The sequence below is a fragment of the Acidobacteriaceae bacterium genome (genome assembly GCA_035944135.1).
Taxonomy (GTDB): Bacteria; Acidobacteriota; Terriglobia; order Terriglobales; family Acidobacteriaceae; genus Granulicella.
The window spans coordinates 115,343-173,013 of the sequence record DASZBM010000004.1; the positions used below are offsets into that span (position 1 = coordinate 115,343).

Annotated in this window: 46 protein-coding genes (2 of these 46 running past the window's edge); 30 read left to right on the forward strand and 16 right to left on the reverse strand. The window is 61.6% G+C overall.

Features of this window, described 5'->3' with window-relative positions:
- Positions 1-20: the beginning of a hypothetical protein gene (locus VGU25_10590; GenBank protein HEV2577647.1), read on the reverse strand. It extends 1,237 nt beyond the left edge of the window; the window shows 20 of its 1,257 coding nt (coding positions 1-20); it begins with the start codon at positions 18-20; the stop codon falls past the left edge of the window.
- Positions 21-247: 227 nt separating this feature from the next.
- Here VGU25_10590 and VGU25_10595 point away from each other — a divergent pair, with 227 nt between their 5' ends.
- From VGU25_10595 to VGU25_10605, 3 genes are all read left to right on the forward strand, one after another.
- Positions 248-4,015, forward strand: coding sequence for a carboxypeptidase-like regulatory domain-containing protein (locus tag VGU25_10595; protein ID HEV2577648.1), 3,768 nt, complete (start codon positions 248-250; stop codon positions 4,013-4,015).
- A 77-nt stretch (positions 4,016-4,092) separates the two neighbouring features.
- On the forward strand, positions 4,093-6,618 hold the full coding sequence (locus VGU25_10600; protein ID HEV2577649.1) for a glycoside hydrolase family 31 protein: 2,526 nt from the start codon (positions 4,093-4,095) through the stop codon (positions 6,616-6,618).
- Positions 6,619-6,905: 287 nt separating this feature from the next.
- Entirely contained in the window at positions 6,906-7,808 is a 903-nt protein-coding gene (locus tag VGU25_10605; protein HEV2577650.1) for a hypothetical protein, read from the forward strand.
- A gap of 62 nt (positions 7,809-7,870) precedes the next feature.
- On the opposite strand, the gene VGU25_10610 is transcribed toward VGU25_10605, so the two are convergent.
- From VGU25_10610 to VGU25_10630, 5 genes are all read right to left on the reverse strand, one after another.
- Positions 7,871-8,929, reverse strand: coding sequence for an aldo/keto reductase (locus VGU25_10610; protein HEV2577651.1), 1,059 nt, complete (start codon positions 8,927-8,929; stop codon positions 7,871-7,873).
- Positions 8,930-9,038: 109 nt separating this feature from the next.
- Positions 9,039-10,028 carry a porphobilinogen synthase gene (gene hemB, locus VGU25_10615; protein ID HEV2577652.1) on the reverse strand — a complete coding sequence of 330 codons (990 nt, stop codon included), beginning with the start codon at positions 10,026-10,028 and terminating at the stop codon, positions 9,039-9,041.
- A 26-nt stretch (positions 10,029-10,054) separates the two neighbouring features.
- On the reverse strand, positions 10,055-11,368 hold the full coding sequence (locus tag VGU25_10620) for an RluA family pseudouridine synthase (protein HEV2577653.1): 1,314 nt from the start codon (positions 11,366-11,368) through the stop codon (positions 10,055-10,057).
- Complete coding sequence (locus VGU25_10625; GenBank protein HEV2577654.1) at positions 11,368-12,141, reverse strand: prolipoprotein diacylglyceryl transferase family protein; 774 nt, start codon at positions 12,139-12,141, stop codon at positions 11,368-11,370. The genes VGU25_10620 and VGU25_10625 overlap by 1 nt, the downstream gene beginning before the upstream one ends.
- 286 nt (positions 12,142-12,427) lie before the next feature.
- Complete coding sequence (locus tag VGU25_10630) at positions 12,428-15,193, reverse strand: carboxypeptidase regulatory-like domain-containing protein (protein ID HEV2577655.1); 2,766 nt, start codon at positions 15,191-15,193, stop codon at positions 12,428-12,430.
- A 218-nt stretch (positions 15,194-15,411) separates the two neighbouring features.
- Between VGU25_10630 and VGU25_10635 the strand changes: the two genes are divergently transcribed.
- Positions 15,412-16,338, forward strand: a complete 927-nt coding sequence (locus tag VGU25_10635) for a hypothetical protein (GenBank protein HEV2577656.1) — start codon at positions 15,412-15,414, stop codon at positions 16,336-16,338.
- 49 nt (positions 16,339-16,387) lie between these two features.
- Here VGU25_10635 and yiaK read toward each other — a convergent pair whose 3' ends face one another.
- Positions 16,388-17,410 carry a 3-dehydro-L-gulonate 2-dehydrogenase gene (yiaK, locus tag VGU25_10640; protein HEV2577657.1) on the reverse strand — a complete coding sequence of 341 codons (1,023 nt, stop codon included), beginning with the start codon at positions 17,408-17,410 and terminating at the stop codon, positions 16,388-16,390.
- Between the two features lie 114 nt (positions 17,411-17,524).
- Here yiaK and VGU25_10645 point away from each other — a divergent pair, with 114 nt between their 5' ends.
- From VGU25_10645 to VGU25_10675, 7 genes are all read left to right on the forward strand, one after another.
- Positions 17,525-19,003, forward strand: coding sequence for a hypothetical protein (locus VGU25_10645; protein HEV2577658.1), 1,479 nt, complete (start codon positions 17,525-17,527; stop codon positions 19,001-19,003).
- A gap of 54 nt (positions 19,004-19,057) precedes the next feature.
- Positions 19,058-19,993: a methylisocitrate lyase gene (prpB, locus tag VGU25_10650; GenBank protein ID HEV2577659.1), complete on the forward strand. Its 936-nt coding sequence runs from the start codon at positions 19,058-19,060 to the stop codon at positions 19,991-19,993.
- Positions 19,990-21,156, forward strand: coding sequence for a 2-methylcitrate synthase (prpC, locus tag VGU25_10655; GenBank protein ID HEV2577660.1), 1,167 nt, complete (start codon positions 19,990-19,992; stop codon positions 21,154-21,156). Before prpB ends, prpC begins: the two co-directional genes overlap by 4 nt.
- Positions 21,157-21,159: 3 nt before the next feature.
- A complete protein-coding gene (locus VGU25_10660; GenBank protein HEV2577661.1) occupies positions 21,160-22,596 on the forward strand; it encodes a bifunctional 2-methylcitrate dehydratase/aconitate hydratase in 1,437 nt (478 codons plus the stop codon).
- 12 nt (positions 22,597-22,608) lie between these two features.
- Complete coding sequence (locus VGU25_10665) at positions 22,609-23,070, forward strand: nucleoside deaminase (GenBank protein ID HEV2577662.1); 462 nt, start codon at positions 22,609-22,611, stop codon at positions 23,068-23,070.
- Positions 23,071-23,139: 69 nt separating this feature from the next.
- Positions 23,140-24,447 (forward strand): NCS2 family permease, encoded by a 1,308-nt coding sequence (locus tag VGU25_10670; GenBank protein ID HEV2577663.1) that lies wholly within the window; start codon positions 23,140-23,142, stop codon positions 24,445-24,447.
- Between the two features lie 64 nt (positions 24,448-24,511).
- Positions 24,512-24,937: an OsmC family protein gene (locus VGU25_10675; protein ID HEV2577664.1), complete on the forward strand. Its 426-nt coding sequence runs from the start codon at positions 24,512-24,514 to the stop codon at positions 24,935-24,937.
- Positions 24,938-25,060: 123 nt separating this feature from the next.
- On the opposite strand, the gene VGU25_10680 is transcribed toward VGU25_10675, so the two are convergent.
- The gene (locus tag VGU25_10680; GenBank protein HEV2577665.1) at positions 25,061-26,038 is read right to left on the reverse strand and encodes a cation diffusion facilitator family transporter; all 978 of its coding nucleotides are present in this window, start codon (positions 26,036-26,038) and stop codon (positions 25,061-25,063) included.
- A gap of 40 nt (positions 26,039-26,078) precedes the next feature.
- Between VGU25_10680 and VGU25_10685 the strand changes: the two genes are divergently transcribed.
- Both VGU25_10685 and VGU25_10690 read left to right on the forward strand, forming a co-directional pair.
- A complete protein-coding gene (locus VGU25_10685) occupies positions 26,079-26,828 on the forward strand; it encodes an MBL fold metallo-hydrolase (GenBank protein ID HEV2577666.1) in 750 nt (249 codons plus the stop codon).
- A 243-nt stretch (positions 26,829-27,071) separates the two neighbouring features.
- Positions 27,072-28,103 (forward strand): hypothetical protein, encoded by a 1,032-nt coding sequence (locus VGU25_10690; GenBank protein ID HEV2577667.1) that lies wholly within the window; start codon positions 27,072-27,074, stop codon positions 28,101-28,103.
- A 342-nt stretch (positions 28,104-28,445) separates the two neighbouring features.
- Here VGU25_10690 and VGU25_10695 read toward each other — a convergent pair whose 3' ends face one another.
- Positions 28,446-29,486 carry a thioredoxin domain-containing protein gene (locus tag VGU25_10695; protein ID HEV2577668.1) on the reverse strand — a complete coding sequence of 347 codons (1,041 nt, stop codon included), beginning with the start codon at positions 29,484-29,486 and terminating at the stop codon, positions 28,446-28,448.
- 152 nt (positions 29,487-29,638) lie between these two features.
- Between VGU25_10695 and VGU25_10700 the strand changes: the two genes are divergently transcribed.
- Entirely contained in the window at positions 29,639-31,402 is a 1,764-nt protein-coding gene (locus tag VGU25_10700; protein ID HEV2577669.1) for a family 43 glycosylhydrolase, read from the forward strand.
- A 96-nt stretch (positions 31,403-31,498) separates the two neighbouring features.
- On the opposite strand, the gene VGU25_10705 is transcribed toward VGU25_10700, so the two are convergent.
- Both VGU25_10705 and VGU25_10710 read right to left on the reverse strand, forming a co-directional pair.
- On the reverse strand, positions 31,499-32,515 hold the full coding sequence (locus tag VGU25_10705; protein HEV2577670.1) for a ferritin-like domain-containing protein: 1,017 nt from the start codon (positions 32,513-32,515) through the stop codon (positions 31,499-31,501).
- 12 nt (positions 32,516-32,527) lie between these two features.
- Positions 32,528-33,424: a ferritin-like domain-containing protein gene (locus tag VGU25_10710; protein ID HEV2577671.1), complete on the reverse strand. Its 897-nt coding sequence runs from the start codon at positions 33,422-33,424 to the stop codon at positions 32,528-32,530.
- Positions 33,425-34,528: 1,104 nt separating this feature from the next.
- Here VGU25_10710 and VGU25_10715 point away from each other — a divergent pair.
- Together VGU25_10715 and VGU25_10720 are read left to right on the forward strand one after the other, a co-directional pair.
- Positions 34,529-34,786, forward strand: coding sequence for a hypothetical protein (locus tag VGU25_10715; protein HEV2577672.1), 258 nt, complete (start codon positions 34,529-34,531; stop codon positions 34,784-34,786).
- A gap of 191 nt (positions 34,787-34,977) precedes the next feature.
- On the forward strand, positions 34,978-36,297 hold the full coding sequence (locus VGU25_10720) for a TROVE domain-containing protein (protein ID HEV2577673.1): 1,320 nt from the start codon (positions 34,978-34,980) through the stop codon (positions 36,295-36,297).
- 78 nt (positions 36,298-36,375) lie between these two features.
- Here VGU25_10720 and VGU25_10725 read toward each other — a convergent pair whose 3' ends face one another.
- On the reverse strand, positions 36,376-37,266 hold the full coding sequence (locus VGU25_10725; GenBank protein HEV2577674.1) for an amidohydrolase family protein: 891 nt from the start codon (positions 37,264-37,266) through the stop codon (positions 36,376-36,378).
- Between the two features lie 119 nt (positions 37,267-37,385).
- Between VGU25_10725 and VGU25_10730 the strand changes: the two genes are divergently transcribed.
- Complete coding sequence (locus tag VGU25_10730; GenBank protein ID HEV2577675.1) at positions 37,386-38,681, forward strand: TIGR03435 family protein; 1,296 nt, start codon at positions 37,386-37,388, stop codon at positions 38,679-38,681.
- Here the strand turns inward: VGU25_10730 and VGU25_10735 are convergent.
- Both VGU25_10735 and lptD read right to left on the reverse strand, forming a co-directional pair.
- A complete protein-coding gene (locus VGU25_10735) occupies positions 38,678-38,833 on the reverse strand; it encodes a hypothetical protein (GenBank protein HEV2577676.1) in 156 nt (51 codons plus the stop codon). The two genes, VGU25_10730 and VGU25_10735, sit on opposite strands and share 4 nt — an antisense overlap.
- Before the next feature lie 180 nt (positions 38,834-39,013).
- The gene (lptD, locus tag VGU25_10740) at positions 39,014-41,665 is read right to left on the reverse strand and encodes an LPS assembly protein LptD (GenBank protein ID HEV2577677.1); all 2,652 of its coding nucleotides are present in this window, start codon (positions 41,663-41,665) and stop codon (positions 39,014-39,016) included.
- 151 nt (positions 41,666-41,816) lie between these two features.
- Here lptD and VGU25_10745 point away from each other — a divergent pair, with 151 nt between their 5' ends.
- From VGU25_10745 to VGU25_10795, 11 genes are all read left to right on the forward strand, one after another.
- On the forward strand, positions 41,817-43,337 hold the full coding sequence (locus VGU25_10745; GenBank protein HEV2577678.1) for an RDD family protein: 1,521 nt from the start codon (positions 41,817-41,819) through the stop codon (positions 43,335-43,337).
- Positions 43,338-43,371: 34 nt separating this feature from the next.
- Positions 43,372-44,193: a TIGR03435 family protein gene (locus tag VGU25_10750; GenBank protein HEV2577679.1), complete on the forward strand. Its 822-nt coding sequence runs from the start codon at positions 43,372-43,374 to the stop codon at positions 44,191-44,193.
- Between the two features lie 51 nt (positions 44,194-44,244).
- Positions 44,245-44,592 carry a hypothetical protein gene (locus tag VGU25_10755; protein ID HEV2577680.1) on the forward strand — a complete coding sequence of 116 codons (348 nt, stop codon included), beginning with the start codon at positions 44,245-44,247 and terminating at the stop codon, positions 44,590-44,592.
- The gene (locus VGU25_10760; protein HEV2577681.1) at positions 44,593-45,789 is read left to right on the forward strand and encodes a glutathionylspermidine synthase family protein; all 1,197 of its coding nucleotides are present in this window, start codon (positions 44,593-44,595) and stop codon (positions 45,787-45,789) included.
- Positions 45,790-45,913: 124 nt separating this feature from the next.
- The gene (serA, locus tag VGU25_10765; GenBank protein ID HEV2577682.1) at positions 45,914-47,590 is read left to right on the forward strand and encodes a phosphoglycerate dehydrogenase; all 1,677 of its coding nucleotides are present in this window, start codon (positions 45,914-45,916) and stop codon (positions 47,588-47,590) included.
- A gap of 142 nt (positions 47,591-47,732) precedes the next feature.
- A complete protein-coding gene (locus tag VGU25_10770; GenBank protein HEV2577683.1) occupies positions 47,733-48,797 on the forward strand; it encodes a SurA N-terminal domain-containing protein in 1,065 nt (354 codons plus the stop codon).
- The gene (locus tag VGU25_10775) at positions 48,798-49,157 is read left to right on the forward strand and encodes a cytochrome c (GenBank protein HEV2577684.1); all 360 of its coding nucleotides are present in this window, start codon (positions 48,798-48,800) and stop codon (positions 49,155-49,157) included.
- 22 nt (positions 49,158-49,179) lie between these two features.
- On the forward strand, positions 49,180-49,620 hold the full coding sequence (locus VGU25_10780; GenBank protein HEV2577685.1) for a hypothetical protein: 441 nt from the start codon (positions 49,180-49,182) through the stop codon (positions 49,618-49,620).
- A 143-nt stretch (positions 49,621-49,763) separates the two neighbouring features.
- The gene (locus VGU25_10785) at positions 49,764-50,696 is read left to right on the forward strand and encodes an EamA family transporter (GenBank protein ID HEV2577686.1); all 933 of its coding nucleotides are present in this window, start codon (positions 49,764-49,766) and stop codon (positions 50,694-50,696) included.
- Positions 50,697-50,919: 223 nt separating this feature from the next.
- Positions 50,920-51,927 (forward strand): SGNH/GDSL hydrolase family protein, encoded by a 1,008-nt coding sequence (locus VGU25_10790; protein HEV2577687.1) that lies wholly within the window; start codon positions 50,920-50,922, stop codon positions 51,925-51,927.
- 46 nt (positions 51,928-51,973) lie between these two features.
- Positions 51,974-53,590, forward strand: a complete 1,617-nt coding sequence (locus tag VGU25_10795) for a hypothetical protein (GenBank protein HEV2577688.1) — start codon at positions 51,974-51,976, stop codon at positions 53,588-53,590.
- Between the two features lie 8 nt (positions 53,591-53,598).
- Here the strand turns inward: VGU25_10795 and VGU25_10800 are convergent, their stop codons facing one another.
- Both VGU25_10800 and VGU25_10805 read right to left on the reverse strand, forming a co-directional pair.
- A complete protein-coding gene (locus VGU25_10800; protein HEV2577689.1) occupies positions 53,599-55,188 on the reverse strand; it encodes a hypothetical protein in 1,590 nt (529 codons plus the stop codon).
- Positions 55,189-55,264: 76 nt separating this feature from the next.
- Positions 55,265-56,101, reverse strand: a complete 837-nt coding sequence (locus tag VGU25_10805) for a hypothetical protein (protein HEV2577690.1) — start codon at positions 56,099-56,101, stop codon at positions 55,265-55,267.
- 113 nt (positions 56,102-56,214) lie between these two features.
- On the opposite strand from VGU25_10805, the gene lipA reads away from it, so the two are divergent.
- Positions 56,215-57,147, forward strand: a complete 933-nt coding sequence (gene lipA / locus VGU25_10810; GenBank protein HEV2577691.1) for a lipoyl synthase — start codon at positions 56,215-56,217, stop codon at positions 57,145-57,147.
- Positions 57,148-57,274: 127 nt separating this feature from the next.
- On the forward strand, positions 57,275-57,671 hold the 5' portion of the coding sequence (locus tag VGU25_10815) for a hypothetical protein (GenBank protein HEV2577692.1). It continues 68 nt past the right edge of the window; 397 of the gene's 465 nt are visible here — the first part of the coding sequence; the start codon lies at positions 57,275-57,277; its stop codon lies off the right edge, out of view.

Genomic DNA, 57,671 nt, shown 5'->3' on the forward strand with positions numbered 1-57,671 from the left:
TTATTGACGTCAATCACCATTTTTCTGCGTATGCCCCGAGAATTATAGCCCCGCGTTCGAACCAAGAAGCGCGACAGTTATCTGCTGAGGCACTCGGTGCAACTCATTCACAACAAAAGACTCTTTACTGTTAATGACGGTTAGCTTTGCTGCAAGGACCTTTCTTCCTCTACCTGAATCGCCTTTACATAGCTTCCGTTCCAGAATCCCTCACATGCGACTTACGCCTGCAGGGACGGAGGCTATCTTGACGACACAGAGTTACACCCGAAGCGCGGCCCATCACACAATAAAAACGCGCCGCACTATTCTCGCTCTCCTCTCCATCTTCTTCGTCGCGTTCACCACCGGCGCCCTCGCGCAAGTTGGTACCGCCGCGCTCAGCGGCCTGGTTCAGGATCCCACCGGCGCGGCCGTCCCCGCCGCGACCGTCACCCTTCAGAACGCCCAGACCTCGCAGCAGCGCACCCTGCACTCCAACGGCGCCGGCGCGTTCACCTTCTCCTCCGTGCCCAACGGCGACTACAAGCTCACCGTCAGCCACGCCGGCTTCCAGTCCTACACCCGCACCGGCATCCATCTCGACCCGGGCGACAACATCTCCCTCACGGACGTCCAGCTCTCCATAGGTGCCGAGACCCAGAGCGTCACTGTCACCTCGACCGTCGCCGGCATTCCGCTCGACAATGGCCAGATCAGCTCCACCATCACCGCCAACGATCTCGAGAGGCTCTCCGTTGTCGGCCGCGATGCCACCGAGCTCCAGAAGATCCTCCCCGGCTTCGCCATCCGCAACCTCGGGCCCCAGAACACCGCACCGGACTTCTCGCAGGTCACCGTCGGCCAGCCCACGCCCTATGCCTCCAACGGTGCGCCCGTCGCCGGCATCACCCTCAAGCTAGATGGCGCCAACCTCACCGACGCCGGAAACTTCGGTTCCAACCTCCAGAACATCAACGACGGCTTCGTCAGCGAGGTGCAGGTCCAGACCTCTAACTTCGGCGCCGATCAGTCCAACGGCCCGGTCGTCATCCAGGGCGCGACCAAGTCCGGCACCTCCGCATATCACGGCTCGCTTTACACCTACGCCCGTACGTCCGTGCTCAACTCCAACGACTGGCTCGCGAAGTACAACGGCATCGCACGCCCCAATGACCGCTTCGTATACCCCGGCGGCACCATCAGCGGCCCCATACCGCACTCCAGAAAGCTCACCTTCCTAGCCGGTGCTGAGGTCGACGCGCAGCGTAATGTCTTCGCTTACGGCAGCGCCGGCAGCGCCATCATCCACGCGCTCGTTCCCACCGCCGCCATGCGCAAGGGCGACTTCAGCCAGGCTTCGCTCAACGCATTCCTTGGACCAATGGCCACGAACGGCAACTATGGAACGTTCAATGTCGCCCCGACGCGCGGCGATGATGATACCGACATCACAACCACTGGAAACATCGCGCCCTGGCTGAACCCTGGGGCGATGGCGATCGTCAACGGAACGCTCCCGCTGCCCACACGCCTGACCGGAACCGACGGCTACAACTACGATCAGCTCGACCTCGTTAACAACAACGTCAACCAATACGTCGGCCGCGTCGACTACGCCATCTCGCCGCGCAACCTCTTCTTCGCGCGCTATAGCTTCGAAAAGAGCCGCGACGGCCAGCCGCTCGTGCCGTATTACGAGCCGACCAGCGTTATGGGCGAAGTCAACACGCCCGGCTACGGCATCAACAACGACATCTGGGTCCACTCCGCCGCTGCCAACTACGTCACCGTCTTCACCCCAACGCTCACCAACGAGCTTTATCTCACGATCACCTCGTTTGTGCAGTCCTTCGACGCCCGCCAGATCGCAGCTCTCCAAAAGTCCGCCATCAACTACCCCTACAATGGCGCTTTCGACAACGGCGACACGCAGTACCCGCAGCTAGGCACGTACACCACCTACGGCGGTCTTCCTCTCGGCCTCTGGCCCGACTACTCCAACAATCCGCTCGAGCTCAAAAAACTTCAGCCCAACGTCGGCGATAACATCACCAAGGTCTGGGGCACGCACACCGTCAAGTTCGGCATCTTCAGCCAGAAGACCATCAACAACCAGACCGCCACCAACCCGTCCACGAACGGCATCATTCAGGACTACTACTACGGCGGCGCCGGAAGCTACTTTGCCGACTATAACGGCACTTACCCTGACGGCTCCCCCGCCTACGGCCTCCCGCACTTCAACTCCGGCAACGCGCTCGCCAACTTTTTCGAGGGCCAGATCCAGGACTGGCACCAGCAGAACTTCAATCCGTACACCAACCTCTACTTCTGGAACACCGACTTCTACGGTCAGGACACCTGGCGCATCACGCACAACTTCGTCGCCACCTACGGTCTGCGCGTCAGCCACGAAGGTGCCTGGCAGGATGCGCACGGCATCGGAGCCTCCATCTGGAATCCGGCGCTCTACACCACCGCGAAGAACCCCACGACCAATCCGCTGCCCGGCTTCACGTGGCACGGGCTCAACAAGTCGATTCCGAACTCAGGCGTCGGCAACACGCCGATCTTCTGGGAGCCCCGCTTCGGCTTCGCGCTTGACGTCTTCTCCAACGGCAAGACCGTCGTGCGCGGCGGTGTCGGAGCTTACCGCTTCCATGACTCCGTCGTCGATGTTACCAGCATGTTCGCGCAAGCGGAGAACGTCCGCTACACCGACCTCCAGGGCTTCGGCGACAACACCCTCGAAGGCGTTAACACCCTCCACCTCAATCCCGTCACCTACGGTAACGCCGGCGGCACCGAGACCTCCATCCCGCTCACCACCGTCTACGGCCTGGATCCAACTGACAACAAAGAGCCGGTCACCAACAACTACTCGCTCTCCATCGCCCAGCAGATGCCGAAGAACTGGATCATGCAGGTCTCCTACGTCGGCAACAACTCGAACTCTCTGATGGACAACGGCACCACGCAGACTGTCGTGCTCGACAACGTGAACGCCATCCCGGTCGGCTATCTCTTCACGCCAGCCGCCGCGACCGCCATCAACAATCAGTCCGGCTACCAGGCCTGCAACCCCAAGGGATGCACGCCCCAGCAGGCGGCCAGCCTCGACTCGCTCTTCAACTATCCAGGCGACAAGAGCTACCAGTCCGCGCGGCCGTATCCCAACTACAGCCAGATTCTCGTTCCGCACCACAACACTTTCGCCAACTACAACGCCCTGCAGGTTGAAGCCATCAAGCAGATCGGCCGGTTGAACTTCAACGCCAACTACACCTTCTCGAAGGCACTCGGCATTCTCGGCTCGTCCGCCGACTTCAACTGGACCGCCGGCATCGATCCCTTCAACCTCTATGCCAACTACGGTCCGATGAACTTCGACCGCACGCAGATCCTCAACCTCAGCTACTCCTACCAGACAGGCAAGTTCACCGATCAGCACATGCTCGGCGGCTTCATTAACAACTGGCTCATCTCCGGCATCACTAACATCTCCAGCGGCCCCAACATGCAGACCGGCGTCAGCGCCTCGCCCGGCTACTATGTTCAAGGTGTCATCGGCAGCGGAGCCAGCCAGTACGGCGTCTCCAACACCACTATCCTCGGCACGCCCGACGTCAACCTCCAGCCCGTGCTCAAGTGCAATCCGAAGTCCGGCCTCAGCTCGCATCAGTACCTGAACGGCTCGTGCTTTGCGCTGCCCGCACTCGGTACCAATGGCCCAGCCATCGAGCCCTACGCGCACGGTCCCGCCTTCTTCAACTCTGATCTCACCCTTGAAAAAGGCTTCTCCATCGGCGGCGAGCGTCATCTTCGCATCCGCTACGCTGCCTTCAACTTCCTCAATCACCCTCTCAACAGCTTTGGCACGGGCTATGCCTCGCAGACGACGCTCCAGCTGAGCGACACCTCCGCCAACGCCACACCGCAGACCGCAACCTACAACCCCGCCACCGGCTTCGGCTCCGCGCCCCAAAAGCTCGGTCGGCGACTCTCCGAGGTCTCGCTGAAGTTTGACTTCTAATCGTGCACGGGCTCGCGCGATGAACCAAACCATCGCGCGAGCCTGGCATCCGTGTCTTCAGCCCTCTGGAAGGATGTATGTTCGGTCACCGCTCTCTACTTACGGCCTTCCTCGCTGCTGCGCTTTGCGCTGCGAACGCACGCGCGCAGTCGCCCACCTGCGGCCTTGGGCCCATTCAACACATCGACAAACTCTCCAATGGCCTGCGGATCCAAACCGCCCACGGCCTTGAAGAACTCACCGCACTCCGCCCTGACGTCCTTCGCGTTCGCATCTCGCTCACATCAAAACTCCCCGAAGACGCGTCCTGGGCCGTCGTCCCCGAAGCCCACAAGTCAACCGCGCACGTCACCATCGAGACGACCGCGAACACCGTCATCATCCACACCACCGCCATCACCGCCGATCTCTCGCGCGCCGACCTCAGCCTCACCGTCCACGACACCACCGGCCGCACACTCCTCCACGACACGCGCCCCGTCTGCTTCGCCGGTCACGCCTTCCGCCTCTCCGAAACCATGCCCGATGACGAGCACTACTTCGCGCTCGGCGACAAGACCGGCCCCTTCGACCACCGCGGTCAGGCCTTCGACCTCTGGAACACCGACTCCTACCGTTTCCAGGAGTCTACCGACCCGCTCTATAAATCCATCCCGTTCTTTCTCACCTTCCGCGCCGGCAATTCCGCTGGCGTCTTCCTCGACAACACATGGCGCTCGAGCTTCGACTTCGGCAAACTCTCGCCCAACGCCTACACCTTCGGCGCCGTCGACGGCCCCATAGACTTCTACATCTTCGCCGGCCCCACACCGCGCGATGTCGTGGAGCAGTACACCTGGCTCACCGGCCGTCCGCCGCTTCCGCCCATATGGATGCTCGGCTACCAGCAGTCGCGCTACACCTACGCCCCCGAGCAGCGCCTCATGGACGTGGCCTCTCGCCTCCGCGCCGACCACATTCCCGCCGACGCCGTCTATCTCGACATCGGCTTCCAGGAAAAGAATCGCCCCTTCACCATCGACCCCATCGCCTTCCCCGACTTTCCTGGCATGGTCGCGCGCTTGAAGCAGATGAACCTCAAGCTCGTCGTCATCACCGACCTCCACATCGCCAACCTCCCCAACCACAACTACGCTCCCTACGACACCGGCATCGCCGGCAACGAATTTGTGCACAACGCCGACGGCTCCGTCTTCACTGGCATCGTCTGGCCCGGCCCCGCAGTCTTCCCCGACTTCACACACGCTGCCACGCGCGAGTGGTGGGGCACGCTCTACACAGACTTCGTTCACGATGGCGTCGCCGGCTTCTGGAACGACATGAACGAGCCTTCCGTATTCAACACGCAGAACAAAACGATGCCGCTCGACGTCGTTCACCGCATCGACAGTGACGACTTCACTCCGCGCACTGCCACGCATGCCGAGATTCACAACGTCTACGGCATGGAAAACTCCCGCGCCACCTACGACGGCCTGCGCAGGCTCCTACCCGACGAGCGGCCCTTCGTGCTCACGCGCGCCACCTACGCCGGCGGCCAACGCTACGCCACCACCTGGACCGGCGACGATTCCAGCACATGGAACCACCTGCGCATGACTGCGCCCATGCTCAAGAATCTCGGTCTCAGCGGCTTCAGTTTTGCCGGCGCCGACGTCGGCGGCTTCGCCGGCTCTGCCACCCCTGAACTCCTCACCCGCTGGCTTGAAGTCGCCGCCTTCCACCCAATCGACCGCGATCACAGCGAATCCGGAACCGCCGATCAGGAACCCTGGGCGCTGCTAACCCCCAACGGCCCCGATCAACTCGACATCCGCCGCCGCTTCATCGAAGAACGCTACCGCCTCATGCCCTACCTCTATACCGCGGCCGAAGAGACCGCGCGCGATGGCATGCCGATGATGCGGCCAGTCTTCCTCGACTATCCGCGCGCGGCCACCGACGGCCACCCCATCGACATCGATCCATCCACCATCGGCGAATTCCTCCTCGGCCACGATCTCCTCATCGCGCCCTCACCCTACCCCGAGCAGCCCGACGCCTACACCGTCGAACTCCCCACTCCCATCTGGTACGACTACTGGACCGGCAAGCGCCTCCCTGAACCCGCGCACGGCAAGCCCACCGTCGACGGCGTTCCACCCTCGGGCGCCGACCTCGTGCCACTGACGACCACGGTTCATCCCGATCTCGCCACACTTCCCGTGTTCGTCCGCGGCGGCGCCATCCTTCCCATCGCTCCGCTCACTCAGAGCACCGCCGAAACCCCGCAAGGCCCGCTCACACTCCGTATTTACGCGGGCGCCGACTGCCGTGGCTCGCTCTATCTCGACGACGGCCACACCTTCGCCTACACGCGCGGCGACTTCCTCCGCATGGGCTTCACCTGCGAGGTCAAGCCTGACGCATTCACCCTGAACATCACCGAACAAGGGCCCTACAAACCTTGGTGGACCGAAATTCGCCTCGAGATCTACGGATGGACTCCTCACACCACTTCCACCATCGTGAACGGTTCATCTCTCCCGCTCGAACATGCCGGCGAAGCGACGACACTCTCCCTCCCCTACACCGACCACAACCTTTCCGTAACGATCCACTAACCCGGCATTACGTCGGTGACACAGTCACGCGCCTTCCTGACGATCTTCCGGGTGCACTGAGCGAGGCTTCGTGTTCCTCCTTTTTTGTGCGCGCAGACTTTCCATTTAGCGCTTGACAGCGCGGACCTGCGGGCAGAGACTTGCGCACACGCAGAGTTTTGAATCAACGCGGTCATTTGAGGACCGTGCTTTCGCGTGCCGGCGGGATGCCTTCCGCTGCTCAGCCACAGGGCCCGTCGCCGCATACTCTCTTTCTTCAGACCAATGTTCCGCCAATGGAGGCTTCTATGAATCCCCGTTTAATCCGTCTGGCCCTTGCGGGCTCCGCGTTTCTTGTCGCTCTTTCTTTTAGTCCGCGCAATGTCTCTGCGCAGGACAATACCGCCACCTACGGACCGGCGAAGTTTCTCGTGATCAACCGTGAGTTCACAAAGCCGGGCCGTGACGGCACTCCCCACCAGGCGACCGAGGCCGGCTATATACGGGCTGCCGCAGCCGGCAAAGCGCCGTTTCACTATGTTGCATTTACGTCGATGTCAGGACCGAACCGCGCACTCTTCTTGAGCTCGTACGATTCGATGCAGGCCGTAGAAGCAGAGCATAAGAGCATGAGCCAGGCGCTGCAGACTTCGCTGGACAAGGCGATGATCAGTGATGGCGAGGGGCTCTCACAAACCGACGAGAGCGTGTGGATGGTGGATGCCGACCTGAGCCAGAACACGAACGGACCACGGGTTGGATCGCGCTATATGATCTTCCGCGAGTTTGTGATTAAGCCCGGGCATACTGGTGAGTGGGAAGAGGCTGTGAAGCTGGTGTTGGACGGGTACAAGAAGGCCGATACCGGAGCGCACTGGAGCACGTATCGGATGGTGTTCGGGAACTCGACGGGACCAACGTATCTTGTGCTGACATCGATGAAGTCTATGACGGAACTGGACCAGATGTTCGCCGCCGATCCCAAGTTCATGGAGGCCATGGGAGAGGATGGTATGAAGAAGCTCGAGAAACTCGAAGCGAGTTGCATCGAGAACGAGAAGACCAACTTCTTCATCATCGATCCGAAGATGAGCATTCCTACGGACCAGATGATCAAGGCCGAGCCGGACTTCTGGAAGGTAAAGCCGATGGGAACGTCGACTGCGGCTAAGAAGCCTGTCACCGCACCGAAGACGACAAGCGGACAATAATCGCGGTCATCGTTACGCCGAAGTGAAGCGGGCGCTGCTTAGGCGGCGCCCACTTTTTTCGCTCATGCTTCCGTGATGAGTGTTTGCGGAACCGGGAATGGGTTGCGCTCGTCGAACTGAATCTGGTGCCAGTAGGGATAGGCGAGCTTCGTCTGGCTGGCCGCATCGAGTTTCGCGACCTGCTCGGGCGTGAGCGCGAAGTCGACGCTGGCGAGATTCGCACGAAGCTGCTTCTCGTCGCGCGCGCCGATCACGAGCGTGGAAACTGTTGGTCTGCGCAGCAGCCAGTTCAGCGCAATCTGTGGAATGGATTTGTCGGTTGCCTTGGCGACCTCATCGATGGCGTCAACAACTTTGTAGACGTACTCCCAGTCAGGGATGGGGCCGGCGTCATTGACGATCTTGCTTTGCAGGCGGCTGGTTTCGGGTAGCGGCTGACCGCGGCGGATCTTGCCGGTGAGGCGGCCCCAGCCGAGCGGCGACCATACGAGCGCACCGACACCCTGATCGACCGCGAGCGGCATCAGCTCCCACTCGTAGTCACGGCCGATAAGCGAGTAGTAGACCTGGTGGCCGACGTAGCGCGCCCAGCCGTAGCGCTCGGAGACAGAGAGCGATTTCATCAGGTGCCAACCAGAGAAATTCGAACAGGCGATGTAGCGGACTTTGCCTTCCCGGACGAAGTTGTCGAGTGTTTCGAGCGTCTCTTCGACGGGCGTCGTCGCGTCGAAGGCGTGCATATGGTAGACGTCGATGTAATCGGTCTGCATGCGCTTCAGCGAGCCGTGCAGTTGGTCGATGAGGTGGTAGCGCGAACTTCCAACATTGTTCGCGCCGGGACCAAAGCGGAAGGTGGCCTTTGTTGATATCAATACATCTTCGCGTTTCAGGTGTTTGATGGCCTGCCCGAGAACTTCTTCGCTCTTACCGTCGGAGTAGCCATCGGCGGTGTCGAAAAAATTGCAGCCGGCCTCCATGCAGATGTCGATGAGCTTGCGGGCTTCCTCAGTCTGGGTGTTGCCCCAGGCGGCGAAGAACTCGTTAGCGGCGCCGAACGTGCCCGTGCCGAAGCAGAGCTCAGGAACCTTCAGGCCGGAGCGGCCCAGTGTGCGGTACTCCATAAAACACCTCGCGTGTAAGTGGAACTGAGGCCCGCGCGGAATTGCTCACGCGCCAACGACGTTGTCTTCGCTTGGATGCAGCGAGGCGCGCGCAGGACTCAGGTGCTATTTAACCAAGGGCGCCGGCGGCACTTTTGGCGAAGTACGTGACGATGAAGTCCGCCCCCGCGCGCCGGATGCCGAGCAAACTTTCGAGCATAGCGCGCTCAGGTTCGAGCCAGCCGCGCTGGAAGGCCGCCTGCAGCATCGCGTACTCGCCGGAGACCTGGTAGGCGCCTATGGGAATATCGAAGCGCTCACGTGCGTCGCGAATGATGTCCAGGTAGGGCATCGCGGGCTTCATCAGAATCATGTCCGCGCCCTCGCCGAGGTCCTGTGCGATCTCGCGCATGGCTTCCCGGCGATTCGCGCCATCCATCTGGTAGGTACGGCGATCGCCAAACTGCGGAGCGGAGTCGGCGGCCTCGCGGAACGGTCCGTAGAACGCGGATGCGAACTTCGACGCGTAGCTGAGGATCGGCGTGTTGTGGCGGCTGGCAGTGTCAAGTGCGGAGCGGATCGCGGCGACGCGGCCGTCCATCATGTCGCTGGGTGCGACGATGTCAGCGCCTGCAGCCGCTAGCGACGCCGCAGTCTTCGCGAGCAGCGCAAGCGTGGTGTCATTCTCGATTGCATAGTCCTCACCGTTCCGCCGCACAATACCGCAGTGACCGTGCGAGGTGTACTCGCACAGGCAGACGTCCGCAATCAGCACAAGTGACTTTGCAGCGGAGCTCTGCTTGAGCGCGCGCAGTCCACGCTGCACGATGCCGTCGTCGATCCAGGCTCCGGTGCCCTGCTCGTCCTTCTCTGCGGGAAGACCGAAGAGCAGAAGGCCGCCGAGCCCGAGCGAAGCACAAGCCTCGGCTTCTTTCACGGCTTCGTCGACAGAGAGATTGAACACGCCGGGCATCGAGCCTATTTCCCGGCGAACGCCTTCGCCCTCGCAGAGAAATAGTGGATAAATGAGCGCGCCTGGGTGCAGATTCGTCTCTCGAACGAGCGAACGCATAGCCGGGGTCGCGCGCAGACGGCGTAGGCGTGTCGCTGGAAAGTTCATGTCTCTAGTGTAGTGTGGCGCGGCGTTCAGCGACGCAGATTGTCGAGAAGGTCGGTGAGTTCGCTGGGCAGGGGCGCGCGGAGCTCGAGCGGCTTGCCCGTGCGCGGATGTTTGAGATCGAGTTCGGCGGCGTGCAGGAAGTTGCGGCTCAGCGTGAGAGGCTCTTCGTGTGCGACGTGTGAGCGCGGAGCGATGTGGTGCGGCGCGCCGTAGAGCGTGTCTCCGACGACAGGGTGACCGATCGCCCGCAGGTGCACCCGAATCTGGTGGGTGCGGCCAGTCTCGATGCGCACCTCGAGAAGCGTAAATTTTCCGAGCGCCCCGTCAATTCGTTCCAGCACCCGCCAGTGGGAGACGGCGTTGCGACCTCCGGCACGGCGCGTGGTCATGCGCGTTCGGCGCACAAGGTCGCGGCTGATCGGAAGATCAATCGTACCTTCGTCCTGCTTCACCTTGCCGTGCACGAGCGCGATATAGACCTTGCGCAGATCGCGCGCGGCGAAGCTTTCGGCGAGCTTGCGATGCGCGGCGTCATTCTTGGCAACAACGATCAGGCCACTGGTCTGCTTGTCGAGCCGGTGCACGATGCCCGGTCGCAGATCTCCGCCCGTGCTCGAAAGCCGCTGGCCGAAGTGATAGAGCAGAGCATTGACGAGCGTGCCGCGATTGTCCTCAAGCGAGCCGGCGCCAGCGTGTACGGTCATCCCGGCAGGCTTGTTAATCACGGCGAGATCGTCGTCCTCATAGACGATCTCGACCGGAATGTTCTCGGGCTCCGCACGCAGGGGCGCCAGTTGCGGCTCGCCTTCGATCTCGATCTCCTCGCCACCACGAAGTTTGTGACTGGCCTTCGCGGGCGAGCCGTTGAGGGTGACCTGGCCGTTTTCGATCAACATCTGCACGCGTCCGCGGCTGATGTCGGGCAGCGCCTTGGCGAGATACGCATCGAGCCGCATCTTCGCGGCCGCGGCTTCGGCGATGAAGCTACGCACGCCATCTTCCGGCTCGAGATCTTCATGCACATGAATCTCGGGGGCCGCAGGTTCGAGCGGCTTCAACCCTTCGTAGCGGCGAGTGTCGGGCGTCGTGGGTTCATTACGCGTGCCGGCGGTGTTGGCGACGCGGAGGTAAGGATTGGCGGGGTTGGGCAGTGCTTCCTGCATCAACTCCGCGGTGTCCCACATCTCTTCGCGCTCTTCTTGTGGCGAACCAAACACGGCGGCGGCGCGCAGCGATTCTTCTCTCTCTCTCGCTTCGTTGACTTCCGTCCGAACCTTGCGATACTCCGCGCGGACGGAGTGGCGGCGCTTGCCCTTCGGCAGCATATTTTTTGAGGGCATCAGCGAACCTCCGAAGCCCGAGCAAACGTGAACAAACAGACTCCAAACAAGATAGATGCCAGCGCAAGCCACTGGGAGACATCGAGCAGGCCACGACCAAACGGCTGCTCTGGGGCGCGCAGCATGTCGAACAAAAAGACGATGACTCCGGCCGCGACGATTGCGATGGAGGCGACGCGGCCAGGCGTGCGCACGCGCCGCAGGAGTGAAAACAGCGCGCCGCATAGGAAGAGTGCCGCCGCGGCTGTGTAGAGTGCGACGGGATGGACGCGGATGCCTGCCGCGGTACGCACGCCCCATGGCAGCCGCGTCGGTAAACCGTTTTCTGTGCCTGTGGCTGCCTCGGCGACCGAGATTGCGCTCCACAGCAGAGCGCCGCACGGCGCCCACGCGTCGATCATCCGAAGTATCGACAGACCCTTCCATCGCAGCCACGCCGCAACTGCGACCGCAGTCACGAACAGACTGAGATAGCTAAGCGACGAGAAGCGCAACACGTCGCGGAAGGAGATCGTGAGCTGGCCGCGCTCGATGACGAACAGCAGGAGAAAACCGAGCGCCCGCGATATGACGAACGCAGCGATGATGGCGAAGAAGCCGGCGTCCCACAGCCGGTCCGGCGAGAGCGCACGCAACGGCGCCGTACGCAGACTGAGCCACAGCGCGGCGACGATGCCGGCGATCGCGATGAGCGCGTAAACGGGAATATGCAGGGCGCTTAAATCTGCGAACACGGCCAGACAGGCCGCAGTCAGCGCAGCAGAGTACGTCATGAGGCTAGAGGGAAAGCAAAGACCGACCCACGGGGCCGTGTGTGAAGCGCTGGTGAACCCGTCCTAAGACGGTGGGACCCGGCCGTGGCTCTTCAGGCATTCCGGACTGGCGGACGTTGCACACCGAACCATGTCTACGAGCTAGGCCCCTGTTCATTGAATGTTGGTTCAACCAGCGTGGATCACTGTCACCTGCTTTGCAGGCCGGTCTCTGGGTTGGATGCTAGCCGCTCTTCGCCAGATTGGCAAACCGCCATCGGTAACCCGTGTCTCGCCGCACGAGATGTTAGAAGCTGTAGCGGAGACCTGCTTCGACCCGGCGGCCGTTGTCCGCGGCGTACGGTCGGCCAAAGAACGGAGAGCCGAGCACGGTGCCCACGCTTGTCACATTCATGTGGTTCAAAATATTTGATGACCGTACGTTCACGGTGAGCGTCTGTGGGTGCTCGGCTTTCGCATCGCGCGTCAGCTTGAACGCACGCTGCACGTTGCTGTCCAAATAGAAGGTCCAGGGCATGTAGCCCTTGTTGCGCGGCAGGGAGCTGATGCCCCCCGAGGTAACCAACTCGCCCCATGGTGTGGAGTAGCCGCATGGTGCCGCGTTGGGATTGACTGAGCAGAGTGGCGTGCCTGCGCGCGCGTACTGCGGACGATCGTTGAAATCGCCGTCGCCATTGTTGTCGAAGCCGGTGGTGACGTTGTAGACGGCCAGGCCTTGGCCGTTGGAGTTGGAACTAAGCACGATCTTGCCCGGCAGGTTCAGCGTGGCGTTGCCGAACACCTGCCACAGTCCCTGGTTGTCGCGCCGCGCATACTCGCCGGCGTTCACGCCAGTGGTCTGGGGCGTGAAGAATGGATTGTCGTCCGTGTCGTCCACGACATCGACGCGCACTGCGCCGGCGAAAAACTGCACCCGCTTCAGCGCCTGGTTGGTTAGCCCGAAGAATTCGACGTTGGCGTAGCCACGGCCGCTGGCCTGCATCTGAAAGATGTTCGTGTCGGCGGGACCGGGCCGCGGACCGGTGGGAGAGCCGTTGAGAGGCGCGTTGATGTTTTCGCTGCGCCAGTAGTGCCACATCTGGCCGATGTAGTAGTCAGCGGAGAGTGTAAATTTCTTGGGGAAGGTCTTCGAGAAGCCCAGGTTTTCAATGTCGTAGAAGAGATTCGGGATATCGGGTTGTAGTGTCCGCATCGAGTGGATCGCCATTCCGTTCGTCAGCGGAGTGCAAGTGTTCGGATCAAATGCGCCACTGCACGTCGGGTTATAAACCGTGCTGGTGACGCGCTGAACACCATCCATCTCGAGGAACTGGGCCCAGGTGTGTGCGCTCGACCTCCCGGAGAACAATCCCGCATGCGCGTGCAGGTTCCATGTGGCCTTCTTGTCGGGCGACCACGAGACCCCGAAGCGAGGATTGATCGCATCTACCACCGTCGGCGCCGTCTGTGTGTAGTAGCGCAGACCGTACGCGAAGTGGAGATTGGAGAGAATTTTCCAATCGTCCTGGAAGTAGATGGCGTTGCGGAACTGGAAGACGTCGACGACCGGATTACCGGCTACACCGGAGTACGCAGTGGGCGAACCGTTAGCAGCGCCATTCAATGCATTGACGTACTGCTGAATCCCGGTGATGGTTGCACCGCTCGATGTGACGCCGCCACCGAAGGTATAGGTTCCGTTGAAATTGTTAGTGGCCACTGTGTGTATGGTGACGAATTCCGGCTGAATACCAATCTTGATGAGATGGCTCTTGGTTTGGATGATGGCATCGTCGACCACCTCGGCGTCGAGTTCCCGCTGCGTGAATCGCCCAAACGTGGAGCCGCCGCCCGTGAACGCGCCGGCTACCGAGACCTGCGGGGCAAGCGAGTTGGGAGTGTACTGCTGACCGTCCCACTCCAGCCCGACGCGCGCTTCGTGCATGATCTTCGGCGAGATCGTTGTGACGTCAGTGAGATGCAAATTGGTATCGTAATCCGTGCGTTCGTAGCCAGTTTCAGCCAGCGAGTTGCCGCCGACGCCTTGGTTGAGACGATCATTGTTGTAGGTGCTGACGGAGGCGATAAAAGTGTTTTTGGGGCCGAGCTGCCAATCAACGCGCGCATTGCCAATCCAGAGGCGCTGCGGCGTGGGAACGTCCTGAACGATGGGCGACTCATTGCCGGCCGCATCTACGGTGACCGCGTTCACAACGCCGATGGTGTCGATCGAGCGATGCTCGAGGTTCAGCGAAAAGTCGGAACCCTGTTTGCGAATGGGGCCGGTGAGCTCAAAGCCGTAGCGCTGCTTCCCGATAGAGCCGGCACTGATCGCGAAGGGATCCCGCGCGTTCATCCAGGCGCTGGAGTTGGTGGCGAACAGTGCTCCATGAAAAGCGGACTGGCCGGGTTTGGTGTAGACCTCGATGCGTCCACCACCAAACGGTGGATTGCGGTACTCCGCTGAGAAGAGATCGGGGTTCACCTTGATGTAGGCGATCGATGACTTGGGCGGCAGGTGCGTTGTGCCTTCCGCGTTGTCGAATCCATCCACCGCGACAGTAGCATTCGACGGTGCGCCGCCAGACGCTGCGGAGAGTTGCTGAAGCTCGCGTAACAGGTCGTCGGGATCATCCGCCAGGCTGTTCAGCTGTTTGCCGGAAATAGTCTGTGCCGGACCGGAGTTGGTAGCGTTCGTGGCCGTGGAGTTCTGGGCCGCGTCGTCGCCGACGTCAACTGTGGTCTGCACTTCTTCAGGAGCGAGCACGGCATTCAACGCCTTGTGCATCGGCACCTCAACAGCGAAATCTCTCTTTGCAAAGCTGCTCGCCGTGATTTGCAGGTGATGCGATCCGTCGCTCACACATGGAAAGCGAAAATGGCCATCCGAACCCGCGGTCACCCTCGCTCCATTTTCCAGCGAAACGGTCGCACTGGGAATAATCGCGCCCGTTGTATCGACAACGATGCCGCTCACAGGGGCGCCGGCGCAAGCACTCTCACCGTCCTCGGCGTGTGCTGGAGCAGCGGCAACCACCGCGAAAAAGGCTAAGGGAACAATGAGGGATTTCATGCGCAGGCTCTCTGGGGTTGTTAACGCGAGAGAAGGGGTGACGCGGATGAAGTTTTTCGCGAGCCATTGCTATGCCGCTCGCTCTCGTGTTGGTTCGAAAGCTATTACGCAGAGACCTGCCGAACGGTTCCATGCTGCGCGTTACGGCCTTGGCAACCCGAAATTACCGGCGCGAAAGGTAGAATGGGATAGACGATTTTTTGATTCGAGGAAACCTTATGAGCACCACAACTGCGCCTGCCGCACAACTGGACGCCCTGGCCCGCGCCCACGGCCTGACCCTCACGCCCGCAGAGCCCGGCACCGACTTCTCCGGCAATCCGACCGTTCGTGCCACGATGGCGCTCCCCGCCACACCCGCGCACAGCCTGCTGCTGCAGCTCGGAGAGCGTTTCGATGCCGCCGATCCAAAATTCACGGCTGAGCTCAACACTTTCTTCGCCGAGGCCGCACAGCGCCTGCGCAATCCTCGTCCCGACTCTTACTTCACCCTGCTGGGGCTTCCGCTCAGCTTTGATAACTTCGCCTGGCCCTTCCACGCTTCAACGTCGGGCGCGGACACGTTCATCGTGCACGGACAAATCAATCTCGAGACCGGCGGCGAAAGCACGCTGCATGCGAAGGTCTCGGCCTCGCTGACCCGCACATTCGCCGAAGTCGTCGCTGCGCTCGAGCAGCCGTTCGCCGAAGGCTTCATCTACAACGCCGTGCGGAAGACGCTTGATCAGGGCCAGTTGGAACTTGTTAAGTCCGGCAACCGTCAGCCTGTTCCGGTCACCACTCGCTACTATTCGATGAAGCAGAACCGCTTCATCTTCAACGACACGACCGAGCAGCAGCGCGCGCACTTCCTCGCGGGCAAGGTCTTCTGGCTCAGCGGTGTTCTCGGCAGTGGCGGCCCGGTCTGGATCGCCGACCCGCGCGATACACAGTATCTGAATACGACAACAGCAGAACTGGTTAAGGCCGCCAGCGCACTCGCGAAGGACGGTCTGATTTCGCTGGGCAGCACGGGTGACTGGGCATCTTCGACCGCGAAGCTCCAGGAGCAGCGAGAGCGCTTTGAGGCTGAGGTACAGGACGGCCTGAAGTTCATCAAGCCGAGCTTCAACGAAGACATGCGCGCCGGCCACACGAATATGTAGTCAGGAAAGCTAGAGAGTGAGGAGTTAGGAAAAGGTTAGGATCAAACGCCTAACTCCCTAACTTTCCGAGCGCATCCCACGCGCCCTCATCCACTGCAATGCCCAGGCGCATACTCTCCTCCCGAATGCGCAGTGTTCCCTCGCCCGGATAGCGTGCAATGCGGCCCGGCTCAATCGGCGTCGCGGCATGCAACGCCTCAATAGCACCTGCAGCGATGCGATCAAGCTCGTCCATCGACGTCAGTGCGGACGGCGCGAGCGCGATGAACACCTGCGACTGCCCAACCTCCTGCAACGGGTCGCTAGAGAATTCATTCGTCGCGCGGCCGTCAGCGAGCATGGCTGCCAGAACATCGAGCACAAACGACAGCCCCGATCCCTTCCACAGTCCAATAGGCAGCGCGCGCTGCGTGCGCTCAATTGCCGCCGGATCGCGCGTCAGCTCGCCTTGCTCATCGAAGCCGCCTGGAAAGGGTAGCAGCTCGCCGCGCTCGCGATAAGCCTGCACCGTTCCGTAGGAGAACTGCGACATCGCGATATCGAGCACGATCGGCGCGCTCGTTCCCTCCGCATCTCTGCGCGGCACGGCCAGCACCAGCGGATTATTGCCAACCGCCGGCGTCGTTGCTCCCCACGGCGGCAGGTTGGGCAGAGTGTTGGTCCAGCACATCGCGGCGAAACCCGCTTCAGCGGCCTGCCATCCAAAGGCTCCTCCGCGAAGCCAGTGTGTTGTATCGGCAAGTGCGACGGCGCCAAGTCCGTTCTCACGCGCCAACTCCATCGCGCGGTTCATAGCCGCATGTGCCGCAACATTGCCGGGTCCGCGATGGCCTGTCCACCGCTCCAGCGCTCCGAAGCTGGCCACGCGCTCGGGCTTCGCGGAAGGATCGATCCGCCCCAGCCTGATCATCTCTGCCATGCGCGGCACGCGCGCAATGCCATGCGTACGAACGCCATCTCGATCAGTCTCGGCTATCAGTTTTGCGGCCAATACGGACCGCTGGCCCAATCCGAGCGCGCGCAAAATGCGCTCCACCCGCGCTTGCACCTCGTCAAAAGGAACACGCAACATGCATCCATTAGAACGCACGTTGCTGCAGTACGAGACGCTACACTGAGGCCTGGCCAAGCTTGCAGTTCCGCTTGCCCGGCCATAAAGGCTGAGCTCCTCTCCGGGGATTATTGCTTGCGCACGTGTCTCTATCGGCTGCTTTCGATCGTCGTGCTGTTCTGCGTTACAGCTCCCGCATGGTCGGCACCCCGTACCCGCCGTCCTCCGCCTTCCACGGTCAATGTGCTCATGCTGAGCGACATCCACTTCGATCCGTTCTTTGATCCGGCGAAGATTAGCGCGCTGCTTCGCGATCCCATCACCGAGTGGCCGGCGATTCTTTCGAAGCCCGATTCCGCGACGCGCCTGAACATCTTCAGCGCGCTCCAAAGCGGATGCGGCGTGCGCGGCACGGATTCGCCCTGGCCGCTCGTCGTCACCTCTCTGCACGAGGCCAGACAATATCAGCCCGCGCCATTGTTCATCACGATCAGCGGCGACCTTCTCGCTCATGGCTTCATCTGCAAGTTCCGTAAGCTCAATCCGTCCGCCACTCCAGACGACGCTTCAGCATTCGCGGTCAAGACCATTGCGTTCCTCGCCCAGCAGCTTCACTCCGCGTTTCCGTCTACGCCAATCTATTTCGCGCTCGGCAACAACGACTCTGGCTGTGGAGACTACACAGACACGCCGGATAGCGCCTTCCTCAAGTCTGTCGCGACAAACGTCGCATCCGCTACACACGACCACGCAGCGGCCGAGTCCATCGCGAAAACTTTCTCGGATCTTGGTGACTACAACGTTCTGCTGCCGGGCTTGCACAACACGCGCCTGATCGTACTCCAGGACCTCTTCGAATCCACGCACTACATGGGCTGCAACGGCCAGGCAAGCACCGCCCCCGCCGCTGAACAGATCGCGTGGCTCCGCAAGCAACTCACCGAAGCTCGCGACAGCGGGCAGCAGGTGTGGGTGATGGCGCACATCCCGCCCGGCGTCGATATCTACACCACCTACCATCGCTACCTCTTCGCACCCGGCGAAGCCTGCAATGTCAAACAGCCGCAGATGTTCCTTTCGAGCGGCGCACTCGCGGACACGATTGCGGAGTTCGGCGACATCGTGCGCCTCGCCATCTTCGCGCACTCGCACATGGATGAAATCAAGTTGTTGCAGGGCCCCGATGGCCGCGCTGTCCCGGTAAAGCTCGTTCCCTCGATCTCACCCGTCAACGGCAACGATCCCTCATTCATGATCGCGCAAGTAACGCCGCAGAACGCGACGATCAAAGACTATGAGATCTATGCTGCGTCTAACGCACAGGGCACAGGCTGGGGACGCGAGTATCGCTACTCCGACGTCTACCATCTGCCGGACTTCTCGGCGAAATCCGTCGACCAGCTAAGTTCGCAGCTCGTCGCCGACAAGACCGGCGAGGACGAAACCAGCCGCGCCTACGAGCGATATTTTCTCGCGGGCGGAGGAACGTTTGCCGCACTTGGGCTGCAGCGCCTCTGGCCCGCGTACAGTTGCTCTCTGCGCGAGCAGTATCCCGCTGCCTTCCGCCGCTGCATGTGCCCCGGCTCTCCCGCGCCTGCTTCAGCATCACACTAGCTGCTAGGATGTTTTTCGCGGGTGTTCCCGCTCCAGATCGCGCCGGATGAACGAATGAGCGCAGCAAATACCTCAACAGCAACGGGAAACCCATCAGCCACCGCAGGCACTCGCCTCCGGGAGGCCGTCAGTGCGGAACATCCGCTGCAGATCGTCGGCGCTATCAACGCCTATCACGCGCGCATGGCGGAACGCACCGGCTACCGCGCGGTTTACCTGTCCGGCGGAGGCGTCGCAGCAGGCTCGCTCGGCATGCCCGATCTCGGCATCTCCACGCTGGACGACGTCCTCATCGACGTTCGTCGCATCACCGACGTGTGCTCCCTTCCGCTCCTGGTCGACGCCGACACGGGCTTCGGCGGCGCCTTCAACATCGCGCGCACCATCCGTTCGCTGACCAAAGCCGGCGCGGCCGGATGCCACATCGAAGACCAGGTGCAGGCCAAGCGTTGCGGCCATCGCCCCGGCAAGCAGATCGTCTCGAGCGACGAGATGGTTGATCGCATCAAGGCCGCCGTCGACGCGCGCACCGACCCCAGCTTCGTCATCATGGCCCGTACCGACGCACTTGCGTCCGAAGGTCTGCAAGCGGCCCTCGATCGCGCCGCTGCCTGCATCGAAGCCGGCGCAGACATGATCTTCCCCGAAGCCGTGCGCGAACTCGATCACTACCGCGCCTTTGGCGAGCGCACGCGCGTTCCTATTCTCGCCAACCTCACCGAGTTCGGCGCAACGCCGCTCTTCACACTCGACGAACTCCGCAGCGTCAACGTCGGCCTCGCGCTCTATCCGTTGTCCGCCTTCCGCGCCGCCAACGCCGCGGCGCTCCGCGTCTACGAAACCATCCGCCGCGACGGCACACAGCGCGCTGCCGTCGACACCATGCAGACGCGCGCCGACCTCTACGACTTCCTCGACTACCACTCGTACGAGCAGAAGCTCGACGAGCTTTTTGCAAAAGATAGAACGAACCCCAAGGTGCAACTATGAACGACACAGCCACGATCCCGGCCCCCACCGGCTTCAAGCCGAAAAAATCCGTTGCACTCTCGGGCGTCACCGCCGGCAACACCGCGCTCTGCACCGTCGGCCGTACCGGCAACGACCTCCACTACCGCGGCTATGACATCCTCGATCTCGCCGCCAAGGCCGAGTTCGAAGAAGTCGCCTATCTTTTGCTGTACGGTAAGCTTCCTGCACGCGCCGAGCTCGACGCCTACAAGAAGCGCCTCCGCAGCCTGCGCGGCCTTCCGCAGGGCGTAAAGAACGCACTCGAGCAACTCCCCGCTCGCGCGCATCCGATGGACGTCCTCCGCGTCGGCGTCAGCGTGCTCGGCACGCTGGAGCCCGAGCCGCAGACGCACACTCCACAAACCGCGCTCAACATCGCCGACAGCCTCATGGCTTCGCTCGGCTCCATGCTTCTCTACTGGTATCACTTCGCCAACAGCGGCAAGCGCATCGACGTTGAAACCGCGGACGACTCCATCGGCGGCCACTTCCTGCACCTGCTGCACGGCAGAGTTCCCAGCGAGGAATGGGTGCGCGCCATGCACGTCTCGCTCATCCTCTACGCCGAGCACGAGTTCAACGCCTCGACCTTCACCGCGCGCGTCATCGCCGGCACGGGCTCCGACATGTATTCCGCCATCGCCGGCGCCATCGGCGCGCTGAAAGGCCCCAAGCACGGCGGCGCCAACGAGGTCGCGCTCGAGATCCAGCAGCGCTATCACTCGCCGGACGAGGCCGAGAAGGACATCCGCCAACGCGTCGCCAACAAAGAGGTCATCATCGGCTTCGGCCACCCGGTCTACACCATCTCCGACCCGCGCAACGTGGTCATCAAGCAGGTCGCGCATGACCTAGCCGTCTCCACGGGCGACCTCGCGATGTACAACGTCGCCGAGCGCCTCGAGACGGTGATGTACGAGGTCAAGCGCATGTTCCCCAACCTCGACTGGTTCTCCGCCGTCGCGTATCACCTCATGGGAATCCCGACCGCGATGTTCACGCCCATCTTCGCCATCGCCCGCACGTCAGGCTGGTCCGCACACATCATGGAGCAGCGCGCCGATGGCAAGATCATCCGCCCCGCCGCCAACTACACCGGCCCCGAGGACCTGGAGTTCGTGCCGATCGAGGAGCGCGCGTAACGCATGTCCTCGCACATCTCCAACGTCCGTCCACCCTTCGATCAGGTCCTCGTCGACATCGTCGACTACGTCCGCGACCACAAAATCACCAGCTCCCTCGCCTACGAGACCGCGCGCTACTGCCTGCTCGACACCCTCGGCTGCGGCCTGCAGGCGCTCGACTTCCCCGCATGCACCAAGCTGCTCGGCCCCGTCGTTCCCGGCCTCACGATGAAGAACGGCGCACGCGTCCCCGGCACCAGCTTTGAGCTTGACCCAGTGCAGGGCGCGTTCAACATCGGCGCAATGATCCGCTGGCTGGACTTCAATGACACCTGGCTCGCCGCGGAGTGGGGCCATCCCTCAGACAACCTCGGCGGCATTCTCGCGGTCGCCGACTGGCTCACACGCAACGGCAAGCAGCTCACGATGCGCGATGTCTTGACATCGATGATTCAGGCGCACGAGATTCAGGGCTGCCTCGCACTCGAAAACTCCTTCAACAAGGTCGGCCTCGATCATGTCGTCCTCGTCAAGGTGGCCAGTACCGCCGTCGTCTCGCACATGCTCGGCCTCACACGCGAACAGATGCTCAACGCCGTCTCTCTCGCCTGGGTCGACGGCCAGTCGCTCCGCACCTACCGCCACGCGCCCAACACCGGCTCGCGCAAGAGTTGGGCCGCCGGCGACGCCACCTCACGCGCCGTGCGTCTCGCGCTCATCGCCCAGACCGGCGAGATGGGCTACCCCAGCGTCCTCACCGCAAAAACCTGGGGTTTCTACGATGTCAGCTTCCGCGGCAAGGAATTCAAGTTTCAGCGCCCGTACTCCAGTTACGTGATGGAGAACGTTCTCTTCAAAATCTCCTTCCCCGCCGAGTTTCATTCGCAGACCGCCGTTGAAGCCGCCATAACCCTGCACAAGCAACTCGCCGATCGCGGCCTCACCGCCGCCAACATCTCGCGCGTCATCATTCGCACGCACGAAGCCGCGATTCGCATCATCGACAAGCAGGGCCCGCTCGCCAATCCGGCCGACCGCGACCACTGCATCCAGTACATGGTCGCTGTCCCGTTGATCTTCGGCCGCCTCACCGCTGAGGACTACGAAGACAACATCGCGGCCGACCCGCGGATCGACGAACTACGCGCCAAAATCATCTGCGCCGAAGACCCGCAGTTCACCGCCGACTACCACGATCCCGAGAAGCGCTCCATCGCCAACGCGCTCACCATCGAGCTCACCGACGGCACCGTCCTCCCCGAAGTCGTTGTCGAATATCCCATCGGCCACAAGCGCCGCCGCGCCGAGGGCATCCCGCTCCTGCTCGAAAAATTCCGCACCAACCTCGCACGCCGCTTCGACGCCGCACAGCAGCAACGCATCCTCAACGCATCCTCAGATCAATCGAAACTCGAAGCGATCTCTGTCGATGACTACGTCAGCCTCTACGTCGTGTAGCCAAACGAACGCATGACCGAACGCACCTACACCACCGATACTGCAATGCTCGCCGTTGCCATCGACGAAGCGCGCACTGGTCTCGCCGAGGGCGGCATCCCCATCGGCGCCGCCATCTTCCGCGCCGACGGCACCCTCGTCAGCCGCGGCCACAACCGCCGCGTGCAACAGTCGGACCCGTCCATTCACGGTGAGACCGACGCCTTCCGCCGCGCCGGCCGCCAGCGCAGCTATCGCGATCTCATCATGGTCACTACTCTTGCACCCTGCTGGTACTGCAGCGGCCTCGTGCGCCAATTCGGTTTTGGCAAACTCATCGTCGGCGAATCGCGCACCTTCCAGGGCGGCATCGACTGGCTGCGCGAGCTCGGCATCGAGGTCGTCGACCTCAACTCGCAGGAGTGCTTCGATCTGCTCAACGGCTTCATCACCGCGCATCCTGAGATCTGGAACGAAGACATCGGCGTCGATTAGCGAGTCGCACACGCTATCCTGACTGCAATCGCCCGCTTCCAATTTTCCTGCCAGGAGACCAGCCGACCAATGCGCAGCCGACTGGAACGCTACTTCCATTTCGCGGAGCACGCCACCGACTGGCGCACCGAGATCCTCGCCGGCCTCACGACGTTCATCACGATGGCGTACATCATCTTTGTGAACCCGTCGATCCTCGCCGAGACGGGAATGCCCATCGCCGCAGTCACCATCGCCACCTGTCTCTGCGCTGCCTTCGGCTCCATCGTCATGGGCGCGCTTGCGAACTATCCACTCGCCCTCGCGCCGGGCATGGGTCTCAATGCGTACTTCACCTACACCGTAGTCAAGGGAATGGGCGTGCCCTGGCAGACGGCACTCGGCGCAGTCTTCCTCTCCGGCGTCATCTTCCTTCTGCTCACATTCGGCGGTATCCGCCAGCGCCTTCTCGCGGCCATTCCGTATCAGCTCCATGCCGCCGTCGCCGGCGGCATCGGTCTTTTCATCGCGCTCATCGGCCTGCGCAACGCAGGCATCATCATCCCCAGCACGGCGACGATGGTCACTCTCGGCAACCTGCACGCGCCCACCACGCTGCTCGCTATCTTCGGCATCCTGCTGATCGCGGTGCTGCAGGCGTTTCGTGTTCGCGCCGCGATGCTCATTGGTGTCCTCGGCACCATGCTCGTCGGCATCGCTTGCCGCCAGGTGCATTGGCAGCCGATGAGCTTCTCGCCGCTCGCACTGCGTGATACAGCGTTTCATCTCGACATTCGCGGCGCGCTGCATCTCAACGCGCTGGAGATCATCTTCGTCTTTCTCTTCGTCGATCTCTTCGACAACATCGGCACGCTGGTCGCCGTCACCGAGCGCGCCGGCCTCATCGCGGAGGACCACACGATTCCACGGCTCGACCGCATCTTCTTCGCTGACGCCAGCTCGACTGTTATTGGCTCGCTCGCCGGCACGTCTACCGTGACCAGCTACGTGGAGAGCGCATCCGGCGTCGCGGTCGGTGGACGCACCGGCGTGACCGCGATCGTTACCGGCCTGCTCTTTCTGATTGCCATCTTCGTTGCGCCCCTCGTCGGCGCCATTCCTACCTTTGCGACCGCACCGGCGCTGATCCTCGTCGGCGCGCTCATGGTCGCCAGCGCGTCCCGAATCGATTGGGACGAGCCGCGCGTTGCTGTTCCCGCGTTCCTCACCATTCTCACCATCCCGCTCACGTACTCCATTGCCACAGGACTTTCGTTCGGTATCATCAGCTTTGCCACGATCGAACTCGCGACCGGCCGCGGCCGCCGCCAGCACTGGATGCTCTATCTGCTGGCCGTGCTCTTCCTGTTGCGCTTTATCTATCTGCACAGCACCTAGCACCTTGAACCTGAGACCTGAAACCCGCATCTGAAATCGCATCGGAACCCGAAGGAGATAAGTTATGGATCGCAGCGCATCGGCAGTGTGGCACGGCGGACTGAAGGACGGAAAAGGCACAATCAGCACCCAGAGCGGGACCCTCAAGGACACGCAGTACAGCTTTAGCACGCGGTTTGAGAACGGCGTCGGCACCAACCCCGAGGAGCTGATTGCTGCGGCGCATGCGGGCTGCTTCACCATGGCGCTTAGTGGCCAGCTCACCAGCGTGGACCACGCGCCCGAGTCGCTGGACACGACTGCTGTCGTCACCATGGAGAAGACCGAAGACGGTCCGACGGTCACGAAGATTCACCTCACGACGCGTGCGCGTGTGCCGAACCTCGAGAAGGACAAGTTCGACGAGCTCGCCAAGAAAGCCAAGGAAGGCTGTCCGATCTCCCGCCTGCTGAAGGCGGCAGAGATTACGCTCGATGCGCAGCTGGTGTGAACAGTGTAGAGGGTAGAGGATAGAGAGTAGAGAAAAGCACAAGCGCTCCTCGCGGAGCGCTCTCTCTTTCTACTCTCTACCCTCTACCCTCTATCCTCTACCCTCTATCCTCTACCGTCCGCTTCAATGCGCGTGGCTATGCGCATGCCCGTGATGCGAGTGGCCATCGATCACGTCAGGGGCAGGCGGCTGGCTGCAGCCGTCTACGGTCGGGCAGTCCGTGATCTCGATCTGGATGGTCGTGTGGTGGATGCCGAAGTGGTCTCGAAGCTGATGGTTTAGCCGTTCGAGCACCGACTCGCACTCAGTCAGGGGCATCTCGACGACCTGTACGTGACTGGCGAGAGCGTGCGACTGCGCGGTCAGGCTCCAGACGTGCAGATCGTGCACGCCAACCACGCCCTCGACGGATTGCATCGCGGAGCGGATTTCGTTCAGGTCGACCGAGCGCGGTGTTCCTTCAAGCAGGATGTGCAGCGTCTCATGCACGATCGACCACGAGCTCCAGAGAATCATCGCCGCGATGAGCAGCGAGAGTAGCGGATCGATCCACTGCAAACCGGTCAGGTGAATCACGAAACCGCCGACGATGACCGCGGCGGTTGAGATGGTATCGCCGAGCATATGCAGGAAGACGCTGCGGATGTTTACGTCGCGCGAGAACTTCCAGAGCAGCCCGGCGATCAGTCCATTCATCACCACGCCGGCTGCGGCGACGATCATCATCAGCTTTGGCTCAACCTGGATTGGAACAGCGAAGCGATGAATTGCCGCAATCGCAAGCCACACTGACAGAACGATCAGGGTGAGGGCGTTCACAAATCCCGCGAGCACGCCGGCGCGCTGGTAGCCGAAGGTGCGCTGGTCGGTGGCCGGCCGGGTTTGCAGGTAGACGGCGAAAAAGCTTAGCCCGAGCGCGAGGAAATCGGAGACGTTGTGCCCGGCCTCGGACAGCAGCGCGAGGGAGTGGGCACGGAGGCCGAAGATGAAGGTTGCGAGGATGTAGAGGAACGTGAGCGCGAGCGACAGCTTGAGGATGCCTTGCATCGCGGCGTTCGGCTGGCCGTGGCTATGCACAGTTCCATTGTATCGAGAGGCCATAGCATCTGGCGTTTCCGCGGTGGCATCCTAAGTGCCTGATATGAAGGTCCATCAGATCTCTGCCTTTGGCCATCAATTCACTCGACTGGGCTTGTTTAACTGCTACCTCGTTCGCGAGAGCGATAGCTTTACGTTGATCGATACGACGATGAGCGGTGGGGCGCGACGGATTGTCGATGCGGCTCACAGGATTGCGATGGAGCCGATAGCGAGGCTGCTGCTGACACACGCGCATGGGGACCACATCGGGTCGCTGGATGCGCTGGCAGCGGCACTGGGGAGCACCCAGGCGAGCGAACTCGCCGGGGACCCCGCGGGACAGGCACAGGTGGCCATTGGGGCGCGCGAGGCAAGGCTGCTGCCGAAGAAGCCGGCGCAGGACCGGTCGCTGGATCCGGATGAGCCGCGGTGCCCGGTGAAGGGCGGTTTTCCGGGCGCGGACACGCGGCCAACGCATCTTTTGAGCGATGGCGAGTTATATGGCTCGCTGCGGGTGGTGGCGACGCCGGGGCATACGCCGGGACACATGAGCTACTTCGACGAGCGAGACGGGACGCTGTACGCGGGCGATGCACTGGTGACCGTCGGGGGCGAAGTTCACGTCAGCGGCTTCGGGCCGTGGTACTTTCCGCTCCCGGCGATGGCGACCTGGCACCGGCCGACGGCGCTGGCCAGCGCGCGAAAGCTGCTGGAGCTGCCGATCCGAAGGTATGCAGCGGGACACGGGCGCATAGTTGAGGGCGGGCCGGAGCTGCTTCAGGATGCGGTGAGGCGGGCGGAAGGGCGGTAGGTACCCCCCCTCCCCCTGAAATTGCGCAAAATCTTCACAACATTGCACTTAGGTCCGGACCTTGTTTTGCAAAGTATTGATTCTATTGGGTTGGGAAGTTAACAGGGGTTCGCGCTTATGGTTATGGCCAGGTTCGAGGTGCTGCAATTAAGTTTTCGTCTTTATTTTGAATAAGTTGTCGCTCCGGTGGGATGGCAGGGTTCTGAGGGGCGCGTAGAATGCCGCGCAGGCGGGGACGAGGCTATGCGCCGGTTGCTGAGATTGGTCTGCGTCGTGGCGGCGGGTGTCATTTGCATCGAGTTCCCGGTACGGGCGCAGCAGAAGGCCGCGCCGGCGGCGAAGACTGATGCCCAGATGGGCGGGTTTTCAGGGCCGATCAAGGTCGTCATGACCACGAGAGAGATGAGTGGGGGCGAATGGCGTCAGCCGGACGGACCGGGTCTGGTGCTGCCGGCGGGCTGCGACTATTGCGAGTTTGCTCCAGACGGAAGCTTTACAAAGGCAGGCCAGTTCCAAGGTGGGAACTTCCGGGGCACTCTGACGTCGTATGACCGGGACGCGAAAGGCCGGATTGTTCGTCAGCGGGATGTCGATGCGGAGACGGCCGCGTTGATGCGCGAGGTTGTGTTCGGTCCGTTCGGAAAGACGGAAGAGACGCATTACCGGAATGGGAAGGTGGATTACAGGATGCAAATCTGGTACGACGCGAACGGACGCGAGACGGACTTTGAAAGCTGGGATGGGAAAGAAGTGGAGCTCGGGCGAAGCCATACGGTGTATGGGAAAGGCAAGGACTGGATAGAGCGAGACTCATGGGGCAAGGGGGTGCTGGAGGCGCGGCAGACCTGGAACGCTGAGACGAAGGTAGAGACGTTTACCACGTTCGATGAGGCGGGGGCTGTCAAGCTCGCGTGGACGATCAAGGATAAGAAGATTGTCGAGTTCCGTGAGAATTCGCCGTCGCCAAATCAATATGGGGACAGCTGGTTCGACCCAGACGATCCGAACAATCAATCGAAGACGGTATGCCAAAGCGATGGGAAATGCGAACACTTCGTTATTCACTACGAGTATCTGGATTCTGCGCGGTGGAATGCGACCAGCGTGGAGTGGAGAGATTCCGCGGGGAAGGTGCTGTACGGCGCGTATTACGAGTACGAGATGGATGCGCACGGGAACTGGACGCACCGCAAGGTGTTTGTGACGGGGCCGGAGCAGGCGGAGCGGAAGCTGTATGAGGAGGATGCTCGGACGGTGGTGTATTGGGAGAGGTGAGGCGGGCTAGACCTCGTTCGAAATCAGATGTACATCACGCCGTTTCAAAATGACGCTCGGCGCCGACGGAGCATCCTGCATACCTCAGGGGCTGAAGCCCCGACTCAATTGGGACGCTCTGCGGCACGGCTGAAGCCGTGCCCCGACAAGACAGGGACGAGCCGGACAGTAGGAATCTAAGCGCCGGGCAGTTTTCTCGCGCGTCTTAACGCGCGATAGCCCACCCTTTCACGAGGAGGCCATGAAAGGATGGGCCACCCGGAGCTTGGGATACCCCACCCTGTCGCGATGAAGCGCGTCGAGGGTGGGGCGCTGGGGATCCTGGGCCACGCGGATGGGTGGTTATTTGGTCGAGGGTTTGGTGGCGGAGGGTTTGGAGGTAGCTGCGGGTTTTTCTGTTGAAGCGGGCTTCGCTGGTTCGGTGGGGGCGACGTAGGGCGGGGGCGGTTGGACGCCTTCGGCGCGGAGGGCGTCGTCGATTTCGCCGAAGAGGAAGTCTACGGGGACGGCGCCGTCGATCTTGTCGCCGTTGATGAAGAGGGTGGGGGTGGAGTCGATGTTGAGGGACTCGCCGAGCTTGCGGGAGGCTTCGATGGGCGCGGTGTCCTGCTTCGTGAGGCAGGCCTCGAGCTTGGGCATGTCGGCCTTCTGGAACTTGCCCTGCTCTTTGGTGAGGCTGTCGAGCTGCTGCTGAGCGCGGGGGAGGGTCTTTTCTGCCTTGGGGTCCTTGGGGTCGGCGCCGATGTCCGAGGCGTGGGCGTGGATGTAGTCGACGAGGTTCCAGTAGCCGGTGGCGGACTGGGCGCCGAGGCAGTTTACGTCGACGGCGGCGCGCATGGCCCAGGGGTGCTGATCGAGCGGGAAGTCCTTGTAGACGATGCGGACCTTGTCGCCGTAGCGCTGGGTGAGGGCGGGGAAGATGCTCTCGTGGAGGCGCGCGCAGAAGGGGCACTCGAGGTCGTCGAAGCCAACGATGATGACGGGCGCGGAGGCCGGGCCGCCGCGGGCGGGTCGGCCGTCGGAGGCGATCATGGTGCGCGGATCGGCAGCGAGGTCGAATTTCGAGAACTGCGCGAGCGTCTTGCCGTCTTTGGAGAGCAGGAAATTGACGGGGTGCGAGGTCTTGTCCTCGGCCGAGAAGCTGACGGCGATGTTGTCGTAGCCGGGGATGTCCGAAGGCGTGCGCGGGCCGATGTGAACGCTGGAGCCGGGGGGAAGGTTGGCTTTCTGGCGGAGGAGAATCTCGACTCGGTGCTGCTCGGCCGGGCTCAGCTGCTTGCCCGTTTGCGGGGGCATCTGGACCGGGATTTGGGCGTGGCAACCGGCGGTGGCGAGGGTCAGGGCGAGAAGTGTGGCGGCGAGGGAAGAAGGCAGAAAACGCACAGTTTCATTATCGCAGAGCGGATGAGGCGAGTTGTCAGGCGGCGCATCGCTTGGGCAAAGTGAGCGATCGCCATGCTCTCGACATTTGCGGTTCAACAGGGCTTCGGTCGGCGGGCGCGTGGGAGCCGATAACATCGAAGTGAGGATTTAACTTGAGGACAGATTCAAAGCTTCTGCGTTCATCAGCCTGCGCGGCAATATTCTGCATAGCCGGGCTGTTCGGCCCCAACCTAAGTGCCCAGCACCAATCCCACCTGGTGGAGGGGAAGACCTACTGCAATCCGTTGAATCTTGACTACACCTACAAGATCACGGAGTCCGACAAAGATATTTCGTATCGGTCAGGTGCAGACCCGGCGGTAGTGGAGTTTCGCGGCGGCTACTACATGTTTGTGACGCGGTCGCTGGGTTACTGGTACTCCGATGACCTGACGCGATGGAGTTTCATCAAGCCGCAACGGTGGTACTTCCAGGGATCGAACGCGCCGGCCGCGCAGAACTATCGGGATCAACTGCTTTATGTGACCGGTGATCCGTCCGGGACGATGAGCCTGCTGTACACCGATGATCCGAAGAAGGGCGACTGGCAGGCGGTGCCAGCGCTGCTACACAATTTGCAGGACCCGGATTTCTACATGGACGATGATGGCCGGGCGTATATGTTCTGGGGCTCGTCGAACCGCTTGCCGATACGCGGCGAGGAGCTTGATCCGAAGCATCGTTTTTTGCCCATGAGCGGACCGGTTGAACTGTTCCACAAGGATGAGGCGAAGCACGGATGGGAGCGATTCGGTGAGAACCACGACGATCCCAAACGCGGCGGATTTATTGAGGGATCGTGGCTCACGAAACACGACGGAAAATACTACATGCAGTACGCTGCGCCGGGAACGGAATGGAACACCTACGGCGATGGTGTGTATGTCGGTAGTTCGCCGCTGGGACCATACACCTACGCGCCGAACAATCCGATCTCTTACAAGCCGGGTGGATTCATAAACGGTGCGGGGCACGGCAGCACGGTCGCTGGTCCGGGTGGGCAGTACTGGCACTTTGCGACGATGGCGATTGCGGTGAACTACAAGTACGAGCGGCGTATCGGCATGTTTCCAACGTTCTTCGATCGTGACGGCGTGATGTACGCGGATACTGCGTTCGGCGACTATCCGCACTACGCGCCGAGTTCGCCGGCGAAGAAGGGAGGCTTCACCGGGTGGATGCTGCTCTCGTACAAGAAGCCTGTGACCGCATCATCCCACCTTGGCGACTTCACGCCTGACAAGGTGACGGACGAGCAGGTGAAGACATTCTGGGTGGCATCGGACAACGGACCGGGTCAGTGGCTCCAGATCGACCTTGAGACGGTGGGAACGATTCGCGCGTTTCAGATCAACTATCACGACTACAAGTCGGATCTTTACGGACGTCCGCCGGGGATGTATGAGCAGTATGTCGTGGAGTCGTCGATGGACGGCGAGAGATGGACCGTCATCCACGATCGCAGCAAGGACAAGCTGGACACGCCGAACGATTATGTGGAGTTGCCGAAGGCAGTTGAAGGGCGTTACGTGCGCTTCAAGAGCCTTCACGTGCCGACACCGAACCTTGCGATCTCGGAGTTCCGGATCTTCGGAAACGTTGCGGGCAGCGCGCCGGCTGCGGTTTCGGGCGTGGCGGCTGATCGGGAGAGTGACCGGCGCAATGTTCTGGTGAAGTGGGACTCGCAGCCGGGCAGCCAGGGGTACAACGTGCGTTGGGGTATCGCTCCTGACAAGCTCTACTCGTCGTGGATGGTGTACGGCCACAACTCGGTTTCGATTCGCGCTCTCAACGTAGACCAGAAGTACTACTTCACGGTTGAAGCCTTCGATGTGCACGGGGTGGGGCCGCAGTCGGGAGTTATCGAGGCGCCCTGACAGCTGGGGATGGCCGGCTCCGGTCGATTCACAGATGAGGGGAAAAAAGAGGCAGACCACGTGGGTCTGCCTCGGTGGACGAACTTCAGTGGAGGACTACTTCACATTTCCATTCAGGCCGGCGGGGAAGAATCCGCCCTTGCCCGAGCCGCCGGCGTAGACGATTGCGAGGACTTGTGGGGCAGTGCGGGCGAAGACCATGGAGCCGGCGGTGTTGCCGGAAGTTGCGGCGTTGATTGAGCCGGTGGTTGTGGCGTTCACGATGGCGGAGGCCGTGACGTTGGAGCTGCCGTTGAGCATGACCTGTTGCGTGCCGAGGCCGATGTCATCGCCGTCGGTGTTCTTGGACGAGATCAGGTTGGAGCCGTCGACTGTGGCGCGGAGTTTGGAGATGGCGGCGGCGACGGCGGTTGCGGTGCCGGCGGGGCCGAGGGTTGTAGTGGATTGGTCGAGGCCGTAGATCACGGTGCGCACGAGACCGGCGTGGTAGGCCTCGACGCCCTGAATGCCAGCGGCAGCATCGAGGTTGCTGCTGGAGGTGAGCAGAGGAGCGGCGCCGGTGTAGGCCGTCACGCCGACGTCCTCGAAGATGTAAGAGCCGAGAAGGAAGTGGATGTCGTCGGCGAAGGGATCAAAGGATGTGAGCCCGAGGCCAAGCAGACCTGCGAGAGTGTTGAAGCTGTTGTAGAGGTCGATCGCGGGTTGGGCAACGGCGGCAGATCCGAGGGCGCCGCGCAAAAACTTCACGTGGTTGCGTTCCTCGGTGGCGATCTCCTGTGCGTAGCTTTGCACGAGAGTGTTGGCGAAGGGCACCTTGCAGGAGGCTACGCCGCTGGGTTTAACGGTTACGGTGCCTTGCGTACCGGTGCCGTTGATGCCGAGGCCCATCTGATCGATGGTCTGCCCGCTGGAGGCGAGAGTGTAGAACTCGGCTTCGAGGTACTCGAGGTTGAGGGCGAAGTTGAGGTAGTCCGCGTCGGTCAGTGTGGTTGACTGTGCCTTCGCCATGGACGTGAACGCGAGTCCGGCAAGCGCCGCTCCGCCCATTGTGAGAATCCGCCGCCTGCTGCTTGCGATTACTTCATCCAGTTGCTGTGTCTCTATAGTTGCCATTTCTCCCCCTCGCTAAGCCTGTGTGACGCTAATGTTTCCGTTCAATCCGCTGGGGAAGAACGTTCCGCCCTTGACGCCCGCGCCGCCGCCGGTGCCATAGACGATGTGCAGCACCTGGTCGGTCGTGCGCTCGAAGCCGATGGAGTTGGTTGCGTCCGCGGCAGTGATGCTGGTGGCGCTGAGGGTGGTTTCGTTGCCGCCGCCAAGCTGGGCGCGGACACCCTCGACTGCGTTTGCCGTGGTGATGGCGGAGGCACCGGCGAGGACAATCTGCGAGCGGATGGACGCGGCGTGGTAGGCCTCGACGGCGTGAATCTCAGCCGCGGCGGTAAGGTTGGTTTTGCTGGTGAGGAGCTTGGCTGCGCCGTGGTACGCCGTGACACCGACGTCCTCGAAGATGAACGCGCCAATCAGAAAGTTGCTGTAGCTGGCGAAGGGATTGAAGCTCGCTCCGAGGCCGGCGGCGCTGGCCAGTGCGTTGAAGCTGGCGGTGAGATCGATGGCGGGAGCGCTGACGGCCGAGCTGCCGAGAGCATTGCGAAGGAAGCGCACATGGTCGAGCTCGTTCTGCGCGATCTCGTTGACGTACTGGGTCTGGAGGCTGGACATGCCGGGAACCTGGCTGCCGCCGGTGGTCTTGCTGGTGGAGTTGCCGGTGTCAGAGGAGCCGAGGCCGGTGCCGGTGGCGGCGCGGAGATAGAATTCCGCCTCGAGATACTCGAGGTTGAGGGCAAAGTTCAGATAGTCGGCGTCCTTGTAGGTGGCCGTTCCTCCGGTACCACCCGAGCTCGAACCGTCGTCTCCGCATCCAGCTATCAGCGTAGTTGTTGCCGCTGTTGCTACGGCCGCGACGCAAAATCCTCGCCGCGACAGGCCTTTTCCCGCAAGTTCTCTGATTCCCAGCTTCACGTTGATCGTCTCCGGGGGCATTTGTGAGCGACGCCCTGCATGTGTACGCGTCCAAGGCCGGAGTGGATTGATAGGAGCTGCAGAACGCAAAGAATCTTCGCAGGGCGTGAAAATATTTTCCGGCTTTTGTGGGGGCGGTCACCGTGAAAATGTGTGATCGCAGGCAACCCCGGGCTGGAATCGAAAACCTGCGGGAAGGCATTGGCGACCGAATGGCGCGGGGGAACGCGATGAAAGTGGTGGTGAATTTTCCCTGGTACTTATGATTTGCGTGGGTGGGAATTGTGAGAGTAGGGAGGAATGTAAGTTATTTTTTCGGGAAAATGCTTGCGTTTTTCTGTCCAGTGGTGCACATTAACTTCTGCGTAGGAGTTAGTCCGATGACATTGCATCCATACATAACGATGCGTAGGTCGCAAGAAGAGGTCAATCTCTTCGGCGATCGCCGGACTGCACTCGCCTCCTGGTCGTAAATCAGTTCGGACCAACCTACGCAAAGTAGTCCGAAAAATTTAACTAGTTATCAGGATGGCGAAGAAGGCAGTTACTTCGACTGTTAATCGACTCCTTACGGCACTGTCTTCGTTCATTCCTCCTGATAGCTCTCCTGTCAGTGGCGCATTGAATGGCTACTTCTCTGGCAGATCCGCAAGGATCGGGTTCGAATCCCGTCTGCCATTCAGAACTATTCCCTGACAGGAATGCGCTTCCTGCGCAAACGCGAAACTGCGTTTGCACGGGATGTCCAGTGGTGAAAGAGACGAGTTACTTCTGCCTTGACACGGACGCAGGACTAGAAACCTGCACTCATCTCGAGCGTTCCCTGGATTACGCATTTGCTGAAAACAAATTGGCCGGTGGCGCAGAGAACAGTTACTTCGCCTCATAAGCGGGTGGACGCAGGTTCGAATCCTGCCATGGAAGTAATTCCATGTAGCTCAGTGGAAGAGCACCTTGTCTGTTCTCGACTTATTCCCCGGCCAACTAACTTAGCCAGCGCTGCTGGTTAGAAAGGCGAAGCCTGCCATGGGCAAGCTACCGATAAAGAACGGAACCCCGGTGGGCTCCGTGTCACTGTGCAGAACCTGCACGAGCGCACAGATCATGACAGGCTTCAGGGAGTCGGAGCTGATCACGATCTGCGACAACGTTCGTCCCAACCTGGTCGTGCCGTTCAATGTGTATGAATGCACCGGCTATTACGACAAGAACAGGCCCAGCTGGGACGAGATGAAGAAGCTGGCGATCCATGTTGAACCTCACTCTACGTTGAAACCTGTCGGGTTCAAGACCGGTGTTGGATTCACGCAGGCAACGTCGGTTCGAGTCGGCGCGGACGACGAAGACGAGCTCGATGACTAATTGAAGATTCGCCGGTGGCGCAGACGACGGTTACTTCATCGGGTAATCCCCGATCACCAAAAAAGCACGTGTTGTCTGCCTGCTGCCGTATCCCGTTGTCGTTTATTCCCCGGCGATTCAACTTCGCGAGTGACTCGGAGTTACCAACTCGCGGAATTTGCAGCAACAGCACTTACAGAAGGAGGTGCGCGATGAAGCTGAACATTTTGAAGTTTGCCCATCTCGCTCGGCCACGCACCCACGAGGGTGCGCCGGCTGTGGCCATTACCCCGGAGCAGGCGCTGCGGCGCTCTGTGCTCGCGTGCATGCTGTGGGAGGACGAGTTTTACGAGAGCGGCGTCACCATCGCCGCGCGGATCCGCGAGCTTGTACCGAAGGTCGAGCCGGCGCGGGTCGCTGCGCTGGCGACCGAGGCGCGGACCTTGATGAAGCTGCGTCACGCTCCGTTGCTGCTTGTGCGCGAGATGGCGCGTCATGCCACTCACCGTGCGTTGGTTGCGCAGACGCTTGCGTCTGTGATCCAGCGTGCCGATGAGCTCTCGGAGTTCGTCGCCATCTACTGGGCCGATGGGCGTACGCCGCTCTCCGCACAGGTGAAGAAGGGCCTGGCGGCAGCGTTCACGCGGTTCGACGAGTACGCGCTCGCGAAGTACGACCGGGCAGCGGCGGTGCGTCTGCGTGACGTGCTGTTTCTCTCGCACGCGAAGCCTGTGGATGCAGCGCAGGCAGCGCTGTGGAAGCGGCTGATCGCGGGTGAGCTCGCGACTCCGGATACGTGGGAGGTCGCGCTGTCGACTGGCGGCAAGGAGGCCGACAAGCGTGCAACGTGGGAGCGTCTGCTCGGTGAGCGCAAGCTCGGGGCGCTGGCTTTGCTGCGCAACCTTCGCAACATGAAGGAGGCGCAGGTTGACGAGCGGCTTGTTGTCGAGGGACTCGCTGCGATGAAGACGGATCGCGTCCTTCCGTTCCGCTTCCTGGCTGCTACGCGGCATGCGCCGCAGTGGGAGGAGGCACTGGAGGCTGCAATGTTCCGGGCTGTCGCGGGCCGCGAGAAGCTGGCCGGACACACCGTCCTGTTGGTCGACGTGTCCGGGTCGATGGTCGCGCCGCTGTCACGGCGGTCGGAGATGCTGCGCACGGATGCGGCCTATGGACTGGCGATCCTGCTTCGCGAGACTGCAGAGAAGGTGAGCGTTTACACCTTCTCGAACGACGCGAAGCTGGTGCCACCGCGGCGTGGTTTCGCTCTACGTGATGCGATGGAGGCCAGCCAGCCGCACTCGGGTACGTACCTGGGTAAGGCACTGGATGCGGTCGAGGGATCGTATGACCGCATCGTTGTGGTTACCGACGAGCAGGCGCACGACCGGGTCGCTGCACCGCGCGGACGGGGCTACGTGGTGAACGTGGCCAGCGCACGCAACGGCGTGGGGTACGGACCGTGGACGCACATCGACGGCTGGAGCGAGGCCGTCATTGACTACATCCGCGAGGCAGAGCGCGCGGGTTAACCATTGCATGCTGGCAGGCGCTTGTCTGGGCCTGCCGCATGCAGCTGTATTGATGGACTGGCTTACGAAAGCATTCGGCTACGAGGGCCAGACGCGGGTGGCGGTTCCGGCGAGGAGTTGCCGGTGCTCGGCTTTGGAGAGGAATGGAAGGTGGTCGCGATAGAGAGCGACGCGGCGGTCGTAGCTGAGGAGCTCTGGTTTGATGGGCCAGTCGGTTCCCCACATGAGGCGGTTGGTGCCGAAGGAGTCGCGCAGACGAGCGATCATGGCGAGCACGTCGGGGTAGGGATAGGGGAGTTTGGAGAGAGACCACGGGTGGGAGACTTTGAGGTAGAGGTTTGGATAACGGGCTAGTGAGCGCAGGAGTTCGAAGCCTTGTGCGTCGTCGACGGGGCAGTCGGCCATGTGATCGATGACGGTAGTGAGCGCGGGGAATTTGTCGAGTAAGGGAACGATGTCGGGGAGACGGCCGACGGGCAAAAGCAAGGTCATGGGGACCTTGAGGTCTTCGCAGCGCTTCCAGAGAGGCGGCATGAGTGGGTCGCGGATCCAGTCTCCGGTGGCATTGGCGGCCGGGCTGAGGCGAACGCCGCGGCAGCCCTGGTCGGTCCAGTAAGAGAGATGGTCGGGTGCGGCTGGGTCCTGCGGGTCGACGCGGCAGACTGCGGCGAATTTTTCCGGATGCGCGCGCAGCGTGGCGACGAGGAAGCGGTTGTCCCACTTGTAGTGAATGACCTGGATGAGCACGGTCCTGGAGATGTTGTTGGAGCGCATTTTTGCGAGAAGCGAGGAGGGTGAGGCGTCGACGTTGGGTGGGACGTTTGCGCCGGGGGAGAACGGGAAACGGGGGTTAGTTTCCCAAACGTGGACGTGGGAATCGACAAGGTAGTAGGGCAGCGGCGCGGCGGATAACGCGTTGGGCGCGCATGCGGCTGCGACTGCCGATGCGAGGAAGTCTCTGCGGTTCATGCGCGTCTCGTTTCCGTGCCGCCAGTATAGGGTCGGGACGAATGTGTTCGGTGTGCAGCCGGGATTACTATTTTCCGTCTATAGCTGTATGCGGTAACTCAGTCAGGGAGAGTTTCTCCATGTTGTCCCGGTTACTTCCAGCGTTTGTTCTGATGGCGCCGATGGCATTTGGCCAGGGGATTTTTGGAACGCCTACGGGACATCCGAGGGCGGGCGATGCTTCGCCCGATCTCGTGTTTCAGGAGGTGTTGAGTGCGCCTGCGGCTGGGTCTTCATCGTCGCCGAATTTGTCCGGGCAGGTAACGGTCCTGAGTTTCTTTCCGGATACCTCGCACAACCCTAAGCCTGTCGCCGACTGGAATGCGCGTGTGGATGAGTACGCGCAGCGGCACGTGCAGTTTGTGTGGATTACGGGCGAGGACAAGCGAACGCTGATGCCTGCCCTGGCGCGGCACCCAATTAAAGGATGGGTGCTGTATGACCCGGGCGGCGCGACGGCGAAAGCGTTCGGGCTCGATACTCCGGTGAATGTTTATGTCGGGCCGGACCGCAAAATCGTGGGGTTTCAGCAGGGCTATATTCCCGATGAGGCGACATTGAATGCGGTGCTCGAGGGGCGGATTGTTTTGGAACGGCCTACGCCGGCAACGATCACAACGTTTCGAGAGAACAACCTGGTGGCGCTGGATTCTGCGCCTGCCAGGATGCCGCGAGCGGAGGACTACCGGCCGCATTTGACGCCGTCTCACACAGTTCACATCACGCCATCGACCGCCAGCCAGCGCGGCAACTTTGGATCCGATGATTACTGGGTGCTTCAGGGAGTGACGTTAAAGGAAGCGATCGAGGAACTTTACGATGTGAGCTCAATCCGCAGCGAGCTGCCTGCAACTGTGAATACTGCGAAACGCTATGACTTTGCGGCGCTGCTGCCGCACCCGGAAAGTCGCGCGGCGATGAAGGAACGATTCAAGCAGGCGCTGCTGGAACACTTTCATCTGAGCGTCTCGCACGAGGGCCGGCTCACCAATGTTTATGTTGTGAGTCTCGAGCCGGGTCGCAGACCGCCGGTGGAAAGGACGAGTGAGTTTGGTTCGAGATCGTCGAGCGTTGGTCTTAGCGTGGCGGGAGGCTGGGGGCAGAGCGTGGAGGAGTTGAAGCCGGAGAGTCTCGAGGCCCTTTACAGCATTGGCGAGCGGGGAACGATGGACGAGCTCTGTCGCGATCTTGAAGGATCCCTGGATCGACCGGTTGTGAATGAGACGAACCTCGAGGGTCGCTATCGGATCGAAGTGCAGCTTCCCGCTGATCCGAAGGCCAGCTTTCTGACGATGCTGCGCGAACGGACCGGGCTGGTGATCCGTCCGGGGCAGAGAAGGATCACGTTCCTGAAGTTCAAGGCGGATGAGCGCTAGCGGTTCTTTCTGCTCGTGGATTTAGGTGCGCGCTCGGGAAGCTTGAGTCCTTTGCTGGATTGTTCCCATTCCTTGACGTCGACACCCTGCTTTTCCAGTTTGGCTTTGTTGGCTTCGAAGTAGCGGCGCTGCGCCTCGCTTTTGAACGGCATGGAAGGGCCCTCCTTACAAGTTCGACGCGCTTCCGGGTTTAAGAGGTTTGGACGTCTTGGTGAGGCAGAGGGTCTCGGGGTCCTTCGACTCCGCGCCACTTCGTGACGCTTCACTCAGGATGACAAGTATTTTGATCGATCGAGATCTCAGAGGGAGACAGCGAGTGATCCGGGCGATCGCTAGAAGAGGCGTTCGGCGCGGCGGAGGTTGCCGGCGCTGCCGATGTTGGCGAGGGTGAAGTTGAAGCGGTAGGCGTTCTCGTTGCGGACGGCGCCGAGCTCATACTTTCGGTACTCGACAGAGAGGCCGCAGCAGTTCCAGTTGTAGTTGGCCTGGATGGCCGCGTACTGGACGGTTCCGAGGTTGATGTCGAGGCCAGCGTTGGCGGCAAGGGCGAGGCCGGGGCGGTTGGGGTCGCCGAAGCCGCCCAGGACGCGCATCTGCTTGAAGTTCGAAGTGGGTGACCCGACGAGCGTCTGCTGGTCGTTGTTGTTGGTGTCGATGGTCTCGGTGTAGAAGCGGCCGGGCGCGTTGAGGAGAGCATAGGAGACGCCACCGAAGAATTGGCCCTTGCGGGCGTCGAAGAAGATGTTGGAGCTGGTGTACTTCTTGGCGCCGGTGTCGTAGTCGAAGTCCCACTCGACGTCGGTGTGGCCGGAGGTGCGGAAGCGCATGCGGGAGATGAGCGGGGAGATGTTGCGGGGCTCGGTGAGGAAGGCGATGCCGGAGAGGGAGAGCGTGCTGTCGAAGAGGTTGCGGCGGCCGTTGAGGACGGCGTTGCCGAAGGTGGGGTCGAAGAAGTAGCGCTGGGCGAGGCGCCAGGAGAACCACTCCTGTTGTTTGGGCGTGGTGGGCTGGTTGCAGTCGTCCGCTTTGGCGTGGGTGCGGGTGGGCTCCTGCGGGGCCTGCGCGGAGGCGTCGGGGATGCCGTTGGCGTCGGTGCTCTGGTCGGGCGTGGGATTGAGGACGTCAGGAAGCTCAGCCGGCGCGAGTTGAATGCCGGTGGTGGAGGTGGAGGTCGTCGTGGGGCAGCCGGGCTTTGGTTTGATGGCCTTGGTTTTGGGCCGGGAGTAGAGGTGCTGGGTGGCGCCGTACTCGAGCTCGTTGGTATCGGAGGCGAGATCGACGTCGTCGAAGCGGAGGATGGAGAGGAAGTTGTCGACGCCGTGGGTGATGCGATAGGTGAACTCGGGCTCGATTGTGTGGCGGATCTCGGTGCCGAAGAGGCTCTGCAGAGAGGCGGGGACCTGGAAGGTGCGCTCGATGGCAGGCGGCAGGACGTTGAGCTGGAAGTCGACGTTGGCGCGGTTGACGGGTGTGGTGAGTTCGATGGGCGGCTGGCCGGCGGTGTAGGGTGTCTGGCGGGAGCGGGAGTAGAAGGTCTCGCGGCCGGCGATGGATGCGAGAACGCGCCAGCCGTCGCCGCGCAAGGGGAGCGAGAGCTCGGGGCGAACATCGAGGCGCTCGACGATGCCCGAGGAGGTGAAGTTGGGTTGTGAGCGTTTGAGGCCGGCGACGGAGCCGGTGAGCGAGAAGAGGAGAGGCGTGTTGCCGAGGGGCCGGTCCAGTGTTTGGAGGTCGAGCGAGGGGACGTGCAGGATGTGGACCTGCTCGCCGGGCTCGTTGTTGATTGGGACGCGCTTGAGGCCCTGGTAGCGGTCGGCGCGGACGTCCATAGAGATACCACGGTTCTGGTCGACGAGGTAGCCGATGGAAGTGATGTCGGAGCTCACGGCCTGATTGAAGTTTTCGGTGAAAGCCTCGCGATAGACGTAAGAGCTTAGATATTCGGCGTCGCCAACCATGCGGGTGGTGCCCGTGAGCTGCTTGCGGAAGGCGGCAGTGACGTCTTCGCCGCCCTGGTTGGTGAAGGTGCCCCCGGTGGGAGTGAAGCCGCGGTCCTGCAGGGCGGAGAAGTGGGCCTGGAAGAAATTTTCGTCGAAGCCCTTGGCACGGAATGTGGCGGATTCATCCCAGCCGCGGAGGGAATAGTACTGCAGGCCGAGGGTGAGGTCGGCGGAGCGGCCAAGCGTCAGGTAGAGCTCTTCGCCGATGATCCAGCCTTTGGTGCTGGACTGGCTGAGGATGGGGATGAGGATGCCGCTCTGGCGCTGCTCGGTGTTGACGGGGTGCGTGGCGTAGGGGAGAAAGAAGAGCGGGAAGCCGAGGAGGTGGAAGACAGTAGCGCCGGCGCGCGCCTGGTCCTGATTGAGGGAGAGATGGCCGGAGGTCAGGAGCCAGTCAGGGCGCGGAAGCAGACAGGAGGTGACGGAGCCGTCGTAGATGTCATAGGTCTGCGGGCCGGTTTTGACGACGAGTTTGCCGGAGAAGAGGAATGGGTTGGGGGTGACGAGGCCGGTGCGGCCGGATTCGGTGGGCGTAGTGGCGGCGCCATGCAACCCGATGGAGCCGGTGACGTCGTAGAAGCGGCCTGTATTGGTTTTGAGGTTGTAGGTGGCGTGCTGGGCGGACATGTATTCGTCGTTCTGGCCGCCGGAGAGGCGCACGTGGCCGTTGAGGGTGAGCTCGTGGGTGTCTTCGTCGTAAGAGATGGTATCGGCGCGGAGGAGGTGGTCGGTATAGGTGACTTCGACCTGCGTGCCGCGGGTGGGGTCGCCGGCGAGGAGGTAGACGCTGCCGTGTTTGGATTGGGTGTCGGCGACCCAGGAGATGGTGTCGGGGGATTTTTCGGGGGGAAGCGGGGTGGCGCGGGGGATCTGTGCGAGGTCGGGCTGCGACTCGGGCGTGGGTGCGGAGGGAAGAGGTGTCGGATTCGACACCTGCGCGCTGAGGAGATGTGGATGAAGCGCGGGCGGCGTGATGATAGACAAGAATAGGACGGTCCGGCGCATCCGCGAACGCCAACGCACTCTCGTACGGGTTTTGATGGAGAGTGGGGCGCCGCAAGTCACAGACTTGAGATTAGACGATATGTTGCGCGCGAAGTTGTGACGCGAGCAACGGGTAACAGAGGCTTCGGTCATGCAGGGTTCGGTGGGCAGCGCAGAAATCGAGGGGATGGCGCAGGGATTGGTCGCAACGGGCACCGACGGTGCGATTTTTAATAGCAAGCCCGCGGCGCTGTTCGAAACAGGTGCGGCGTCTCTGCGCGAGGCTGCGGCGGCGCGTGTGGCGGCGCACCGGAGCAAGCGCGCCGGTGCGCAGGCGATGGACGCTGCGCGGGAAGAGGCTCTGAGGCAAGAGCACGCGCGGGTTGCAAGGGAGTCGCGGTACGGAGCCGCGAAGGTGCGCGATGCGGTGCGCGCGCGTTATGAGCAGTCGCAGAGCTACAGGGACTTTCTGGCGGTAGAGGCCGAACGCGCGATGCAGCAGGCGCGCGCCGAGGCGGAGGTTGCGGCCCGGAACGCGAAGGCGATTGCGGATGCGCAGATGCAGTTGCTGGAGGAGTTGCGGGAGGAAGAGAGCGCGGAGTCGTTTGAGGTGGCGGGGCCGGCGCTGGTGGCGTTCGAGGAAGAGCGCGGCGGGTTCGAGTGGGCGGAGCATGCGCCGGCGACCCCGGTGTTAGAGGAGCCTGCGGCGTGGGATTTTGCTGAGAGCGGGGATCTATTTGCTGAGCCGGATGCGCCGATCTCACCCCAGCGAACGAGTTTGCCGGGGACCCCGGTGCGGGAGATTTCGACCGGCGGGCTGACGGTGCGGATGTACGACGACGTTGGACTTTCGCCGATGCCTGAGCCGAAGGCACGGCCGCGGGTGTATCAGGACGAAGTCGCGTCGGAGGAGCTCGAGGAGCTGGAGCAGGAGATTGCGTTTCGGCGCGCGCCGGAGTTTGAGGATCACATTATCGAGACGCTGCCGCTGCCGGCGAACCTGATTGAGTTTCCGCGGGAGCTGGTGGCGACGAGGAAAGCCCGCCCGCGTCTGGCAGAAGGCCCGCTGCGCGATGAGCTGCCGGCAGAACCGCAGTTGCGGATTTTCGAGGTCGAGCCTGAGCAGATCTCGACGGAGCCGGTGGCTGCAGAGGAGATTGTGGCCGAGGCTCCGGTGTGGCAGGGGACGCTGCTGGATGCGCCGCGGGTGAGGGCTGTTGCGCCGGAGCGCGAGGTTGCGGTGGCGGCGGGGCTCGCGGACCTGGCGCCGATCTCTCGCAGGGTGATGGCGGCAGTGGTGGATGGATGCTGCATCGCGGCGGCGCTGGTGGGGTTTGCGACGGTGGCTGCGTATGTTTCGGGGCCGCGGCTGCAGGGTATGTCGAAGCCGCTGCTGGCGGGTGCGCTTGTCTTTACGTTTGCGATTGCGGCGCTGCTGTATCAGCTGCTGTTCTTCTGGCTGAATGAGGCGACGCCGGGTATGCGCTATGCGCGAATTGGGCTGTGCACGTTTGCTGAGGCAAACCCGACGCGCAAGGCGATGCGGCGGCGCGTGATGGCGCAAATGCTCGCGGTGGGGCCGCTCGGGCTGGGCGTGCTGTGGGCGTGGATGGATGGTGACCGGCTCGCGTGGCATGATCGGATTTCGCGGACGTATCAGCGGATGTATTAGGGGGCTGAACCTACCTACGCTGGAGGGTCGTCACTTGAGGGCGAAGGCTAGCCATGTACTTTGTTCCGTACAGATCACGTTGTTGATAGTTCTTGCGATCGGAAGCTCTTATGCACCGGCACAATCGGTTCCGGCCTCTCCTTCAGCTTCGAAGCTTGGTTTTGAGGTTGCTACAGTCAAGCCATCTCAAGCTGGATCCGGCCATGAAGATTGGGACAGTGGGGGTGATCAGGTCACGATCAGAGGGTATTCTCTACGAAAACTGATCAGAGCAGCGTTCAACCTGAAGAGTGATGCGCAGGTCGTAGGAGGGCCCGATTGGATCGGCAATCGGTACTTCGATGTCTCCGCGAAGATTGGCGATGAAGAGATGGCGGCCTTCAAGGGACAGGGTGACGGCGAGCAGCAGGCGGCAATTCAAACGATGTTGCAGGCACTGCTGATTGAACGATTTCATCTTCAGACGGCACCTGCCGAGAAAAAGCTACCAATGTTCGGCCTCGTGGTCAGTGGGGCGAAGGCAAAGCTGCGGCCCGATTCCACCAAGCCGAGAAGCCTGTCGATTCGTAACGGACACCTGGTCGGCGTCGCGGCTTCGACGGCGGAGCTGGCCGAAAGTCTGACTCGAATGCGGGAGATTGGCGACCGGGTGGTCGTCGATCAAACCGGTTTGAGCGGAACTTACGACTTTGACCTCGACTGGACTCCGGACCGGGGTGCCGGGATTTCACCGGAAGCTGTCAACCCGGGCCTATTTACAGCTCTTCAGGAGCAACTCGGTTTAAAGCTCAAAGGCGAAGAAGGTCCCGTTCCGGTCGTGAAAGTGTTAGTGGCACAAATTCCAAAGTTCGATTGAACCAGTGCCAGATGGGGGCAGCCGACTGGCTGCTAGGATGGTCGCAACTTTATGCGACGTTCCAAGCAGGTGGTGGCGCCGATTCTTGCGTCGGCAGCGGCAGTTTTGTTAAGCGGGTGCCGCTTCACGGATATGCAGCGGTGTGTGGATGAGAACAACCGCGTCGTGGACGCGAATGAGTGCAGGACGCAGACGACCGTGGTGCCGGGTGGGCACTTCTATCGCTGGTATTACGGCGGTGGCGGGAGTTATGTGCCGGGGACGGTGGTCACGGGCGGAGGGTATGCGCCGGAGAGCGGGCACAGCTACTCGGTGACGAACGGAACCGCGCGCGGAGGGTTTGGGTCGAGCTTTGGCGGCGATGGGGCTCACGCGGGCGGCGATGGAGCGGGTGAGTAGATGCAGCGACATAGCATTGCTCCGCGTGAGGGATGGCAGAAGATCGTCGAGCAGCAGGGGCTGACTTTCCACACGCCACAGGAACCGGCGTTTCATTCACCGCAGAGTGCGCCGGGTGTGGGGAACGAGCGGCCGTATTGGGATGAGAGCGCGTGTTATGAGTTCACGGCTGCGGAGATCGATCGCCTGGAGGTGGCGGCGAACACGCTGCAGGAGATGTGCCTGGCGGCGGCGCAGAAGGTGATCGACGAGAAGAGATATGCCGAGCTCGAGATTCCGGCTGAGGCTGTGCCGATGATCGAGTGGGCGTGGAATGAGGAGCCGCCGGCGATCTATGGGCGGTTCGATGTGCTGTTTGATGGGAGTGGGCCGCCGAAGCTGCTGGAGTACAACGCGGATACGCCGACGTCGCTGGTGGAGGCGGCGGTGATCCAGTGGCATTGGTTGAAGGATCTTTATCCAGAGCGTGATCAATTTAATTCGCTGCATGAGCGGCTGATTGCGAAGTGGAAGGATGTGGATGCGTATGTGTCGAAGCCTGTCTATTTCGCGAGTGCGGATTTTGCGGAGGACCGGCTGACGATTGCGTATTTGCGCGACACGGCGGAGCAGGCGGGGATCAAGACGCGCGAGCTGCTGATGAGCGAGATCGGATGGAACGAGCAGCGCGGGTGCTTCGTCGACAACGAGAAGTATGAGGACGCGATCCGGGCGATCTTCAAGCTGTATCCGTGGGAGTCGATGATGGAGGAGCGGTTCGCGGAGCAGTGTCTGCGGACGTACAAGCAGATGCGGTGGATCGAGCCGATCTGGAAGATGCTGCTGTCGAATAAGGGGATTCTGCCGGTGTTGTGGGAGCTGTATCCGGGGCATGAGTTGTTGCTGGAGTCGCGATTTGTGGATGCGTCGAGTGCGTGGGAGCCGGACGCCGGATGGGTGCGCAAGCCGATGCATTCGCGTGAGGGCGCGAACATCACAATGAAGCTTTCGGATGGAAGCAAGATTGAGACGGCGGGTGAGTATACGAACCGCAAGATGGTTGATCAGCGGCTGGGGCCGGAGGTGAAGTTTGATGGAAGATATCCGGTGCTGGGACTGTGGATGATCGACCAGGAGTGCGGCGGGATGGGGATTCGCGAGGATGCGGGAAGAGTGACGGGGAATTTGTCTAGCTTTGTGCCGCACTATTTTCGATAGCGCCGTGAAAGGCCACGCCACCCGGTTTTGAGGTGGACAGGATGCATGAAACTTATGGCGCGATAAACCGCGGGGGCAGTCTCGTACACTGAAGGGACTGCGCCAACGCGCTCCTGGAGCTGCCTTGAAGATCGTTCTCGCTGAAAAAGTCTCGCCTGCAACGCTTGCCATCTTTCAAAAAGAGCCGGGCTGGAATGTCGTGACGGCTGACAAGATCGCTCCGGGAGGACTGCCGGCGGAGCTCGCGGACGCGGACGCGCTGGTAGTGCGGAGCGCGGTGCAGGTGGATGCCGAGCTTCTGAGGCATGCGCCGAAGTTGCGGATCATCGGGCGCGCGGGTGTGGGTGTGGACAACATCGATGCGGAAGAGGCGACGCGGCGCGGCATCGTGGTGATGAATACGCCGGGCGCGAACGCGGTGGCTGTGGCGGAGCTGACGCTGGGGCTGATGATCGCGATGGCGCGTAGTGTGCCGCGCGCGAACAGCGGACTGCACGCGGGCAAGTGGGACAAGAAGAGCCTGCAGGGAAGCGAGCTGCGCGGGAAGACGCTAGGCATCGTTGGACTTGGGCGCATTGGGCTTGAAGTGGCGCGGCGTGCGAAGGCGTTTGGGATGAATCTGCTGGGCTATGACCCATTTGTGGCGCCAGTGATTGCGCGCGAGAACGGCGTGACGCTGGTGCCGATCGACGAGATTTTTTCAGAGAGCGATTACCTGTCGCTGCATGTGGGGCTGACGCCGCAGACGGAAGGCCTGATCAACAAACACTCGATCGCGATCATGAAGCAGGGCGTGCGGATTTTGAATTGCGCGCGCGGCGAGCTGATCGTGGACGAAGCGCTGGTGGAAGGGCTGAAGAGCGGCAAGGTTGCGGGCGCCGCGCTGGATGTGTTCCGCAAGGAGCCGCTGAAGGATTCGCCGTATTTTGAGCTGGAGAACGTGATGTTGAGCCCGCACATTGCGGGGTCGACGGATGAGGCGCAGGAGGCGATCGGGATTCAGCTGGCGAACCAGGTTCGCGATTATCTGAAGCTCGGCGTGGTGCAGAACGCGGTGAATGTGGCGTCGCTGAGCGAGGAAGAGTATGCGGAGGTTTCGCCGTACATCGAGATGGCGGCGCGGCTCGGGCAGTTGCTGAGTCATGAGGCCGCGAATGGCGGCGCCGATGGGATGGGCAGCGTGGAGTGCATCTCGCTGACGTACAACGGCCGGCTGGCGCAATTGAAAACTGACTTGATTCGCAATGCCGCGATTGCAGGTGTGCTGCACGGAGCGGATGGGATCAACCGCATCAATGCGGCGGCTGCGGCGCAGGAGCGCGGGATCCGGGTGCAGGAGGACAAGCGCGAACAGGTCGCGGGCGGCACGGGATCGACGCTGCGGCTGTCGCTGCACTGGGTACGCAAGGGCGCGGCGACGCCGGGACATCAGGCCGGAGCACATCAGGGCGACTGGACGGGACTGGCGACCGTGATCCATGGGAATTCGCCGCGGCTGTTGAGCTATGACGGCATTGATATTGAGGCGGAGCTGGCGGGAACGCTGGTGATCATTCGCAACCAGGATGTGCCCGGCGTGATTGGGCGAATTGGAACGATTCTGGGCGAGGCGCGGTTGAACATCGCCAACTTCGCGCTCGGCCGCAGCCGTGGAGGGCGAGTGCCGGAGGGTCACGCGCTCGCGCTGGTGCAGTTGGACACCGCAGCAGGGGATGAGCAGGCGCTGGCAGAGGCGGTTGCGGAACTGCGCAAGGTGGACGCGATTACGAGCGTGCGCGTGGTGGAGTTACCGAAGCTGTAGGAGCGGTAGCTCATCGATCAAAAAGCAGATCCCCTCCGGGGATGACAACAAGAAAAGCGATGTGGCAGCCGCGATAACAGTATCGGGGTTTCCTGTAGACTTTAGGTGACGGCCGCCTACGGCTGGCCAGGAAACCTCCCCAATGCAGAAATCAGTACGCTTCTCCAGTTTTGTTCTTGCAGCTTCCTTGTTTGTGCTCACCGGATGTCATCAGGTGCAGCAGAATGGCGTTGTCGCGACGGTGAACGGGCATCCGATTCTCCGTACCGATCTCGACAAGCTGTACAACGCGCAGCTCGCGAGCAATCCGCAGGCGCAGGCGCAGGCATCTTCGACGGATCAGGCGGATGCGCTGCGCCTGAACATCCTCAAACAGTTAGTCGTGGAAGAGATCATGGAGCAGCACGCCCAGAAGCTGGGGCTGACCGCGACCGATGCTGAGGTGGACGCGAAGATCTCTGAGCTCAAGGCTCCTTATACCGAGGAGCAGTTCCGGCAGAAGCTGCAGCAGAGCGGACAAACCATGGACAGCCTTCGGCGGACGGAACGGCGTGTCCTGACCTTCGACAAGCTGCTGAACAAGGAGATCAACTCGCGCATCACGGTGACGGATACGGATGTGGCGAACTATTACAACCAGCACAAGGCGGAGTACAACCTGATCGAGCCGCAGTATCACCTGGCGCAGATCCAGGTGACGGACCAGTCGGCCGGGCAGGTGAATAACCTGCAGAACAACAAGGCTGGAGGGGATGCGGATGCGCGCAAGAAGATCCAGGCGCTGAAGAATCGCATCGACGCAGGCGAAGACTTTGGCTCGATCGCGATCCAGTTTTCGGAGAATCCGAATACGGCGCCGAACGGCGGCGACATGGGATTCATTTATGAGTCGCAGATGAAGCAGGCGACTGACCCCCAGACGTACGCGGCGATCACGAAGCTGAAGCCGGGCGAGACGACGGAGATTCTGCCGCTGCTGGATGCGCAGACGCACAAGCCGGCCGGGTATGCGATCTACAAGTTGATCAGCAAGGATGCGGCCGGGCAGCGGGATCTGAGCGACCCGCGCGTGCAGCAGTCGATTCGCCAGCAACTTCATGATAGCCGCGCGAATCTGCTGAAGACTGCGTACTTCGAGATTCTGCGGGACGAGGCGACGGTGCGGAATTTCTACGCGCAAGAGGTCTTCAAGGAGACGGCGAAGTAGGTGACGCCTGCGTTCGTGCGGCTGTTGTTGGCCTGTGCATTGTTTGGAGCGGCCCTGCTGAGCGGATGCCACAGACTGGCTCCGCCGACCCCACTGGATCAGTTGAACGCGCAGCAGATGCGCGGGCATGCAGTGTTCCGGGCGCGCTGCGGGCAGTGTCATTACGATCGCGAGGACGGTTCTCTGCACGGGCCATCACTGCGTGGGATTTATAAGAAACCATACCTGCACAGCGGAGCTCCGGCGAACGATGATCGCGTGACGGCAGCGGTGCTGCATGGACATGGACTGATGCCCGGCCAACCGAATATGGATCCGCAGGATCTGGATGATCTGCTGGCCTATCTGCATACGCTGTGAAGTGGTTAGTAGTGAGTGAAAAATGAAAGAGACGCCGAAATCGCGATTTGAAGATGTCAAAGCTGCGCCGGCGGAGGATAAGGGCTTTCGCGCGCGGAAGCTGCCGGGCACGCCTGCCGGCGAGGCTAAGGGCATGCTGCCGGGCATGGCGTTGATCGGCATGTACCTGCTGGTGCTGGCGATGTTGAATGCGTTCGCGGCGGCACGCGGAAGCTACGGCGCGGGCGCGGCGAAGTACAGCATTCTGGCGATTTGCACGCTGCTGGCGATTGGTGTGTTCGGGCTGCTGCGGCTGCTGCGGTGGGGATGGGCGATTGTGAGTGCGGGCTGCGTGCTGATGGCAGCAGGATATTTCTATGGGTTTCATCGCACGCATATTGCGCCGTACATCATTCAGGGGTTGTTTGCGCTGGTGTTCTTCCTGTATCTGAGCAGGCTAGAAGTGCGCGAGCGGCTGCGTTGAGTTGGAAACGCAGAAGACGGATCTAATTGCCGCAGGAGAAATAGATACCCCAGGGGCTAGAGCCCGCTTTGCTCTCTTGCGTTGAGAGACCCAACGCTGAAGCGTCGGGCTACCTGGAAGCGAACGGCTGATACAACTTGAGCATGAGCCAGAGATGGAAAAGGCTGCTGGCGTTCGGAATCATCTACTTTGTCTGGGGCTCCACGTACATCTTCATCCGCTGGGGCGTGGAGGAGGTGCCGCCGCTGTTATTTGCGGCAATACGGTTCTTCACGGCCGGGCTTCTGGTGCTTCTGTGGATGGCGGCGCGACGTGAGCCATGGCCTGGCAAGCGGGAGTGGGGATCGATATGCCTGCTCGCCGCGCTGATCTTTGTGGGGGATTACGGGCTGTTGTTCTGGGCCGAGCAGAAAGTGGCCTCTGGGATTGCAGGCGTGATGATGGCCACGATTCCGGTGTTCATCGCGATTGCGGAGATTCTGCTGCTGCGCACACAGCGGATGACGATGAGGCTTGCGGCTTCGCTGGTGATTGGCCTGGCCGGTGTCACGGTGCTGATGAGCCACTCATTCCACCTCGGCAGCGCGCCGATCAGTACCGTAGGCGCGCTGGCGTTGATCGCAGCGTCGATTTTCTGGTCGGTGGCCTCTGTCATGACACGCAGGTTGCCGCTGCCTTCGTCGAAGGTGATGAGCGCGGGCGCACAGATGCTTGCAGGCGGAGTGATGCTGGCGGTTGTGGCGGTGGTGTTGGGCGAGCCGGGAAGGTTTCACGCCGGCGAGGTTTCGGGGCGTGCGTGGTTCGCCCTGTTGTACCTGATTGTGATGGGCTCGCTGATTGGATTCACGGCGTACATGTGGCTGATTCATCGCGAGTCGCCGACGAAGGTGGGCACGTATGCGTATGTGAATCCGGTGGTTGCGGTGTTGGTCGGATACGTTGTTGGAGGCGAGCCGCTGGGCGCGCGCACGATTCTGGGGATGTCGCTGGTGTTGGCGAGCGTGCTGCTGATCACGCTAAGCAAACGCACGAAAACTACGGAGAGCCGCGAGGTGAGAGTGAGCAGCGCGGGCTAGAATTTAGGTGTTTTGCAGCCGGTTCTGTCGTGAGGCCGGGCAAATTTTCGATTGACAGCGACCGGGGACGGGCTTAGCTTTCTATCGCTCGGCAAGTAGTCAAATCCAAATTGATAGCGGGTGCGCTATGCGATTGCTCTGCGTCCGTTCTTCTGCCGATCGTTCGATCGATCCCCCAACCCTGAAATCTCAACGCAGCCGACACTTGCGGAGGATGTTCTCCGTGCTGCTGGTGCTTGTCGCTGCAGTTGCGGCGCAGGCGCAGAACTACACGAAGATTGTTGTGTTTGGAGACTCGCTCTCGGACACGGGCAATGACTTTGTTTTGTTCACCGATATAGGGTTTCCGTTTCCGGCACCGTATGTGCTTCCGCCGCCGTATGGGTACGCGCTGAATTACACGCTGACGCTTTTCACCGACGGCTCGGATACGACACCGCGAGCAATGAACTATTTCGGCGTGTGGATTCAGCAGATGGCGGCAGCGCTGCCGGCGCATCCTGCGGTGACGGCGTCGTTATGGGGCGGAACGAATTACGCGTATGGGTACTCGAATACCTTCAGCGGCCAATCCGAGCTAAATATTCCGGACACGCCGTACACGGTGTATGTCGATAATGTTGGTCAGCAGATCGACGACTATCTGGCGACGCATCCGAAGATCGATAACCACACGTTGTTTGTGGTGTGGGGCGGAGCGAACAATCTGACGGAGGCGGTGGGCGCGTCGGACGCGGCGGGGCAGATCGTGGATGGGGCAATCACGCAGGTCGGCAACATTCAGCGGCTGATTCACGCGGGTGCAACGCAGTTCCTGATTCCAAATCTACCGGACCTTGGATCTATACCGCGGTTCAACATGTCGCCAACGGACTCGGCTGCGTTCCATGACGCGTCGGTGTTGTACAACACGACGCTCGACGCCGGTGAGACACTGCTGCCGATCTTCAATTTCACGCGGCATCTGTCGATACACAAGCTTGACGTGTACTCGCTGCTGAAGGAAGTTATCGCTTCACCAACGAGCTACGGACTGCTGAATGTGACGGATTCTTCGCAAGGTACGCCGGTTGATCCGGATACGTACCTTTTCTGGGATGATCTGCATCCGACCACGCACGGGCACAACCTGCTGGGCCAGGCAGCGCTGGAGACGATCGAACCACGGGGGTGCCTGGTGCTGGTGGCGCCGGGTGAGTATGTGGGTTCACCGGCGCCAGGGTGCAGGTAGGTTCCAGGTTCTAACGATTGGCTGATGGTCGTGTAGAACGATGTAGATGGGATTAGTTCGTCGTGTGTGGTCGAGTCCGGTGGCGCTGCTGGTGGTTGCGGTAGCGCTGCTGACGACGATCATTCAGTCCGGCGAGTTGGGCACGGCGGACACGACGCGGCGGCTGCAGGTGACGCATTCCCTGTGGACGCCTCAGCCGCAGGTGCCGCAGGCAGATTATCCGGAGTTTGGCATACCGGGACGCGGCGGCCGGCTGTACGCGTGGTACGGGATTGGGCAGTCGCTGCTGATGCTGCCCGCGGATGTGGTGGGCACGGCGGCTGCAGATGCACCGTGGTGGCGCGGGTATCAGGAGAGCGGAGCGACGCCGCGGATTCGCGCAATCGTGGTGAGCGCGAGCACGAATGTGCTGTTGAATGTGCTGACCGCGCTGGTGGCGCTGCGGTTTCTTGGGCTGCTGGAATTTTCGCGTGCGCAGTCGTTTGCGGGAACGCTGGCGCTGATTGTCGCGACGACTCATCTGCATTATGCGCAAAACATGCAGGAGAACAACTACATCTTTCTGCTGACGCTGACAGGGATGTGGCTGCAGTTGCGCTGGGCGGACACAAGCGAGCGCAGGTGGTTGTGGTGGGGCGCGGGTGCGCTGGGACTCAATCTGCTGACGCGGTTGACGACGGCGCTGGATGTGATCGGGGTGGCGCTCTTTCTGCTGCTACTGGGCGTGTTCGCGCGGCGCGACGGATCGCCGCGCGCGGAGCTGCTGAGCGCCAGAAGAGTGAAGGAATATCTGCACACAGTGCTGCCGGTGTATGCGGCGTTTTTGTTTCTCGACCGGCTGTATCAGTTTGTGCGGTTCGGATCATGGACGAGCACGTACATGCGGCTGCAGTCGAACGAACAGATCAAACATGAGCCAACCCTGCCGAAGAACTTTCCGTTCAGTGGGCATTGGTTTCAGGGAGGAGTTCACTCGGGTCTGCTGGGACCTCTGTTTGAGCCCGAGAAGTCGATCTTTGTTTTCGATCCGCTGTTCGGGATGGCGCTGCTGCTGACAGCGCTGTTGTGGCGTCGGATGACGCCGGTTCTGCGTGCGTATGCGGTTGCAACTCTGGTGCTTTTAGCCGCATACATGGTGCTGTATGCGCGGTACTTTGCGTGGGCGGGAGACTTTGCCTGGGGCGACCGGTATATCTCGAGCGTGGTGGAGATGTTCGCGATGCTGGCGGTGCCGCTGCTGATGCGGTACCGGCATGAGCTGGGACGCGGGGTGCGGGCGGTTGGATGGTGTGTTGTTGCAGCGAGCGTCGTGATTCAGGCGGCATCACTGGCGTTCTGGTTGCCGGTTGAGATTTATCAGATTGATGCGATGCACCACGATGCTTGGACGGTAGCGCTGCGGTTTCGCAATATCTGGACGCTAATGTCGGGCAGGCCGATGCTGGCGGGAGTCGATGTACCGGGAGCGCTGGGCGATTCCTTCGATGAGCTGCATATGCGAGTGTGGAACTTCATGCCCGCGCTAATGCGGCATGTGGGCGTGGCTCCGCTGTGGGTGGTGCGGCTGCTGGATGCGGTCTGGGTAGCCATGGCGGTGGCGCTGGTGTGCGTGGTCGTGAGACTGTGGCGCACGTTGAGCGTACCGGCTCCGCAAGCTGGATAAAGCGGGACTTACTGGCAGGCGCTGTTGCGGGCTTTGGGGAAGGCGATAAACGTGATCGTCGCCGGTGCAAACTGTTCAACTCCGCCGGATGCGGCGACAGGTTTGAGGTCGGGGAGTGCATCGTTCGCGCCAAGCGCGAGGGGTGTGCTGTTGAGCAGCAGGCTCTGGCCTTCGAGGTGCGGTGCGGAGAGCGTGTAGCGCTCGCCACCGGCGGGAAGCTTGAGGGTGTGCGCGGCTTCGCGATCGTTCTGGATGACCAGCAGCGTAACTCCGCCGGGCTGATTCACCATGCAATGCGCATAGACGTGCAGGCCATGCTGCAGCGGAACGCCGGAGTCGAGGACAGTGGCGCCCATCAGCCTGTGCCAGAGCAGGGCTGCCCAGTAGTTGGGCCGAGGAGCGTAGGTGTTCTCATCGAGAAAGCCATAGTCGCTGGCAGCGAGCGTGTTGTGCATATGGGCCTTCACGCCTCCCTTGGCGAGCCGTCCGAGCTGATCGAGGTAGCGGAAGGTATCGAGAAAGGTTGAGGCCCAGGGGTCGCCTCCGCAGGCGGTTTCGGCGGTTTCTGTGATCCAGAGCGGCTTGCCCGGAGAGAAGCTGTCGCGCTGCTGACGATAGAAGTTGAGGATGTCATCGGTGCGGGCGAGCCACTCTTCCGAGAGAGCGATCTCGCGGGAGCTGTGCGGCGCCGCATCCATGCTGGCGCAGCGCTGTGAGACGCCGGAGTACGCGTGATACGAAAAGACGTCGATCTCGTCCGGGGTCATGGCGGCGAGGAGCTTCGGGGTAGCGAGGAAGCCGGGCATCTTGGAGCCTAGGTCGCCGGCGGGGACAGCGGATTCGCCGACTGAGCCAGGACCGGCAAGAAGTGTGCCCGGCGCGTGCTCGCGCATGAAGGCGGTGAAGACGTGGACGTCGCGGCCATACTGCGCGGCGTCGTAGTCTTTGGGCGCGCCGCCCATCATGGCAAAAGTAGGTTCGTTCATATACTCGGCGGCGGCGATGTGGCCGCCGAGTGAGTTGGTCAGGTCGAGGAAGCGTTGCGCCTGTGTGGTGGTCCAGAGACCGTTCGCGTCGCGCGTGCCAACGCTGGTGGCGAAGGAGGTGACCAACTCTGCGTCGACGGCGTGTGCGAAGTCGATGACTCCCTTCCACTGTTCGCGCGTGAGGATGCCGTTGAATCCGGCGGGTGGCGTTGTGATGGACTCGCCCTCGGCAGGCAGGTAAGTGCTGTTGGCCCAGGTGCCGCTGACGCGGATGTAGGAAGGCCCGAGGGCAGCGGCGAGCTTGCGCAGCCGCGGGTTGGAAAGATCTTTCGCTGGGCGATAGGCGAAGAGATCAGGATTCATGCCCGCGGAAGCGGATCCTGCAGGGGCCGGAGCCTTCGGTGCAGTCGAGGCGGCGCTGTAGGGCTTCCAGAAGCGACCGCCGGTGATCTCCAGCATTTCGATGTTGTAGGACTGGAAGCGTTGGTCGACGGTTGTGAGTTTGGCCAGACTCGATGGTGAGACGGAGGCCGCGCTCTGCTGGGCTTTGATGGGCGATAGTGCGATGAGGGCCAGAGATGTCAGGGTGCTGAGGGAGAGCTTGGTAAGCATTGGCCTCTCTTCGCGCGCGGTTGCGCCAGACGCGCGATTATAGCGCTCAGAGAGTGACCGTTTGGAACGGAGCTGGTTAGTGGCCGGACGAAGAAGGCCACTCCGGGCTGGTGAGCACGGCTGTCCAGATGGGACCTTTATCATAGAGCGCGCCGACCATTTTGAGGAAGGTCGGGACCTCGCCGTTCATGGCCCAGATCTGGATGTCGGAGGGCTGCTTGCCGATGACGGGCGCGATCACGCCGGCGATGCCGCCGATTTCGATGTGGATGTTGAAGCGGTTCGCGGTGCGGGGTCCGCCACCGATGCGGAATGTGTCGCGACCATCGGGTTTGATAGAGAGCTTGACGACGCGGGGCTTCGGCGTGCCGGAGATATACGAGACCTTCATCTCCGCCGCCTGTGGGGGGAAGTTTTCGATCACCAGCGCGAGCAATCCGTTGGCGAGGTCGGGAGGAAGGTCCATATGGTCGGTGTGGACCTCGTGCTTGCCGTCCTTGTCCTCGTGCCAGGTCACCTCGCCGCTCGAGACGTTGAAGGCGATGTCGATGGGTTGCGGGAAGGACGGGCCTCTCTGGATGTGGTGATCGCTAATCAATTGGATAACCTTCTCCCGGCGGAAGACGGTGATCTCGTCGTCGATGGAGCCATCGCGAAAGTGAAAGACCAGGCGGGAGTGGACTACGTGTCCATTGACGAGGTTGATCTCATCCCCAACGGCGATGACCTTGCCTTCGGCGGACTTAAGGAGAAGAAAAGCGTGACTGGAGCCTTGCTTGTGTCTCGCCTGGATGGGCTCGGCGGCGGCGTGACGGCACGCAGTGAGGCAGAGGGCAAAGACGAACGCCCACTGAGAGAAAAACATGAAGCTGAACCGTATGCGAATGTCTGTTCCCGCGTGACGACGACCCACCGACGAAGCTCCCTAAACTGCCCTAAGACAGATGCTGTTGATCGTAAGCAGGATGCGTCCAGGAGTGCGACGGAGGGGCGTATTGCCTGAAGGCTCTACAATCGAGAGAGGATATGGCTCCGCTGATTCAAGCCGATGAGTTGGTGCAGATTGATCTCTCGCCGCGCAAGCCGGCGCCGAAGCCCGAGTGGCTGAAGGCGCGGGCGCCGATGGGCGAGACCTTTCACTCGCTCAAGAAGCTGGCGCGGGATCTGAACCTGCACACAGTCTGCGAAAGCGCGCACTGCCCCAACATTGGTGAGTGCTGGAACCACAAGACCGCAACGTTCATGATGCTGGGCAACTTGTGCACGCGGCGGTGCGGCTTCTGCGCGGTTCCGAAGGGCAGGCCTGAGCCGATCGATCACTCGGAGCCCGAGCGTGTGGCGTATGCGGTGGCGTCGCTGGGGTTGAAGCATGCGGTGATCACCAGCGTGAACCGCGACGATGACAACCTGGGTGCGGCGCTGGCGTTTGTGAATGTGATCAAAGAGATTCGGCGGCAGGCTCCGGGGTGCCAGGTCGAGGTGCTGACGCCGGACTTTCAGGGTGTCGATGAGGCCCGCCGGATGGTGGTGGACGCGCGGCCGGAGATCCTGAACCACAATATCGAGACGGTGCCGCGGTTGTATCGCGTGGCGAAGTCAGGCGGGCGGTATGAGCGGTCGCTGCGGTTCCTGGAGGCGGCCAAGACCGAATCCAGCGCACACGGAGACGGCCCGATCTTGACCAAGACGGGCATCATCGTCGGCATGGGCGAGGAGATGCACGAGTTGCTGAGCGTCTTCCGCGACCTCGCGGACCGCAAGGTGGACATTCTGACGATCGGCCAGTATCTGAGGCCCAGCCGCGACCATCTGCCGATGGCGCGGTTCTACACCCCGGATGAGTTCGCTTTCCTAAAGCATGAGGCGCTGGGGATGGGCTTCCGGCACGTGGAATCGGGACCGCTGGTGCGTTCCAGCTACCACGCGCACGAGCAGGCGCAGTCCACCGGCCTGGCGTAATGAGCTTTTCGAGCTGACCCGCCCGCCGATCCAAAAAATATTTTTGAAAATCGTGGCCCCTTTTGCGAGGCGTTCTCGCTTTATCGAGTGAAGGCGTTAAGAGACGCCGCCGTTCGAAGGAGACGTCATGCCCATTTTTGTCGCTGCCGGAGTCAGCCTCGCTGTGGTCACGGTGTTCAGCACGATCCTTATTCAGCCCGTGACCAGGGCGCAGGCCCTGAGTACCCACGTGATGGCAAACATTCCCTTCGCGTTCCAGGTTGGCCCGTATCATCTGCGCCCGGGTGTCTACCGGTTCGAGATGCAGGCGAGGGGCTTCCTGGCGATCAAGGGGGAAGTGGGCTCGACGGTGGTTCTCGTGATGTCGCCGTGGTCGAACCGGCGATCGCTGAATAGTGCGCTGGTGTTTGAGCAGCGTGACGACCGGCACATCCTGCGGGAGGTTCGCACCGGAGGCGCGAAGGGATTCTTCTGGTCCGGTGAGACGAAGGCGGCGCCGCGATCCAGGCGTGGGCTGACGGAAT

Coding starts and splice junctions, on each gene's coding strand:
- VGU25_10600 (HEV2577649.1), top strand. CDS start 4,093: ATGTTCGGTCACCGCTCTCTACTTACGGCCTTCCTCGCTGCTGCGCTT.
- VGU25_10605 (HEV2577650.1), top strand. CDS start 6,906: ATGAATCCCCGTTTAATCCGTCTGGCCCTTGCGGGCTCCGCGTTTCTT.
- VGU25_10610 (HEV2577651.1), bottom strand. CDS start 8,929: ATGGAGTACCGCACACTGGGCCGCTCCGGCCTGAAGGTTCCTGAGCTC.
- hemB (HEV2577652.1), bottom strand. CDS start 10,028: ATGAACTTTCCAGCGACACGCCTACGCCGTCTGCGCGCGACCCCGGCT.
- VGU25_10620 (HEV2577653.1), bottom strand. CDS start 11,368: ATGCCCTCAAAAAATATGCTGCCGAAGGGCAAGCGCCGCCACTCCGTC.
- VGU25_10625 (HEV2577654.1), bottom strand. CDS start 12,141: ATGACGTACTCTGCTGCGCTGACTGCGGCCTGTCTGGCCGTGTTCGCA.
- VGU25_10630 (HEV2577655.1), bottom strand. CDS start 15,193: ATGAAATCCCTCATTGTTCCCTTAGCCTTTTTCGCGGTGGTTGCCGCT.
- VGU25_10635 (HEV2577656.1), top strand. CDS start 15,412: ATGAGCACCACAACTGCGCCTGCCGCACAACTGGACGCCCTGGCCCGC.
- yiaK (HEV2577657.1), bottom strand. CDS start 17,410: ATGTTGCGTGTTCCTTTTGACGAGGTGCAAGCGCGGGTGGAGCGCATT.
- prpB (HEV2577659.1), top strand. CDS start 19,058: ATGAGCGCAGCAAATACCTCAACAGCAACGGGAAACCCATCAGCCACC.
- prpC (HEV2577660.1), top strand. CDS start 19,990: ATGAACGACACAGCCACGATCCCGGCCCCCACCGGCTTCAAGCCGAAA.
- VGU25_10660 (HEV2577661.1), top strand. CDS start 21,160: ATGTCCTCGCACATCTCCAACGTCCGTCCACCCTTCGATCAGGTCCTC.
- VGU25_10665 (HEV2577662.1), top strand. CDS start 22,609: ATGACCGAACGCACCTACACCACCGATACTGCAATGCTCGCCGTTGCC.
- VGU25_10670 (HEV2577663.1), top strand. CDS start 23,140: ATGCGCAGCCGACTGGAACGCTACTTCCATTTCGCGGAGCACGCCACC.
- VGU25_10675 (HEV2577664.1), top strand. CDS start 24,512: ATGGATCGCAGCGCATCGGCAGTGTGGCACGGCGGACTGAAGGACGGA.
- VGU25_10680 (HEV2577665.1), bottom strand. CDS start 26,038: ATGGCCTCTCGATACAATGGAACTGTGCATAGCCACGGCCAGCCGAAC.
- VGU25_10685 (HEV2577666.1), top strand. CDS start 26,079: ATGAAGGTCCATCAGATCTCTGCCTTTGGCCATCAATTCACTCGACTG.
- VGU25_10690 (HEV2577667.1), top strand. CDS start 27,072: ATGCGCCGGTTGCTGAGATTGGTCTGCGTCGTGGCGGCGGGTGTCATT.
- VGU25_10705 (HEV2577670.1), bottom strand. CDS start 32,515: ATGGCAACTATAGAGACACAGCAACTGGATGAAGTAATCGCAAGCAGC.
- VGU25_10715 (HEV2577672.1), top strand. CDS start 34,529: ATGACAGGCTTCAGGGAGTCGGAGCTGATCACGATCTGCGACAACGTT.
- VGU25_10720 (HEV2577673.1), top strand. CDS start 34,978: ATGAAGCTGAACATTTTGAAGTTTGCCCATCTCGCTCGGCCACGCACC.
- VGU25_10725 (HEV2577674.1), bottom strand. CDS start 37,266: ATGAACCGCAGAGACTTCCTCGCATCGGCAGTCGCAGCCGCATGCGCG.
- VGU25_10730 (HEV2577675.1), top strand. CDS start 37,386: ATGTTGTCCCGGTTACTTCCAGCGTTTGTTCTGATGGCGCCGATGGCA.
- VGU25_10735 (HEV2577676.1), bottom strand. CDS start 38,833: ATGCCGTTCAAAAGCGAGGCGCAGCGCCGCTACTTCGAAGCCAACAAA.
- VGU25_10745 (HEV2577678.1), top strand. CDS start 41,817: ATGCAGGGTTCGGTGGGCAGCGCAGAAATCGAGGGGATGGCGCAGGGA.
- VGU25_10755 (HEV2577680.1), top strand. CDS start 44,245: ATGCGACGTTCCAAGCAGGTGGTGGCGCCGATTCTTGCGTCGGCAGCG.
- VGU25_10760 (HEV2577681.1), top strand. CDS start 44,593: ATGCAGCGACATAGCATTGCTCCGCGTGAGGGATGGCAGAAGATCGTC.
- VGU25_10770 (HEV2577683.1), top strand. CDS start 47,733: ATGCAGAAATCAGTACGCTTCTCCAGTTTTGTTCTTGCAGCTTCCTTG.
- VGU25_10780 (HEV2577685.1), top strand. CDS start 49,180: ATGAAAGAGACGCCGAAATCGCGATTTGAAGATGTCAAAGCTGCGCCG.
- VGU25_10785 (HEV2577686.1), top strand. CDS start 49,764: ATGAGCCAGAGATGGAAAAGGCTGCTGGCGTTCGGAATCATCTACTTT.
- VGU25_10795 (HEV2577688.1), top strand. CDS start 51,974: ATGGGATTAGTTCGTCGTGTGTGGTCGAGTCCGGTGGCGCTGCTGGTG.
- VGU25_10800 (HEV2577689.1), bottom strand. CDS start 55,188: ATGCTTACCAAGCTCTCCCTCAGCACCCTGACATCTCTGGCCCTCATC.
- lipA (HEV2577691.1), top strand. CDS start 56,215: ATGGCTCCGCTGATTCAAGCCGATGAGTTGGTGCAGATTGATCTCTCG.